The sequence below is a fragment of the Streptomyces sp. Ncost-T10-10d genome (assembly GCF_900091955.1).
Lineage (GTDB): Bacteria > Actinomycetota > Actinomycetes > Streptomycetales > Streptomycetaceae > Streptomyces.
Genome location: NZ_FMDF01000214.1, coordinates 1 through 50,947, shown reverse-complemented (window position 1 = coordinate 50,947; position 50,947 = coordinate 1). Strand labels below are relative to the sequence as shown.

Here is a 50,947-nt window from a genome sequence, read left to right as displayed (position 1 = left end):
CCCGCCGCCCTCCGGGGCCACCGGGCCCCGGTCCGCCGCGCCCCGGTCCGCCACCGCCCGCGCGACCGCGGCCGACGTCGGGCCCCCACCGCCCTACCCAGGATGATCACCTGCGCGTCGACCACAAAGGCAAGGTGTGGTCCTGGCGATGACCGTCGTCATCGGACAGCTCTGGGGCCTGACCGTCATCGTCGACGCGTGGCTGGCGGGCAACACCGGTACGGCCTGGTGGGGTGCAGGCTTCCTCTGTCTGTCGTTCCTCGCCGTCCTCGGGCCGCGGGCTCTCGACCCGAAGGATCGCTGACCACGGTCGTACCCTTGAGATATGAGCACCGCCCCCGCCCCCGGCCCGCGCGATTCGAAGCCGACCCAGCCGGAACAGACGAAACCCAAACCGGCTCTGGTCTTCGACGATCCGCTGGACCAGCAGTCCGCGGACGATACGGACCGAGGGTGGGGCGAGCGGGCCCCGGCCGGCGGCAGCGCCGCCGATCTGGCGCGCTTTCTCGACGAGAAGCCGCCCCACCACATCTGAGCCCCCGCTCCGTGGTGGTCCGACGACGCTGCTTCCGGTCTTCCTGCCGCGCCTCCCGCTACTGGTCGTGACCTCGGCCGGGGACCTGCCCGAGGGCCCCGCACCCCGGGCCGCCGCGCTGTGCGACGAGGGCGTCGCGGATCTCCTTCAGCACCTCCAGCTCGCTGACCTCCAGCGTCTCCTGCACGCACTCCTTCGCGGCCTGCATGGCCGCCCGCCCGGCAAGGTACTTGACCATGGGCAGCACCATCAGGAAGTAGACGACGGCCGCCGTGATCACAATGCTGAGAGTGGCGCTGAGCACCGAGCCCGCATGTGCCGTAGGCGGAGCAAACCCCTCCGCAACTTACGGCAGTCAGCGATGGAACCACCCGATCTGCGCCTTTGGTGCGGTGACTTGATGGTTCATCAGTACGCATCAGCACAGGGTCACCGCCAGCCTGGCCGAGATACTCGCACCGGCCAGCGATGCGGCCGTGCCGCGGGGGACTGACAGCACGATCAGCGCACCGTCCTCCGCGGGGCCCTCGGCCGAGGTCTGCGGTACATCTGCCACCCGCGCGCCCTTCGCCAGCACCCGGGCATCGGCTCCGGCCCCCTCGGCGGCGATCACGTCGACGCGGTCCCCCGGCCGTAACAGCCGCACCGTCCCCGCATCCGCGATCCGGACCGGCGCGGACACCAAGGGGACCGGCCGCCGCGCTCGCTCCGGCGCCGATCCGGCCGTATCCCCCGCCCCTGCCCCATGCGCCGCATCGCCGCCCGCGCCGTTCCCGCCCAGCCCCGTCGCGGCCAGCGCGGCAGCCGTCAGGGCCAGCCCGGCGGCCAGTGCGCGACGCTGCCGCCACAGAGCCCGCCGCAGCCGGTGTCCACCACCTCCGCGCACCCGCAACGGCTCGAACGCGGGCACACCACAGGGCGGGGGAGTCGACGCCGGAGGCCCTGGAGCCATGGCCGGAGCGGATCGTTCAGAGGGCACACACGGGGACGACGGGAACGACGGGGACGACGGGAACGACTGGGACGACGGGAACATGGCCAACACCACCTGCTGTGAGGAGTTTCGGACGAACACCCCTCACGATCCACCAGCCACGAGTTTCCCGCCGTGGCCTGTGGACGGCCCCGGCGTTGTGGACAACCCCGTCACCCACCCACGCCGCAACCGTCACGCACCCACCCCGCTAAGGAAGCTCGATCCCCGTCTCGAGCCCGTCCAGCGCATGCGAGCACGGGCAGTCGCGGTCCGCCTCCGCAGGCAGCGCGGCCACCAGATCGAAGAGCACCGCGCGCAGCCGGTCCACGTTGGCCGCGAACACCTTCAGCACCTCCCCGTGCGAGACGCCCTCCCCGGCCTCCGCGCCCGCGTCGAGGTCCGTCACCAGCGTCATCGTCGTGTAGCAGAGGCCCAGTTCACGGGCGAGGACCGCCTCCGGGTGCCCGGTCATCCCGACCACCGACCAGCCCATCGCCGCATGCCAGCGCGATTCGGCCCGGGTCGAGAAGCGCGGCCCCTCGACCACCACCAGCGTCCCGCCGTCCACCGGCTCCCAGCTCTTCGCGCGAGCCGCCGCCAGCGCGGCCCTGCGCCCATCGGGGCAGTACGGATCGGCGAAGCCCAGATGCAGGACGTTCGGCTCCGCGCCATCGGCCCGGATCTCCCCGTCGTAGTACGTCTGCGTCCGGGCCTTGGTGCGGTCCACCAGCTGGTCGGGCACGAGCAGGGTGCCCGGCCCGTACTCCGGACGCAGGCCGCCCACCGCGCACGGGCCGAGCACCTGACGTACGCCGACGGAGCGCAGCGCCCACAGGTTGGCCCGGTAGTTGATGCGGTGCGGCGGCAGATGGTGGCCGCGTCCGTGGCGGGGCAGGAAGGCGACCCGGCGGCCGCCGACCTCGCCGAGGAACAGGGAGTCGCTCGGCTGTCCGTACGGGGTGTCCACACGCACCTCCGTGACGTCCTCCAGGAAGGAGTACAAGCCCGAGCCGCCGATGACACCGATCTCTGCGTTCACCATGCGATCACACTAGCGGCGCGGGAAAACGCCGAGGACCCCGCCGAACGGATCGGTGGGGTCCTCGGGGAAGTGCGGTTCGGCTCAGGCGGCCGACGTGCCGCTCGTCGAGGACGACGAAGAAGACGCGGCGGACGAGGAGGAAGCGGACGACTTCGTGTCCGAACCCGAACCCGAACCCGACCCCGTCGACGAATCGGACGAAGCGGAACCGGACGCCTTCGCCGAGGCCGACGCCGGCGTGCTGCTCGACGAGGAGCCACGGCTGTCGTTCCGGTAGAAACCGGAACCCTTGAAGACAATGCCGACCGCCGAGAACACCTTCTTCAGGCGTCCTTCGCAGTTCGGGCACACGGTCAGGGCGTCATCGGTGAACTTCTGCACCGCCTCGAGGCCCTCGCCACATTCGGTGCACTGGTACTGATAGGTCGGCACTTGTCTTCCTCCTGGCACTCTCACTCGATGAGTGCTAACAGTCGTCCATGGTAGCCGCTACGGGCCGCTGCTTGCAGTAATGTCTGTCACCTGCCCGGAGGGCAGCGGTCAGGGCTTGGCCGTCATGAGGGCCGCCGGCCTGAGTGAAAAGCTGCCACATTATGTGGCGGAGGAGTCACCCTGACGTATTCCGCTGATGCGAGCGCATGAATCGTCACTCTCCGGCCGCGACAGGATCACGGTGAACCGCGCCGCGTGCGGCCGTGATGGTCGCGCGGGCCGGTGTCAGTCTCGAACGCAGTGCCACCAGGGTGACCAGCGCCAGTACGGTCCCCACCAGCGGCACCACAAAACCGGTGCTCGCGCCGTGGGCGTCGGCGAGCCGCCCGGCGACCGTCACCGCGGCCGCCTGGCCGAGGGCGACCGAGCCCGTCAGCCAGGTGAACGCCTCGGTCCGGGCGGACCCCGGCACCAGCGCCTCGACCAGCGTGTAGCCGCTGATCAGGGCCGGGGCGATGGAGAGTCCGACCAGCAGTCCGAGCCCGGCCAGCAGGGGCACGGAGTGCACAGCCCACAGTCCGGACGCGGTCAGGGTCAGCGCCGCGTACCCGACGATCAGACGCCGCCGCGGCCCGCTCTTCCAGGCGATGGCGCCGCAGGCGATCCCGGCCAGCATGTTGCCGGCCGCGAAGACTCCGTACAGCAGACCGTTCGCCCCGGGCCGGCCGATCTCCTCGGCGAAGGCGGTCAGCGAGACCTGCATGCCGCCGAAGACCGCGCCGATGCCCAGGAAGGCCACCGCGAGCACCCGCACACCCGGTACGGACAGGGCGGACGCATGCCGCTGGGAGGTGCCGGACTCGGTGCTGCGCACCGCGGGCTGCGTGCGGCGCTGCGCGGCGAAGAGCAGTCCGCCGACCAGGGTCAGCCCGGCCTCCGTGATCAGACCGGCCGCCGGGTGCACTCCCGTACACAGTGCGGTGGCGAGCACCGGGCCGATGACGAAGGTGAACTCGTCCGTCACCGATTCGAAGGCGGCCGCGGTGGACATCAGCGGTGAGGCCTTGCAGCCCGGTGCCGCGCCCAGTACGGCCGCCCAGCGGGCCCGTACCATCGGCCCGATCTGCGGAACGGACGCACCGGTCGGCACGGCCGCCGCGAACAGGGCCCACAGGGGCGCGTCCGCCAGCGCCAGCGCCGTCAGTGCCGATACGGACGCCGCGTGCACCAGGACACCGGGCAGCAGCACGGCGCGCTGGCCGAAACGGTCGGCGAGCTTGCCGGTCTGCGGTGCGAACAGGGCCATGGAGACACCGGTCACGGCGGCGACGGAGCCCGCGCTGCCGTAAGAGCCGGTGGTGTGTTGAACCAGTAGCACGATGCCGATCGTCAGCATCGCGAAGGGCTGCCGTGCGGCGAAGCCCGGCAGGAGAAACGTCCACGCACCGGGGGTGCGCAGCAACTGCCCGTAACCGGGGCGGTCGGAGACCGTGGACGCCACGGTCCATGCCTTTCTGCCGCCTGGTGGCCGAGCTCCCGCAGGTCCGGGCCGGCACAGTCGGTGCGGGCTCGTGCGGGTGCTGCCGAGAGCTGTCCTCTTCGCGCGGAACTGCGGTAGATGCCGGGCGCTCAGCAGAGGCGGAGGACGCCACGACCGCCATACGGTCGCGCCAGCTCTGCATCAGGCAGAGTTGGTCGTTCGGGTTGGTCGATCGGGTTGACCGGCCCCACTGCGGAGGCCGATCAGGTTTCCTTCATGATACAGGCGGACGCCCTTGCACACCTCTGATTGTGCGCAAGGTGCCCACCCCCGCCTCGGATCGGCAGCACACCGCCCCTGTGGCCCTGTCAGTGGCGCGCTTTCGGCCCGTCGGTCTTCCCCGCCTTCTTCACGGCCTTCAGTGCGTGCGCCACCTCATGGGCCACATGAGGCCCGGCGAGGCTCTTGCCACCGCTGCCGCTCGTCCCCAGCCAGCCCGCGAGCTTGCCGCCCTCGCCGACCGCGCGCAGCCGTTCCTCCGCCGCGTCGCGCACCGGGTCGGTGGTGACCACCAGCAGTTCGTCGCCGCGCCGCAGCACGGTCGACGGCGCCGGTACGAAGCTCTTCTCGTCCCGTACGACCAGGGTGACCGCGGCCCCGGCGGGCAGCCGGAGCTCCCCGACCTCCACGCCGTGCATCTTCGACCTCCCGGGGATCGCCACCGACAGCAGGTGGCCGCGCAGCCGCTCCAGCGGCGCCGACTCGATGCCCAGGTCGGCGGCCTCGGCCGGGTCGTCGGCGATCTTCAGGGCCTTCGCAGCCCAGGGCAGGGTCGGCCCCTGGATGAGGGTGTAGACGACGACGAGCACGAAGACGATGTTGAAGACCCGGGTGGATCCCTCGATTCCGGACACCATCGGAATCGTCGCCAGGATGATGGGTACGGCTCCGCGCAGCCCCGCCCAGGACATGAAGGCCTTCTCCTGCCAGGGCAGCCGGTACGGCACCAGCGAGATGAAGACCTCCAGCGGACGTGCCACCACGGTAAGTACCAGTCCCACGATGACCGCGGGCCAGAAGTCGTCGTACAGATCGTGCGGGGTGACCAGGAGTCCGAGCAGCACGAACATGCCGATCTGGGCCAGCCAGCCGAGCCCGTCGGCGAAGCCGCGGGTGGCGGGCCAGTGCGGCAGTTTGGCGTTGCCGAGGATCATCGCGGCCAGATAGACGGCGAGGAAGCCACTGCCGTGGGCCAGGGCGCCGGCCGCGTACGCGGACACCGCGATCGCCATCACGGCGATCGGATACAGACCGGACGCGGGCAGCGCCACATGACGCAGTCCGAAGGAGCCGAGCCAGCCGACGGCGAGACCGACGGCCGCACCGATCGCGAGCTCCAGGGCTATCTCACCGAGCAGTACGTACCAGTGCTCCACCGGTCCCCTGGTCGAGAAGGCCACCACCAGGATCACGACGGGGGCGTCGTTGAAGCCGGACTCGGCCTCCAGCACACCGGTGACCCGGGCGGGGAGCGGCACCTTGCGCAGCACGGAGAAGACCGCGGCGGCGTCCGTCGACGAGACGACCGCGCCGATGATCAGCGCCTGCCGCCAGTCCAGGCCGACCAGGTAGTGCGCCCCGGCCGCGGTGACGCCGACGCTCACCGCGACGCCGACGGTCGAGAGCATCGCGGCGGCCGGCAGCGCGGGCTTGATCTCTTTCCACTTCGTGCCCAGGCCACCCTCGGCGAGGATCACGACCAGTGCGGCATAGCCGATCACCTGAGTCAGTTCCGCATTGTTGAACTTGACGTCGAAGATGCCGTCCTGCCCCATGACGACCCCGATGCCGAGGTACAGGAGCAGGCTGGGGAGCCCGCTGCGGGAGGAGACGCGCACCGCCGCCACGGCGACGAGCAGGACGAGTGAGCAGACGAGCAGGAGTTCGTTGAGCGTGTGGACAGTCAGTGGCCGTTCCTTCCCTGCGTACGCCTGCCGAATTCGACCCTCGGCATCGGCCGATGGTGGCCGGTACTTCGTTACCTTACCTAATCTTTAACGTTTTCTTGACGCGGTCGAGCATTCGTACGATCGCTGCGCAATGCGAACGATGCCGATGCCGCGTCAGAGCCGCCGGGGCGCTGCGCCTATGGTTGCTCCTGCACTCCCAGGACCACCTGCCCCTCGAAGGACAGCGATGCCCGCCAACACAACCGCCTCTTCCGGCACCACCGGTTCCGCCGGTGGGAAGACCGGCAGGAAGAAGGGGCGACGTGCCCGCCTGATCGTGATCGTTCTGGTGCTGGCGCTTGTCGCGGGTATCGGTTACGGCGCGTTCTGGTCCGTATCCACCGTGCGGGCCTCGTACCCGCAGACGACCGGTTCCATCAAGCTCGACGGCCTCGACGGCAACGTCGACGTCAAGCGCGACAGCTACGGAATCCCGCAGCTGTACGCGGACTCCGATGCCGATCTCTTCCGCGCCCAGGGCTTCGTGCAGGCGCAGGACCGCTTCTGGGAGATGGACGTCCGCCGCCACATGACGGCGGGCAGGCTCTCCGAGATGTTCGGCTCCGGACAGGTCGAGACGGACTCCTTCCTGCGCACGCTCGGCTGGCGCAAGGTCGCGCAGGAGGAGTACGACAACGTCCTGTCCGCGGACACCAAGAAGAACCTCCAGGCGTACGCGGACGGCGTGAACGCCTACCTCAAGGGGCGCGACGGCAAGGACATCTCCGTCGAGTACGCCGCCCTCGGTCTCACCAACGACTACAAGCCGGCCGAGTGGACCCCGGTCGACTCGGTCGCCTGGCTCAAGGCCATGGCCTGGGACCTGCGCGGCAACATGCAGGACGAGATCGACCGCTCGCTGATGACCAGCAGGCTCGACGCGAAGCAGATCGAGGACCTCTACCCGCCCTACCCGTACAAGAAGCACAAGCCGATCGTCGACGGGGGTGCGATCTCCTCGGTCACCGGGAAGTTCGACCCGGACGCGACGCCGTCGTCGTCCGGCCTCGGCTCGGACACCGTGCAGGGCGCCACCGAGGGCGTGAACACCCAGCTCTCCTCGCTCTCCGACACGCTCGACCAGATTCCGGCGCTGCTCGGCCCGAACGGCAGCGGCATCGGGTCCAACTCCTGGGTGGTCTCCGGCGACTACACGACGACCGGCAAGCCGCTGCTCGCCAACGACCCGCACCTGGCGCCGCAGCTGCCCTCGCTCTGGTACCAGATGGGGCTGCACTGCCGGGAGATCACGGCGAAGTGCCGGTACGACACCGCCGGCTACACCTTCTCCGGCATGCCCGGCGTGATAATCGGCCACAACCAGGACATCGCCTGGGGCTTCACCAACCTCGGCGCGGACGTCACCGACCTCTTCCTGGAGAAGGTCTCCACCGACGGCTATCTCTACGACGGCAAGGTCAAGCCGTTCACCGTCCGCAAGGAGACCATCAAGGTCGCGGGCGGCAAGAGCCGGGAGATCACCATCCGCGAGACCAACAACGGTCCGCTGGTCTCCGACCGCAGCAGCGAGCTGGAGAAGGTCGGCCAGAAGGCCCCCGTCGCCAACGCGGCTCCGGACCGGGCCGACGGCTACGCGGTCGCCCTGAAGTGGACCGCGCTGGAACCCGGCAAGTCCATGGACGCGGTCTTCGAGCTCAACCGGGCCAAGGACTTCCCGTCCTTCCGCAAGGCGGCCGAGCACTTCGAGGTTCCCTCGCAGAACCTGATCTACGCCGACACCAAGGGCCACATCGGCTACCAGGCGCCTGGAAAGATCCCGGTCCGCCTCCAGGGCGACGGCACGATGCCCAGCCCCGGCTGGTCCTCGGCCTACGGCTGGAAGAAGGACCCGGTCCCGTTCGACGAGCTGCCCTACGAGTACGACCCGAAGCGCGGCTACATCGTCACCGCCAACCAGGCCGTCATCGACGAGGAGAAGTACTCCCACCTGCTCACCAAGGACTGGGGCTACGGCACCCGCAGCCAGCGGATCAGCGACCTCATCGAGTCGAAGATCAAGGGCGGCGGGAAGATCTCGACCGAAGACATGCAGAAGATGCAGATGGACAACACCAGCGAGATCGCCGCGCTGCTGGTGCCCGAGCTGATGAAGATCAATGTCTCGGACAAGAGCGTCCGCGAGGCACAGAAGCTCCTGGAGGGCTGGGACTACACCCAGGAGCCCGACTCGGCCGCGGCCGCGTACTTCAACGCGGTCTGGCGCAACATCCTCAAGCTGGCCTTCGGCGACAAGCTGCCCAAGGAGCTGCGGGTCGAGGGCGAGTGCCTCAATGTGCCCCGAGCCGACAGCTCGGGCCCGGTCGACGAGCAGGGCAAGCTGGTGCGCGAGTGCGGCCGGCGCGACGCGGACACGGCACAGCCGGACGGCGGTGACCGCTGGTACCAGGTCGTCGCCGACCTGATGGACGACCAGAACAGCGACTGGTGGAAGTCGCGGGCGAGCGGACGGGACGAGGCGACCGAGAACCGGGACGAACTCTTCGCCCGCGCCATGGAGGACGCCCGCTGGGAGCTGACCGCCAAGCTCGGCAAGGACATCACCACCTGGAGCTGGGGCCGGCTGCACCAGCTGACCCTGAAGAACCAGACCCTCGGCACCGAGGGTCCCGGTCTGCTCCAGCGGATCCTCAACCGCGGTCCGTGGGACCTCGGCGGCGGCGAGGCCGCGGTGAACGCCACCGGCTGGAACGCGGCGGGCGGCTACGAGGTCGTCTGGGTGCCGTCCATGCGGATGGTCGTCAACCTGGAGGACTGGGACAAGTCCCGCTGGATCAACCTCACCGGCGCTTCCGGGCACGCGTTCAGCGCGCACTACACCGATCAGACCGACAAATGGGTCAACGGTGAACTGCTCGGCTGGTCCTTCGGGACGAACGCCGTCGCCAAGTCGACGACCGACACCCTGACCCTCAAACCGTAGGGCCCATCCGGCGGATCACGGCAGGCGTCACCACCACGTCGACGGGGTGGTCGTGCGGTTCCTCAGGGACCTGCGCGACCACCTCGTTGTCGTACAGCAGGACGACCAGCGCCGGATGCGCTCCCGCCGCGGCGAGCCGGGCCAGCACCCGGTCGTAACTGCCGCCGCCGCGACCGAGCCGCATGCCGCGCGCGTCCACCGCGAGCCCCGGCAGCAGGACCGCGTCGGCGTCCAGGACCGCGTCGGGACCGAGGTGCTCCCCGTCCGGCTCCAGGAGCCCACGGCCGGCCCGGACCAGACGATCGGCTCCCTCGTACGGCGCCCAGTCCAGATCGTTGTCCGCGAGGAGCACCGGCAGCAGCACCCGTACGCCCCGCTCGCGCAGCGCGTCCAGCAGGGCGCGGGTGCCCGGCTCGCTCCCCACCGAGACGTATGCGGCGACGGTGCGCGCCCCGGAGAGCTCCGGAAGACTCAATGCGCCCCGGGTCAGAACCGTCGCGGCGTTTTCCACGTCTTCCCTGGGCAGAAGGCGTCGTGCGGCCAGCAGTTCACGCCTGAGAAGCGCCTTTTGGGACATGTCGGTGTTCAATGGGCACCTTTGAATGGCTTGTATGTACATATAGGCGTACAAAGTTAACCGGAGTCTCATCTTCCGCCCATGCGCTCCGGTTATGGTTCTGCGCATGACTCAGTCGCACCCCAGGATCAGCAAGGCTGTCATCCCGGCCGCAGGCCTCGGTACCCGCTTCCTGCCGGCCACCAAAGCCACTCCCAAGGAGATGCTGCCTGTCGTCGACAAGCCTGCGATCCAGTACGTCGTCGAGGAAGCGGTGGCCGCCGGCCTCTCCGACGTCCTGATGATCACCGGCCGCAACAAGCGCCCCCTTGAGGACCACTTCGACCGCAATTACGAGCTGGAGTCCGCGCTCACCCGCAAGGGAGATGCCGAACGGCTCCAGAAGGTCCAGGAGTCGAGTGACCTGGCCACCATGCACTACGTCCGGCAGGGCGACCCGCGCGGCCTCGGCCACGCCGTGCTGTGCGCCGCACCGCACGTCGGCGACCAGCCGTTCGCGGTCCTCCTCGGCGACGACCTGATCGACCCGCGCGACCCGCTGCTGGCCCGCATGGTCGACATCCAGGAGCGCGAGGGCGGCAATGTCATCGCGCTGATGGAGGTCGCGCCGGAGCAGATCCACATGTACGGCTGCGCGGCCGTCGAGTCCACCGCCCAGGGCGATGTGGTGCGCGTCACCGGCCTGGTCGAGAAGCCCGACACGGCCGAGGCGCCCAGCAACCTCGCCGTCATCGGCCGCTATGTCCTGGACCCGGCCGTCTTCGACATACTGCGTAAGACCGAGCCGGGCCGCGGCGGCGAGATCCAGCTCACCGATGCCCTTCAACTCCTCGCCGAGGACGAGAAGATCGGCGGCCCCGTGCACGGCGTCGTCTTCAAGGGGCGCCGCTATGACACCGGTGACCGGGGCGATTACCTCCGTGCCATTGTCAGACTCGCGTGCGAACGTGAAGACCTGGGCCCGGACTTCCGGACCTGGCTCCGCAGTTACGTCACCGAGGAGATGTAGCACTTTGAGCAGCACGATCTGGTCGGTGGACGAGCACCTGGAAGACATTCTCGGCGCAGTGCGACCGCTCGAACCCATCGAGCTGCAACTGCACGACGCACAGGGCTGCGTCCTCGTCGAGGACGTCATCGTGCAGATCGCGCTGCCGCCCTTCGACAACAGCTCGATGGACGGGTACGCGGTCCGTGTGGCCGATGTCCAGGGCGCCGACGAGGAGTTCCCCGCGGTGCTCACCGTCATCGGTGACGTCGCGGCGGGAAGCGACGGGCTGCCCGGCGACCGGAGCGTCGGCCCGGGCGAGGCCGCCCGCATCATGACCGGCGCCCCGCTGCCGGCCGGTGCCGAGGCCGTGATCCCGGTCGAGTGGACCGACGGCGGGACGGGCGGCGGCCCCGCCGACACCATGCGCGCCCACCGCGCCGCACCCGAAGGCGCGGGCGGCGAGGTCCGCGTGCACCGCCCCGTCGAGGCCCGCGCCCATGTCAGGGCCCGCGGCAGCGACGTCAAGCCGGGCGATCTGGCCCTGCGCGCCGGATCGGTGATCGGCCCGCCGCAGATCGGGCTGCTCGCCGCGATCGGCCGCTCGACGGTGAAGGTACGGCCCCGGCCGCGCGTCGTCGTCATCTCGACCGGCAGCGAACTGGTGCAGCCCGGCGAGGAGCTGACCGGTGGCCGGATCTACGACTCGAACAGCTTCGCGCTCACGGCCGCCGCCCAGGACGCCGGGGCGATCGCCTACCGGGTCGGTGCCGTCACCGACGACGCCGACACGCTCCGCGCCACGATCGAGGACCAGCTGATCCGCGCCGACATCGTCGTCACCACCGGCGGCGTCAGCGTCGGCGCGTACGACGTCGTCAAGGAAGCCCTGTCGTCGGTGGGCGACGAGGACGAGCCCGGCAGCGGCATCGACTTCCGCAAGCTGGCCATGCAGCCCGGCAAGCCGCAGGGCTTCGGCTCGATCGGCCCCGAACACACGCCGCTGCTGGCGCTCCCGGGCAACCCCGTCTCGTCGTACGTCTCCTTCGAGCTGTTCGTACGCCCCGCAATCCGCGCCCTGATGGGACTTCCGGACGTGAACCGCCCCACCGCCAGGGCCAAGCTGAACACCGACAAGGCACTCACCTCGCCGTCCGGTAAGCGCCAGTTCCTGCGCGGTACGTACGACGCGGAGGCCGGCACCGTCACCCCCGTCGGCGGCGCCGGATCGCATCTGATCGCCGCTCTCGCCCAGGCGGATGCGCTGATCGTGCTGCCCGAGGACGTCACCTCCGCCGAGCCCGGCACGGACACCGAGGTGATCCTGCTCCGTTGATCCCCGGGCGGTGGCGGTACGGTATCTGCCGCTGTGCCTTCCCGGGGACACCCCCGGGCCCCGGGCCCGCACCCCGGTGCGGGCCGAGCGGGCAACCGGCGCCCTACCGCGAGGCGGAGTTAGTTGAGTACGCAGAACAGGCTGACGCACATCGACGAGGCGGGCGCGGCCCGTATGGTCGACGTCTCGGAGAAGGACGTCACCGCGCGGGTGGCCCGCGCGAGCGGCCGGGTCCTCGTCTCGCCGCGCGTCGTCGAGCTGCTCCGCGGCGAAGGAGTCCCCAAGGGTGACGCCCTCGCCACCGCCCGCATCGCCGGAATCATGGGCGCCAAACGCACCCCCGAACTGATCCCGCTCTGCCACCCGCTCGCCGTCTCCGGCGTCGAGGTCGGCCTGAGCGTCGCCGACGACGCGGTGGAGATCACCGCCACGGTGAAGACCACCGACCGCACCGGCGTCGAGATGGAGGCCCTGACCGCCGTCTCGGTCGCCGCGCTCACCGTGATCGACATGATCAAGGCGGTCGACAAGGCGGCAGTCATCACGGACGTACGGGTCGAGTCGAAGTCGGGCGGCAAGTCCGGCGAGTACCGGCGCACCACGCCGGACGGAGCGGACGCATGACCGCGCCCGACGCGGTGGCCTCCGGCGGGCCGGACCGGAACGCGGCGTCCGGAACCGGGCAGTCCGGTGACGCCCGGCAGGCCGAGCCTCCGCTCGGCGGCGCACTGACCGCGCCGTACGCCGCCCTCGTCGTCACCGCATCCAATCGGGCCTCCGCCGGGATCTACGCGGACAAGGGCGGCCCCCTGATCTCCGAGGCGCTCACGCAGCTCGGGTTCGCGGTCGACGGCCCCCGGGTCGTGCCCGACGGCGACCCGGTCGAACAGGCGCTTCGCGACGGGGTGGCCGCCGGGTACGACGTCATCGTCACGACCGGCGGTACGGGCATCTCGCCCACCGACCGCACCCCCGACGCCACCCGTCGCGTCCTCGACCACGAGATCCCCGGCATCCCCGAGGCGATCCGCGCCGAGGGCCGCGACAAGGTGCCCACCGCCGCGCTCTCCCGTGGCCTCGCGGGCGTCGCCGGTCGCACACTCATCGTGAACCTGCCGGGCTCCACCGGCGGGGTGCGCGACGGCCTCGCCGTCCTCGCACGTCTTCTGGTGCACGCCGTCGACCAGCTTCGCGGCGGCGATCACCCCCGACCCGGGAGCCCGAGCTGAACGTCCCGACCTGGCCGGTGGTCCTCAACGACGGCGAGATCACCCTCCGTCCGGTGAAGATGCGCGACCAGCGCATGTGGCGCGAGGTCAACCGGCGCAACCGTGACTGGCTGCGCCCCTGGGAGGCGACCGTGCCGCCGCCCGCCCCGGGCGGCCCGGTGGCCCAGCGCCCCACCTATCGCCAGATGGTCCGTCATCTGCGCTCCGAGGCCGCCGCCGGCCGGATGCTGCCCTTCGCCATCGAGTACGAGGGCCGTCTGGTCGGTCAGCTGACGGTCGCCGGGATCACCTGGGGCTCGATGTGTTCGGGTCACATCGGCTACTGGGTCGACCAGGACGTGGCGGGCCGTGGTGTGATGCCGACCGCGGTCGCCCTCGCCGTCGACCACTGCTTCCGCAGGGTCGGACTGCACCGCGTCGAGGTGTGCATTCGGCCGGAGAACGGGCCCAGCAGAAGGGTCGTCGAGAAACTGGGATTCCGTGAGGAAGGTCTGCGTCCGCGCTATCTCCACATCGACGGCGCCTGGCGGGACCATCTGATCTACGCGCTCACCGCGGAGGAAGTACCTGACGGGCTGCTCCGGCGCTGGCACCAGGCACGACCCGGAACGCCTCGGGAAATAAAATAAGTGTTCGATATTGATCGGCATGTGACCGCAAACGGACGCGCAAACACCCACTGCTGATCTGAACAATCACAAAAAAAGTCCTTGATATCAGCCGGATCGTGCGACACACCGTGCCAATTGGCGGATGCCCCCGTGCAAACCCCTCTACGGTGTGAGACGTGAGCAGCAGCGGCCTCATCTACGCAGTCATCGTCGGGGCCTGGGCCGCCTACTTGGTGCCGATGTGGCTCCGCAGGCAGGACGAGCTCAATGAAGCCCGTCCGACGGAACGCTTCAGCACCGCCATCCGGCTGCTGTCCGGACGGGCGGCCATGGAGCGCCGGTATGCCAAGGAGCTGCAGGAGCGCATCACCGAGGAGGCGGGGCCCGACGCCGACCCGGACGTCGTCACGGACCGAATGGATTCCGTGGACGTCCGGGCCTTCGCCGCGCCTCCGGCGCATACCGAAGCCCGGGTGTACGACCCGGCGCGCCTGGACCGGGAACGCCCCGGACCCGGTGCCGCGCGGCGCGCGCGCCCGCGCACCGGCGGGACGGACGCCGAGCGCGTCCGGCGTGCCCAGCGACTCCAGGTCCTCGCGCGCCGTCGGCGTACCACCGTCGTCCTCTTCCTCGCCTTCACCCTCGGCGCGGTAGTCGCGGCGGTCGGCGGCCTCGGCTTTCTCTGGGCACCCGCGGTTCCGGCGGTGCTGCTGAGCACGTACATCGTGCATCTGCGCGCCCAGGAGCGACACCGGTTCGCCTTCACCATGGACCGGCGCCGGGCCGAAGTGGCGGCGCAGCATCTGCGCGAGAACCGTCCCCGCAGGCACCAGCCGGCCGCGGCGGCCCCCGCCGAGGCCGACGAGGAGCCCGAAGGGCGCCGCCCCGAGCCCGAGCCCGCACCGGCGGTCTCCCCGCAGGAGGCCGGCCGCCGCGCCCTGGTCGAGCAGACGGACCACGCGGAATGGGTCGACCAGCAGCGTGAACGCGGCCGGGTCCAGGGCGACAGCTGGGAGCCGGTCCCGGTTCCCCTGCCGACGTACGTCACCGCGCCCGTCGCCCCGCGCGCCACGGGCGGCATCGAGGTCGGCAACCCGGAGACCTGGAGCGCGGCCCGCTCCAGCACCGCCGAGCCCACCCAGACGGGTACCTCGCACCCCGTGGCGCCCCCTGTCGACCCGGCGCCGCGCCAGCGCACCAGCCAGTCCCGCCGCACCCGCGACCGTGGCCGGACCCCGCTCTTCGACCAGTACGAGGACGGGGAACGCCCCCGTGCCGCCAATGAGTGAGCCCCTTCGGGCCCCGCTGCGACACCGACTCGGCTGACCAGCACGGACCGGATTTCCAAGCACCCCCGCGGGGGTGCTAAAGTTTCACTCGTTGCAAGGGCCTGTGGCGCAGTCTGGTAGCGCACCTCGTTCGCATCGAGGGGGTCTGGGGTTCAAATCCCCACAGGTCCACCGCAGACACAAGATCCCGTCCGATCGAAAGATCAGGCGGGATCTTGTCGTTCCGGGCCCGCCCTCCGCGACGGGCCCATGAGAGGAAGGGGCCTCACGGGCCGTCAGTGACGGCGAGCTGCCCACAGCCAGGTGACATCGATCACCGCGATCGCGCCCCAGATCCAGCAGATGGCGGCAACGCCGGGCGGTGCGAGTGCCGTTGCGAGGGCGCCGAGTGCAACCGTGCCCAGCACCACCCGGGCGCCGCGCCCCGCGGTCAGGGACTCGCGCAGCAATCCTGGTTCCGTCAGCCGGTCGGACAGGTAGGCATCGAACGCCTCCGCGACCTGGTCGTCGATCTCGTCCCGCAGCCGGGCGTCCAGTGAGTCAGACACGGGCGGCCGCCCGGGGCGCGCCGGCCGTTGGCCGGAAAGCTGTCGCCCCGGCTGCCGGCGACAGCCTTCCTGTCAGGTCTCTGTGCATCTGCGCCCCCGCGATTCCCGGCGCCCGGTGGCGCCTTCCGGACCAAAATAGCGATTGCAGAGATGTTCTGCAAACATTCTCTGCAATGATTGCAGAACATCTCTGCAGTATGCTGGCGGCCATGGTCGAGCGTCCCGAGACGAGAGTGCTCACCGGCCCGGACCTCAAGGCCTTCTACAAGGCGCTGTCCAACCCGGTGCGCCGCGACATCCTGAGTTATCTCGGCGAACACGGCGAAGCGAACTCCACCAGCGTCGCCAAAGCCCTCGGCGAGTCCACCGGTACCACCAGCTATCACCTGCGCAAGCTCGCCGACCTCAAGCTGATCGCGGAGATCGAGGAGCGTTCCACCGGGCGGGAGCGCTGGTGGAAGTCGCTCATGACGAACATCTTCACGCCGCCCGGCCTGGAGATGACGGCGGACGAACGCGAGGCCGCCGTGAAGATCGGCGCGCTCAAGATGACTCATGACCTGAGTCTGGTCGTGCGGGCGTACGCCGGGTACGACGCCTCGGAGGGCTGGAACCAGATCTACCGCGCCGGGCTGCGGATGACGAAGGAACAGGTCGCCGCGTTCACCGAGGAGTACCAGGCGCTGCTGCACAAGTACGCGAGCGGGCCCGGTGAACACCCGCCGGGCGCACGCCAGATGGCCGTACGTCTGGTGATGCTGCCCGACGACGGCCGCGGCGCCGCGCCACTGCTCGACGACATGTGAGGGCGGGCCCGCCGTGCGAGGCCGCGGAGCGTTCGCCGGCAGTTCCCCGGAGCCCGGGGCAGGACGGTGCGGACAGGGCCAACTACGCTGGCACTGCTCGCCCGTTGCGTGGGTCCTGCCGGGGTTCTTCCATGGTGGGCGGGTTCTCAGCTGCTCGTGATTTCCCCGTACGGAGGAGTGTCCTGTGACGGCCGGAATGCCCAAGCCCCAGATCGACACCAGCAAGCCCCACCCCGCGCGCGTCTACGACTGGCTGCTGGGCGGCAAGGACAACTATCCGGTCGACCAACAGGTGGGGGAGACGCTGCCCGAGGAGGCGCGGGGCAACGCGGCGCGGAACCGGGCCTTCATGCACCGGGCCTCCGCCTGGCTGGCCCTGGGCGGGATCGACCAGTTCCTCGACATCGGCACCGGCATCCCCACGGCGCCCAATCTGCACCAGGTCGTCCAGGCCGTCATGCCGACCGCCCGGATCGTCTACGCGGACAACGACCCGATAGTCCTGCGTCACGCGGAAGCGTTGCTGATCAGCAGCCCACAGGGTGCCACCGACTACCTCCACGCGGATGTGCGGCGGCCCGAGGTGATCCTCGAACACGCCCGTGAGCTGCTGGATTTCCGCAGGCCCATCGCGCTGTCGCTGATCGCCCTGATGCACTTCCTGCCCGACGACCAGGACCCGTACGGCATCACCCGCACCCTGGTCGACGCCCTGCCCGCGGGCAGCTTCCTGGTGCTTTCGCACGGCACGGCCGACCAGCATCCCGAGCTCCGGCAGGAGACCGAGACCGCGTACAGGAAGGGGGCGATCCCGCTGCGGATGCGTACCCGAAGCGAGGTCGAGCCCTTCTTCGACGGCCTGGACCTCGTCGAGCCCGGGCTGGTGTTCGCCACGGAGTGGTACCAGGAGGAGCCCGCGCCGACGCGGGAACGCAGCGGCTTCTACGCGGGTGTCGGGCGGGTGCGCTGAGCCGGAGGGAGTGACGTCCGGGACCGATGGGTCCGGGGCGGTGCGGCAGTCCTGCTCCTGAGCGCAATGGCGAGAGGGTGGACCGATGAGCAATCTGCACGACCTCCTGGCGAAGCATGTCGGCGGCGGGGCGGCGCCGGGAGCCGTGGGCCTGGTCGCCCGTGGCCGCCGGGTCGAGGTGACGGCGGTCGGCTCCGCCGATGCGGACGGCACGACCCCGATGGCCAGGGACTCGATCTTCCGCATCGCATCCCTCACCAAGCCCGTCATCGCCGCGGCCGTCATGATGCTGGTCGAGGACGGCCGGATCGCGCTGGACGACGCGGTCGGGCAGTGGCTGCCGGAACTGGCGGCACCGAAGGTGGTCCGCACCCCGGCCTCCCCGGTCGACGACGTGGTCCCGGCTGCCAGGGCGATCACGGTGGCCGATCTGCTCACCTTCCGGGCCGGGTGCGGATTCCCGTCCGACTTCTCGCTGCCGGTGGTCGGACTGCTGTTCAGCGAGCTGAAACAAGGACCGCCGCAGCCCCGGCTCATCGAGGCGCCGGATGCGTGGATGGCCACCCTGTCCCGCATTCCGCTGCTGCATCAGCCGGGCGAGGCCTGGCTGTACAACACCTGCTCCGACATCCTGGGGGTGCTGACCGCCAGGGTCTCGGGCCGGCCGTTGCCCGAGTTCCTGGCCGAGCGACTGTTCGCGCCGCTGGGCATGGCCGACACCGGGTTCGCGGTACCGGCCGAGAAGCTCGACCGGTTCACCAGCTACTACCGGACCGACCCGGAGGCCGGCGGTCTCCAACTGGTCGACGCGCCCGACGGGCAGTGGAGCAGCGTGCCCGTGTTTCCGTCCGGTGCCGGCGGGCTGGTCTCGACCGCGGACGACTGGTACTCCTTCGCCCGGATGCTGCTCGCCGAGGGCAGTGCCGACGGGCGCCGGCTGCTGTCGGCCGAGTCGGTGCGGCAGATGACCACCGACCATCTGACGCAGGCGCAGCGTGACGACAGCACGCTGTTCCTGGAGGGGCAGGGCTGGGGCTTCGGCGGCTCGGTCGATGTCGAGGCCATCGACCCCTGGAACGTGCCGGGACGCTACGGCTGGGTGGGCGGTACCGGAACGGCGGCGCACCTCACCCCGTCCACCGGCACGGTCACCGTTCTGCTCACTCAGCTGGAAATGGCCGGACCGACCCCGCCCGCGGTGATGCGGGAGTTCTGGCAGTACGCGGCCGAGGCCTGAGGCCCGCCCGCGGCCGTCACCTGCGGACTACAGCAGCGGCTTCGCGAAGCAGATGCTGCTCTCGTACGTGCGGTAGTGGCCGAACTTCTCGCACGGGGTGTAACCGCTCGATGTGTACAGCGCGATCGCCTCGGGCTGCTTGTCCCCGGTCTCCAGCACCATGCGACTACGGCCCGCCGCCCGCGCGTCGGCTTCCAGGGCGGCCAGGATGCGGCGCGCCAGCCCGTTGCCGCGGCCCTCGGGTATCACGAACATCCGCTTGATCTCGGCGTCGCCGTCGGAGTAGCCCTCGTCGTTCTGCTCCTGGGAGCGCCAGCCGCCGGTGGCGACCGGGCGGTCCTGCGCATCGTAGGCGAGGAGATACAGACCGTTCGGCGGTTCGAACATCGACGCGTCGAGCGGTGTGACATCGCCCTCGTCGCCGTATCGCTCGGCGTACTCGAGCTGCACCTGGTCGTTGAGTTTGACGGCATCGGCGTGATCGAAGGGCCGGGGATGGATATTCATGCGAATTATGGTACAGGTATGCGTTGTCCAGGTGTCGGTATCGTGCCGGAATGCTCACTGTGACCAGCGTCAATGTGAATGGGCTCCGTGCCGCCGCCAAGAAGGGCTTCGTCGAGTGGCTGGCCCGGACCGAAGCCGATGTGATCTGCCTGCAGGAGGTGCGGGCCGAGCCGCAGCAACTGCCCGACGAGGTGCGCGACCCCGAGGGCTGGCACACCGTGCACGCACCGGCCGCCGCCAAGGGGCGGGCCGGTGTCTCCCTCTATACGCGGCGGGCGCCCGAGCGCGTGCAGATCGGGTTCGGCGGCTTCGGGGCCGCCGGGAGCGAGGAGTTCGATGCGAGCGGCCGCTACATCGAGGTCGACCTTCCCGGTGTCACGGTCGCGAGCCTGTATCTGCCCTCGGGTGAGGTCGGCACGGAGAAGCAGGACGAGAAGGAGCGGTTCATGGCCGCGTTCCTCCCGTATCTGAAGGGCCTCAGGGAGCGGGCGGCGGCCGGCGGTCGTGAGGTCGTGGTGTGCGGTGACTGGAACATCGCCCACCAGGAGGCCGACCTGAAGAACTGGAAGGGCAACAAGAAGAACTCCGGCTTTCTCCCCGAGGAGCGGGAGTGGCTGACCCGGGTCTTCGACGAGGCCGAGTACGTCGATGTCATACGGGCGCTGCATCCGGAGGAGGAGGGGCCGTACTCGTGGTGGTCCTACCGCGGGCGGGCCTTCGACAACGACACGGGCTGGCGGATCGACTACCAGGTGGCGACGCCGGGGCTGGCCGGGCGTGCGGTGAAGGGCTGGGTCGAGCGGGCCGCGACGCACGGCGAGCGGTGGAGCGACCATGCGCCGGTGACGGTGGTCTTCGACCTGTAGGGCGTGCGGGGGCACGCTGATCAGGGGCCCTCTGGCAGGCATGTTCAGTGGGTCCTTGGCCCGTCCTGTCAGGAGACGGGTCTCCGCGGCGGGCGGTCGGTGCTGTCGTGGCGCAGCCGGCGGTCCAGGGCCATGGAGAGCTCGGCGTCCACCACCGCGCGGGCCAGTGGGCGCAGTTGGGGCGGTTCCATGACGTCGCTGTGGGCTTCGAGGGCGCCCACGAAGAGTTCGGCGAGAGCGTCCGCGTGCTCGCGGACCCGGCGGGCGGCCGAGAGCACCGTGGCGAGCGGCACCCCTTCCCGTACCAGCTCGGCCGACACCTCCAGGAGGCGTCGGCTGATGTGGACGATCTCGTCGCCATCGGTGGCCAGATAGCCCAGGTCGAGGGCGGCGGCCAGGTTCTCCGGGGTGACCTCGCCCTCGAAGTGGTCCGCGAGCTGTTCGGGGGTGAGGTGGACCGGGGTTTCCTCGGTCGGTTCGCCCAGGCCCAGCACCTCGGCGACATCGCGGCCACTCTCGAAGGTGCGGGCGAGATCGGCGATGCCGGTGAGGGTGTGGCCGCGCTCCAGCAGCCCCGCGATGGTGCGCAGCCTGGCCAGGTGGTGGTCGTCGTACCAGGCGATGCGCCCCTCGCGGCGGGGTGGTGAGATCAGGCCGCGCTCCCGGTAGAAGCGCACGGTCCGCACGGGGATACCGGCCTCCTTGGCCAGCTCCTCCATCCGGTATTCGCGGTGCTCGCGTCCTTCAGCCACACCCGCACCCTATGTTCTACCGCCGGTAACTTTCCCTCGTCGCACCCCTACCCATCGGTACGAAGCTGCTCTACTCTCCCAACAATGCCAGTGATTGCTGGCAGAGTCGTGTGACGTACCGCGGGAGGCGGCAGCATGGCCCAGCACGAGCACGTACGAGTGGCGGTGATCGGATCCGGATTCGGGGGCCTCGGGGCCGCGGTCCGGCTGCGCCGCGAAGGCATCACGGACTTCGTCGTCCTGGAACGGGCCGACTCCGTCGGCGGCACCTGGCGCGACAACAGCTATCCGGGCTGCGCCTGCGACGTACCGTCCCACCTCTACTCGTTCTCGTTCGCCCCCAACCCCGAGTGGCCGCGCACCTTTTCCGGACAGGAACACATCCGCGCCTACCTGGAGCATGTCGCGGACACCTTCGGGCTGCGCCCGCACATCAGGCTGGGCCATGAAGTGATGACGATGCGCTGGGAACGCGACGAGCTCCACTGGGTCATCGAGACCGGGGGCGGGGCCACGTTCACCGCCGATGTCGTCGTCTCCGCGACCGGCCCGCTCTCCGACCCGAAGATGCCGGACATACCCGGGCTCGACGGCTTCCCCGGCAAGGTCTTCCATTCGGCCCGCTGGGACCACGACTACGACCTGACCGGCAAGCGCGTCGCGGTGATCGGCACCGGAGCCTCCGCCATCCAGATCGTGCCCTCGATCCAGCCGAAGGCCGCCGAGCTGACGCTCTTCCAGCGCACCCCGCCGTGGGTCATGCCGCGCATGGACCGCAGGATCAGCGGCGCCGAGCGCTGGCTGCACCGCACGCTCCCCTTCACCGGCACCGCGCGCCGCGGACTGCTCTGGAGCATAAGGGAGTTGCAGGTCAGCGCCTTCACCAAGCACCCGAACGAGCTGCGCCTGGTCGAGACGATAGCCAAGTCCAACATGGCGCGGTCCATCAAGGACCCGGCGTTGCGGGCCAAGCTGACCCCCTCGTACCGCATCGGCTGCAAGCGCATCCTGCTGTCCAGCGCCTACTACCCGGCGCTCGCCCAGCCCAATGTGGAGGTGGTCGCCTCCGGTCTGGCCGAGGTCCGCGGCTCCACGGTCGTCGCCTCCGACGGTACGGAGACCGAGGCCGACGCGATCATCTTCGGCACCGGCTTCCATGTGACCGACATGCCGATCGCCGACCGGGTGGTGGGCGCGGAAGGCATCACGCTTGCAGAATCCTGGAAGGACGGCATGCAGGCGCTGCGCGGTGCGAGCGTGACCGGCTTCCCCAACTGGATGACGATCATCGGCCCCAACACGGGGCTCGGGAACTCCTCGATGATCCTCGTGATCGAGTCCCAGCTGAACTACATGGCCGACTATCTGCGCCAGCTGAACGTGCTGGGCGGCCGTGTCGCACTCGACGCGCGGCCCTCGGCGGTCGGGGCCTGGAACCGCCGCGTGCAGGAGCGGATGAAGCGCACCGTGTGGAACACCGGTGGCTGCACCAGTTGGTACCTGGACGCCAACGGTCGCAATACGACGGCCTGGCCGGGCACCACTTCCGAACTCCGCAAGGTGACGCGGTCGGTCGACCTCGCGGAGTACGAGGTCGTCCGGGTACCGAAGCAGACCGCTGCCCCCGAGCGGTCCGTCGTCGAGGAGATCGTGGGATGAGCCGGCTGCTGCGGCGCGACGACGCCCCGCCGGTCCCCGCGCGCGAGCTGACCGCGATCTCCGCCGACGGCGCCCGGATCCATGTCGAGGTGCACGGGCAGGACGGCGCCCCCGCGGTGGTCCTGTCGCACGGCTGGACCTGCAACACCCACTTCTGGGCCGCGCAGATCCGGGACCTTGCGGTGGACCACCGGGTCGTCGTCTACGACCAGCGGGGCCACGGCCGTTCGCCCGCGGTCGGCCGCGACGGGTACAGCACGAACGCCCTCGCCGACGACCTCGAAGCGGTGCTGGCCACCGCCCTCGAACCGGGCGAGCGGGCCGTGCTCGCCGGGCACTCCATGGGCGGGATGACGATGATGGCCGCCTCGCGGCGGGCCGGGCTGCGTGAGCACGCGGCCGCCGTACTGCTGTGCAGCACCGGCAGTTCGCGGCTGATCGCCGAGTCGCTGGTGGTGCCGTTGCGGGCCGGGGCCGTCCGTACCCGGATGACCCGCGCGATTCTCGGGGCGCGTGCCCCGCTCGGGCCGGTCACGCCGGTCTCCAGGCGGATACTCAAGTACGCCACGATGGGAGCGGGTTCGGCACCCGAACGGGTCGAGATCTGCGCCAGGATCGTGCACGCGTGCCCGCGGGCGGCCAGAGTCGCCTGGGGGCATGTCCTCGCTGATCTCGATCTCGACGCGGGGGTAAGGGAGTTGTGGGTGCCCACGGCGGTCATCGCGGGTACGGAGGACCGGCTGACGCCGCTCGCGCACGCCCGTGCCATCGCGGCGGCGCTCCCCGACTGCCTGGGGCTCACCGAGCTGGCGGGCATGGGCCACATGACACCGGTGGAGGCGCCGGAGGCGGTCACCGCGAAGATCCGGGAGCTCGTCACCGCGTACGTCCCGGCGGGCGGCGCGGACAGTGTGGACGGTACGGCCGAGAAGGAGGATGTCGCATGAGCGACAGGCGGAGTCTCGAAGGACAGGTCGTCGTCGTCACGGGCGCTGCGCGTGGCGTGGGTGAACTGCTGGCGCGCAAGCTCTCGGCGCGCGGAGCCAAGCTCGCGCTGGTCGGCCTCGAACCGGACGAGCTGAAGAAGGTCTCCGAGCGGCTGCACGCGGAGAGCGACCACTGGTTCGCGGACGTCACCGACCACGAGGCGATGGCGCGCGTCGCCGAGCAGGTCAAGGAGCGGTTCGGGAAGGTCGACGTCGTCGTCGCCAACGCCGGAGTCGCGTCGGGCGGTCCGTTCGTCGACTCGGACCCGGAGGCGTGGCGCCGGGTCATCGAGGTCAATCTGATCGGCGGTGCGGTGACGGGGCGGGCGTTCCTGCCGGTCCTCATGGAGAGCCGCGGGTACTTCCTGCAGATCGCCTCGCTCGCCGCGATAACGCCCGCGCCGATGATGACCGCGTACTGCGCGTCCAAGTCGGGGGTCGAGGCGTTCGCGCACAGCCTGCGGGCCGAGGTCGGCTATCGCGGGGTGAAGGTCGGGGTCGGCTATCTGTCCTGGACCGACACGGACATGGTGCGGGGCGCCGACCGGGACGACGTGATGCGGGAACTGCGGCAGCGGCTGCCCTGGCCGTCGAACCGTACATATCCGCTGGGTCCGGCGGTCGACCGGATCGTGGCCGGTATCGAGCGGAGGTCGGCGCATGTGTACGCGCAGTGGTGGCTGCGCGGGATGCAGTCCGTGCGGGGCTACCTGCCCTCGGTGATCGGTGTCGTCGGACAGCGCGAGATGCGGCGGTTCGGGGCGCGGCTGGAGGGCGTGAGCAAGGGACTCGTGGGCGCCGGAGGCGCGGCTGACCAGGACGCGCGGGCGGTGCGTACGCAGAGTAAGTGATCGAAATGCGACGAATGTCGGGGCGTGTAACTCTGGTCGAGGCCGTTACAGGCCATCCCCACGCACCCACTAGGAGTGAACAGCATGGGTATCGCAGACCAGTTCAAGGACAAGGCGCAGGAGCTCGCCGACCAGGCGAAGCGCAACCAGGGCGAGGGCCGCGAGGGCCACGAGGGCCGCGGCGAGGCTCGGAACCAGGGTCGGGAGCGGGCGCAGGGCGCGTCCGGGCGGGCCTCGAAGACGTCGCAGCAGGGCCGTAACAAGGCCCAGTCGACGACGCGCGACGCCCGCGAGAAGTTCGACCGCTGACGCGTTTCGCGACTCTGCGCGTTGTCTGTGAGGGGCGTGCCCGGGTCTCCGGGCGCGCCCCTTTCGCGTGGCGCGGATCAGGGCTTCCGCGGACCGCCGACGGGCGGAGGCCGGCTCCCGGCCGGGTGCGCGAACCCGCTGCAGGGCCGCGGCGTGAGTGAAGTCCGCTTCGCGGCGTCGCCGGACGCAGGGTCGTTGCGATTGGCGCCCTGCAGGGGCTTGATCCCGAGAAGGTCATCCGTCTCGGCTTCGCCTGTCACGAGGCTGTCGGGCCGGTGGTTCGAGCCCGACCCTCTCGAACCAGAGCCTTTTCGGGGGCTGTTAGCCTGCGGCGATCCATTCTTCGCTTACCGGACTCATACCAGTCCCTCACCAACAAGAGGTTGCGCATGCGCGCAGGCAGATCCGGCTTCGCGGTCATGGTCGCGGGAACGCTCGCCCTGGGAGCATTCACCGCGCCGTCCGCGCAGGCGGCGGACACCGGCGTCAAGGTGTCGAACCTGGTCCTGAACAAGGGCAAGTCCATCATCGTGGGCACGTCTGCAGAGGTCAGGCCCACATTCACGTACCACGTGTCGTGGCCGTCCGGCCTCAAGCAGTCCGACGTGAACACCTCCGTGCTCCTGTACCACGACACCACCCCCGCCAAGGCCTCGGAGCGCGGGGCCATCTACACGGTGCTCACCGCCTGTGAGGACGGCTCCGTGGCCGCCGACTGCGAGGGCGAGCTGTACATCGACCCGCGCTACACCCTCGATTCGAACAACGACGCCACGACCTGGAAGAGCGCCATCTGGGTACGCATCTGGAACGCGAAAGGCGGGCTCAAGAGCGAGGAGTATCTGCCTCTCTCCGCCACCGTGCAAGTCAAGCGTGCGGCGAAGGTCACCGTCGACGCCTCGCCCGAACCTGTCGCCAAGGGCGGCAAACTCACCGTCACCGGCAAGATCACCCGCGCGGACTGGGTGAAGCACACGTACACCGGCTTCGGCGGCAAGGCGGCCAAGCTCCAGTTCCGCAAGGCCGGCACCAGCACGTACAACACGGTCAAGATCGTGAAGGCGAGCTCGACCGGTGCCCTGAAGACCACGGTCACCGCCTCCGTCGACGGCTACTGGCGCTGGACCTTCGGTGAGACGAACACGACCGGCGGCGCGACCGCGGCCGGCGACTACGTCGACGTCAAGTGACGGTCTCCTTCCCTCGGAACAAGCCGACCCGGTAGCCCCGGCCCGGCGCGCCGGGCTCCTGGCGCGCCGGGTGAGACGGTCCTGGCCGGTGCCCCGGTCGGACCGACCGTCTCACCCGGCGCACAGCACCACGGCCCGCAACCCAGGGCGCGTATCGGGCTGATCGACCTGGAGCGACACTGACGAGACGTCAGTGGAACACGATGGCGTGGCCGCCGGTGATGCTCGCCAGACACGCCTGGTAGAGCTCGTACCAGGCGAAACGCTCCGTCTCGAAGGGTCCGTCGATTGCCGGACCCGCGGCCGGTCCGGTTCCCTCCGGATCGGAGGGAACGCCCTTGTCGTCGAGGTCGATGCCTATCGACGCCGCGATGCCCGAGAGTTCAGCCAGCAGGCGCCGACTGGAGCCGACCATTCCAGCGCCCTCGACTTTCGCCTCGTCGGGGAGGAAGAGCGGATCGTCGAAGTCGACCGGCACGTAGTAGCCGGCATTGTCGGCGTGACAGAGGAGATGGGAAGCGAGCATCGACGTCTCGTCCCGGATCTTCTCGCAGTCGTGGTCGTACTGGCGCTTGCTGACCGCCAGGGCCGGTGTGACGGGTTCGCCGAGGTTCGCGAGTACCAGGATGCGGCGCAGGTGGGTCAGGTACCCGTAAGGGAAGCCGCTGGAGAAGGTATGGGCACGAGGCGGATCGGTGATCTCCGGCTCGTGCCAGCTGATTCCCTCCGCCGTGAGCGCCTGGCCGAGGCGGGCGAAGGAACGGCGGTGGTGGTCGAGACCCTCGGCGTCATTGCGAGCCTGGTCGTAGAGGAGTCCGACCGATATCGAAAGTCCCATGGGCCGAAGTGTAGGAACGACCTCTGACAGCGGCGGACCGGCCGCCCACGGTGACACATCAGGCCGGCGTCCCGGCGGTGCCGCCGAACGGTACGCCTGTCTTGGTCGGAGTGTTGTTCCCAATCGTTATGCGGGACTAATGGGGCAAGTGATACGTACTGCGGCACATGTGGTCAGAGGAGCATTGACGGGGCGTGCGTCGTCGCAGGAGGCTGAGCGATCTCCCCCACGGCCAGTCCCCCCACGCGGTAAACCTTTCATTCAACCGTTGGATTGCCCATGCGCACAGTTGCTTCCGCAGGCACGCTCACGGCCGCCGTCACCGCGGCCCTGCTGCTTGCACCTTCGGCGTACGCCACCGCTCCCGGCGACAACGGCACCGTGAAGATCCACGATGCCGCGACCGGCGAGGAGCTTCGTAAGAACGAGCCTCACGTGTGCACCTTCTATCTCGACGCCTTCGGTTTCGACGCCGGCCAGAAAGTGGACTGGCGCATCGCAGCCTGGCCCCCGACCGCCCAGGTCAAGGGCGAGATCGTGAAATCCGGTTCGCTGACGCTCGACGGCAAGGGACACCTTCGTTCGGAGGACCAGTCCCTGCCCGACGGCCACTACAAGCTGTTCTGGAACTTCGACGGTGAGCACGGCAAGGCCAAGCACAAGGTCTTCTGGGTCGACTGCGGCGGCGAGAACCCGGGCGGCGGGAACCCGGGCGGCGGGAACCCGGGCGGCGGGAACCCGGGCGGTGAGAACCCGGGCGGTGAGAACCCGGGCGGTGAGAAGCCGGGTGGCGAAAAGCCCGGCGAGTCCACGCCGTCGGAGTCCGCCACCGAGCCGGGATCCGTCAGCCCGTCCACCCCGGCGCAGCCGAGCGGGACACCCGGTTCGTCCACCCCCGAGGACGCGACAGCGACGCCCTCGGCTTCGGCCTCCACCCCCTCGTCCGCACCGTCCGCACACGGTGGCGGTGACCTCGCTGAGACCGGTAACGGCGCGCCTGTCGGCCTGCTGTCCGCAGCGGCTGCCGCGCTCGTCGCGGCCGGTGGTTTCCTGGTGATCCGTCGCCGCAAGGCGCAGCAGCACTGATGCGCGTCGGAGCCCCCGTGCTCCGTGGACGGTGAACTCGTCGTTCGATCTCCGCCCGTGGTCAGCCCTTGGCTGACCACGGGCTTCGGGGTTTTCGAGCAGGCTGGACCCAGCGGGAGCGATCAGAGGTCACGTGCGGGCCGGGTGCATAGTGGAGGGTCTCGGAGACCGTTCTGTTCTCACCTGGAGTCGTCGATGGCCGTTCGCCGTGTCGTGCCCAACATCCAGTCAGAAGCTGCGCACGAGAACCGGGAGTTCTATGGCCTACTGGGCTTCGAGGAGGTCATGAACCACGGCTGGATCATGACGCTCGCCTCCCCGTCCGGTCCTGCGGCGCAGGTCAGTTTCATGACCCACGACAAGACTGCCCCGGTCGCTCCCGACATGAGTATCGAAGTGGACGACGTGGACGCGGCCTATGCGGTCATGCGGGACAGCGGTGCGGAGATCGTCCATGCCTTGCAGGACGAGGAGTGGGGCGTGCGGCGCTTTTTCGTCCGCGATCCCAACGGCCGGGTGGTCAACGTGCTGGGCCACCGCTGACGCCCTCTCGCACAGCCTGCGAAGGCGGCGGCCACAGCCACTTGTTGATGGCTGCGACCAGTGCGGTCGCTTCGTAGTGGACCGCGAGCTTGTCATGGCACGTGGCCACAGCCTTGTGGTGCTTGAGTCGATCGATGCCGCATTCGATCGCGTGCCGCTCGCGTTTGTCGACCTCGTCGAAGTCGAACTCCGGCGGAGCCGACCATCGTGAGAGCCGTGCTCCTTGCCGTTCCGGATGCGGCGGCGGGTCAGGATGCCTTGACGGCCTCGACGAACGGCGTCCAGGCGGACGCGGCGATGACGAGTGCCGGTCCTTCGGGGCGCTTGGAGTCGCGGACGGGGACGATGCCGGGGTGGCCGTCCGCGACTTCGAGGCAGTCGCCGCCACTGCCGTTGCTGTGGCTGCTCTTACGCCAGGTGGCGAACCCCTCTGCGACTTCGAGGCAGTTGCCGCCGTCGCCGTTGCTGTAGCTGCTCTTGCGCCAGGTGGCGATGCTGAGGTCAAGGTCGATGCTGGCCATGCCGGTACTCCTCAGCCGCCTTCTCGATCAGGGCGAGGGACGCCTCTGGCGGCGAGGCGGCGGCCCTCAGCCGATCGTATGCCTTGCGGTAACGCACCACGATGGACGGATCGTCGATGGTCTGACCGTGGTAGGGGCCCTCGGTGTAGAGCAACGGCGGTTCGTTGTCGAAATCCATGAGGAAGAGGGGCAGTTCCGAGAGGGCGCGGGTCGGGCCGTTCCACGGAAGGATCTGTGCAACGACGCGGTTCCGCCGTACCAGGGCGGCGATATGGTCCAGCTGCTCGGCCATCTCCACAGGCGGGACGATGGAGTGGTGCACCAGGGACTCGTGCATGATCACCCAGTACTCGGGCTTTTTGGGGTTGTGGAAGAGTCGGGCCCGGTGCAGCCGGGCGACGATCTTGGCCTCGACCTCTTCCGGCGTATCCAGGGAATGCGCGGAGTGAATGACAGCAGCAGCGTACGACCTGGTCTGGAGCAGCCCGGGGATTAGCGTGCCGGACCACTCGCTGATGGTCCGGGCTCGCGTCTCCGCCTCTACGACCGCAGCGAAGTACGAAGAGTGAGCGCCCTGTTTGGCCTTCCTCACGTCCTCGCACCGCCGTTGGAAGAACCCGTCCGTCCCCAGCATCCGGTCCACATGCTGTGCCAGATCCACCGGCATCCGGCGATGGCCGTGCTCGATCTCGCTCAGGTACGTGATGCCGTAGAAACTGCCGTCCACCAGTTTCTCCAGGGTCAGGCCCGCCTCCTCCCGTTTGAAGCGGAGTTCCTTGCCGTAGAACTGCGGGACACCCGCCGAGCCGTCGATCTCCTTGCGCGTAGCCACTTTTGACCACCTTTCGCGCTGTGCGTTGTGGAGTGGGAAACCTTTTCAAGGTAGAGCCCCGTGCGGCAGCGTGTGAGTGGTTCGTCACAGTGTGCAACGAAAGGTGGATGGCCCCTCATGGACGAGACACAGGACACCCCCGACTACGACATCGGCTCGGCCGTCGACGCGCTCCGCGCCGCGCTCACGGCACACGGCATCACCCTGCCGTCGCTGGGCGTCGACCCGTTGACGCTCGCCTGGTGGGCGCCCCGGCCGCCGCTGGTCGCGCTCGGCAACTGCAATGCGGCCACCGCGCGTCGGCTGGCCGAGGTGCTGCGTACGGCGGCCGGCGGATGAGCCCGCTGCCGATCGCGGTGGACCTGCTCGCGGTGCCGAAGGCCGTACCGGAGGTGCGACACACCCTGCGGGAGCGGTGCGGGGGCGCGGATTCGCCCGATCTGCTGCTCTGCGTCAGTGAGTTGCTGACCAATGTGATCGTGCATCTCGGCGAGGGAACGCCGGTCACGCTCCGGGTCAGCGGCACATGCACCGGTCGTGTCCGCGTCGAGCTGAGCGATCCCGAGCCGTGTGCCTGGCCGGCGATGCGGAGCGCGGCGGGCGGTGACGAGTCGGGGCGGGGGCTGGTGCTCGTGGACGCGTTGTCGCTGCGGTGGGGGGTGGATCAAGGCGCGCGGCAAGACGGTGTGGTGCGAGCTGCCGGCGCCCACCGGGTGGGAGCGGGCGGTGGGCGATCCGGTTGCCGTCGGTGCCGGGGGAGCGGGGCCGCCCGCGTAGAGGGGCCGGACCCCCGTCCGCGGGCGCGATGTGCCTCGATCAGCGGCGTGCCAGGGCCACGACCTCCTGGTCGAAGCCCACCACCAGCCGGCCGCTCGGTGTCACCGCCACGGCGCGTACTTCCGAGGGGAACAGCAGCTCCGGGCCCATCTGCCGGCCGGCCGTCAGGTCCCAGAACCGGACCGTGCCGTCGTCGCCGCCGGTGACGGCGGCCGGACGTCCCTCCAGCGTGGTGACAGCCACGGCCCTGACCGGTCCGGTGTGTCCGGTGAGCAGGGCGTCGAGCCGTCGCGCGGCGAGGTCCCACATCCGCACCGTGCCGTCGTGGCAGCCGGTGACCGCCACCGGACGGTCCCCGATCACGGCCGCCGCCACGGACAGGCCCCAGTCGCCTCCGGCCAGCGGCTCGCCGACGGGCTCCCCGGCGGCCAGGTCCCAGATCCGCACCGTCTCGTCGTTGCCGACGGTGACGGCGAGGGGACGGTCGTCCACCACCGTGGTCGCCACCGCCCACACCCAGCCGGTGTGCCCGGTGAGAGGTTCGCCGAGCGGTCGCAGCGTCGTCAGGTCCCACAGGCGAACGGTTTTGTCCCATCCGCAGGTCACGGCGACGGGCCGCTCCGCCACCGCAGTGACGGCCACCGCCGTGACCGGCCGGGTGTGACCCTGGAGAGCGCCCACCTGGCGACCGGTGGCGGTGTCCCACAGGTGGACCTGTGTGTCGCAGGCCGCGAGGGCGACGGTGCGCCCGTCCAGCTCCGCAGTCGCCAGTGCCTTCATCGGCCGGGTGTGCTCGGTCAGGAGGCGGCCGGTGCTCACGACTGAGCCTGTGCCCAGATCCCATGCCCGTACCGCACCGTCGTCGCCGGCCGTGAAGGCCATCGGACGCCCCTCGGCCACCGCCGTCGCCGCTGCCCTCACCGGTCGGCCGTGGCCCGCGACGGGTGAACCCGGCAGGTCGCCGGGGCCCAGCCCCACCACCTCGACCGTCTTGTCCTCGAAGGCGGCGAGGGCGACCGGACGGCCGTCCACCTCCGCGGTGACCACGGCAAGGATCGCGGAATTCGCACCGTGGCCCAGATCATCCAGTACCTCCCCGGTTGCGGGGTCCCACACCTCCAGGGTGGGGCAGGGGTCGCACTCGTCGAGCCAGCCGGCCGTGACGGCGGCCGTCCGGCCCTCGACCAGTACGGTGGCGATCACGGTGACGCTCTGCTGCTGTGGCCCCCTGCGGGCCTTCTTCATCGGCTCCCGCGAGGCGAGATCCCACCAGCGCAGTTTCCCGTCGGAGCCCGCGGCGAGGGCGACCGGACGGCCCTCCACCACGGCGGTCGCCACCGCACGCGCCTCCCGGTCCTCGCCCGTGTCCAGCGGACCGACCGGCCGTCGGGTGGCCAGGTCCCACACCTGTACGGCCCGCTCCTTCTCGTCCCAGCCCGTGGTGACGGCGACGGTCCGGCCCTCCACCACCGCGGTGGCGACACCGGTCACGGCCCTCTGGGATCCGGTGAGGGGTTCCCCCAGCGGCGCAAGCGCGGCAACGTCCCAGACCCGCACCACGCCGTCCCGGTCGCCGCTCACGGCTACCGGGCGGCCGTCCACCATCGCGGTGACCACGGCGCACACTGCGCCGCTGTGCCCGGTGAGGGGCTCACCGATGCGACGGCCGTCAGCCAGGTCCCACACCTGAACCGTCTTGTCCTGGCCGCCGGTCACGGCAACGGCGCGGCCGTCCACGAGGCAGGTGGCCACAGCGGTGATGCCGGACGTGTGTCCGGTGAGTGGTGCGCCGACCTGCCGACGGGTGGCGAGGTCCCAGATCCGTACGGTCCTGTCGGTGCTCCCGGTGACGGCGACGGCCCGGCCTCCCAGTACCGTCGCGGCCACCGCCGCCACCTTGCCGGTGTGGCCGGACAGCGTGTGCAGCGGCCGGTCGGCCCGGTGCAGTTGGCCGCTGGAACCGGTGGCCCAGTCCACCACCCAACGGACGTCGGGACCTCCCTCGACCGGCACGTCGGAGATCCGTCGGGACAGATCCCGGTCACCGAACCGTGCCGCGGCCAGCGCGAGCAGGTCGCGTCGTCCGTGGGGGCGCGCGTCACGGCGGGGGTCCTGGTCCGACAGCCGGTACACCGCCGCGGCCAGCCGCGCCGCGGGGCTCACCGCCTGGTCCAGGAGCGCGTGGACGTCTTCCGGAGCCCCCCGTACGAGGAACGCCGGGTCCGACAGCCGTGCGTCCACCTCCGCAGCCTCGGTCAGCACGGTGGCGAACCGCTCAGTCCCGTTCAAGGGTGAACACTCCGATCTTCATTTGCTCGTCGCCTGAGCGGCCGTACGAACCCAACGCCGCCACTCCTGCTGGGGATTGAGGGGAAGCGGGCGTGGAGACATCGGCCCGGCGAGCGCCCGTGCCAGGAAGTTTTGCCGCACTCCGGAGGCTCGTACAACAGTTCGCCGGGCACGTTGTTGTGATGCTCCTCACGCAGCGGATCACGGCCCTGCGGTGGCCCGCCCCTCGGCCCCGCAAGGCCGAGGGGCGGACCGGCGAAGGGTGCTCACCGCAGGGTTCACTCGCGCGGGAACGGGAACGGGAACAGGGACAGGGGGACAGGGGATCAACGCGGGGGCAGCGGCGGACGCCGTCGGTCCGGGACGTCGTCGTACGTCGGAGGGGTCGCCGCCGGGTGTGCGGCCAGGAGGTCCAGCGCCACCCGTACCCCGTCGTCCAGCACCGCGTACCGGCCCTCGGCCCAGTCGAGCGGGGTGCGCAGGGCCTCCAGGTCCGGTTCGACGCCGTAGTTCTCGACCGACCAGCCGTACGCGTCGAACCAGGCCGCGTTCATCGGCACCGTGATCACCGTGCCGTCGCCCAACCGGTGGCGGCCGGTCATGCCGACCACGCCGCCCCACGTCCGCTGGCCCACCACCGGGCCCAGTTTCAGCAGGCGGAACACGGCGGTGATCATGTCGCCGTCGGAGGACGTCGCCTCGTCGGCCAGGGCGACCACCGGGCCCCGGGGGGCGTTGGAGGCGTAACTGACCGGCTGGGCGTTGCGCGTCAGGTCCCAGCCGAGGATCGTGCGGGTGAGCTTCTCGACCACCAACTCGCTGATGTGGCCGCCGGCGTTGCCGCGTACGTCGACGATCAGGGCCGGGCGGGAGACCTCCCCGCGCAGGTCCCGGTTGAACTGGGCCCAGCCCGAGCCGCCCATGTCGGGGATGTGCAGATACCCGCACTTGCCGCCGCTCAACTCCCTTACGACCTCGCGGCGTTTGGCCACCCAGTCCTGGTAGCGCAGGGGCCGTTCGTCGACCAGCGGGACGATCGCGACCCGGCGGGAGTGGCCCTCGCCCCCGGACGGCCGGAAGGTCAGTTCGACCGTGGTGCCGCCCGCCGCGGCGAGCAGGGGATACGGGCCCGTCACCGGGTCGACCGGGCGGCCGTCGACATGGGTGAGGACCGCGCCCTCCCGGATGCCCGTACCGGCCAGCGGGGAACGGGCCTTGGAGTCGGAGGAATCGCCCGGCAGGATGCGCCGGATCGTCCAGTCGCCGTCCCGGCACACCAGGTTCGCGCCGAGCAGCCCGATCGCCCGCTGGTAGTGCGGCGGGCCCTCGTTGCGGCGGGCCGGTGCCACATACGCGTGCGAGGTGCCCAGTTCACCCAGGACCTCGCGCATCAGATCGGCGAACTCGTCGGGGGAGGCGACCCGTTCGACCAGCGGGCGGTACTGGTCGAGTACGCCGTCCCAGTCGATGCCGCACATGTCCGGTTCCCAGAAGTACGCGCGGATGATGCGGCCGCCCTCCCCGTACGCCTGTCGCCACTCCGCCCCCGGGTCGACCTCGTGCAGGATGCGGCGCAGATCGATGTAGACCGTCGAGTCGCTGTCGCCCGTCTCGGTGGCGGGGACCGCGCGCAGCTCACCCTCGTCCATGACGACCAGCCGCGTCGCGTCGCCGCTGACCGCGAACCAGTCCAGATGGCCGACGAGTTCGGTCTTCCTGGCCTTGGAGATGTTGAAGTGTTCGAGCGTGGGGCGACCCGACATGTCCGCCGGGTTGGCGAATGTCTCGCCGAGCGCGCCCGAGATCGGCCAGCGCAGCCAGACGAGCCCGCCACCGCTGACCGGACGAAGGGCCGAGTACTTCGACGCGGAGACCGGGAACGGTGTCACCCGGCTCTCCAGACCCTCGAACTCGACCGTGACCGTGGACGGCCCCTCGCCCGTACCGGCCTCGACGACGACATCGTCGGCCGGGTCGAGACCGCCCGCCGCCGGACGTCCCTCCGGGGACAGGGCGAACGGTGAGGGCGTGGCCGAGGAGAGCGGCACCAGGTACGGGCGGCAGCCCAGCGGGAAGGAGAGATCCCCGGTGTGGACGTCGTACACCGGGTCGAAGCCGCGCCAGGAGAGGAAGGCGAGGTAGCGTCCGTCGCCCGTGAAGACGGGATTCTCGTCCTCGAAGCGGCCGTTGGTGACATCGACGATCACCGGGGCGCCGGACCCCAGGATGCGCGCCAGCTTGATCTGTCGCAGCGAACGGCCGATCCCGGGGTGCGACCAGGTCAGCCAGGCGCCGTCCGGTGAGAACGCCATGTCCCGGACCGGTCCGTTGACGGACCGGATCAGTTCGGTGGGTTCACCGGTGGACTCCTCGTCCGTGTCCAGGAGCAGCAGCCGCCCGTCGTTCGTGGCGATCGCCAGCCGTTCGCCGTCCGGGTCGGAGATCAGCTCATGGACCCTGCCGATCCGTCCGGAGGCCAGTCGGCGCGGCTCGCGGTCGCCGCTGGCGCGCGGCAGGTAGGCGATCTCGATCGCGTCCTCGCCGTCCGCGTCCGTGACGTAGGCGACCTGGCCGCCGCTGCCGAGCATCTCGGGCAGCCGGACCCGGACCCCCGGGGTGTCGGCGATCGTCCGGGCCGGTCCGTCGCGGTGGGTGAGCCAGTACAGGCTGCCGCGCACGGAGACGGCGCTGGCCCGGCCCGTCTCGTCCACGGACAGCGAGTCGACATTGCTGGCGGCCGACACCTGGTACGTACGCCGTCCGGCACGCGGCCCGCCGAGCCGTACCTCCAGCTTCCGCGACACCGCGTCCGGCGACTCCAGGTCGTCCACCAGCCACACATCGCCCGCGCACTGGTACACGATCCGGCTGCCGTCGCTGGAGGCGTGCCGGGCGTAGAAGGCGTCGTGGTCCGTGTGGCGGCGCAGATCGCTGCCGTCGGGCAGGCAGGAGTACAGATTGCCGACGCCCTCGTGGTCGGAGAGGAACGCGATCCGGCCGCCGACGAACATGGGCGAGTCGAGATGCCCGCCGATGTCCGGGAGCAGCCGCTCGCCGTGCAGCCACAGCCGTCCCATGGCACCGCCCCGGTACCGCTTCCAGGAGGCCGGTTCGTGCGGAGGTTTGCCGGTCAGCAGCAGGGTGCGCCGCTCACCGTCGATGTCGGCGACGGCGATGTCGGAGACCGGTCCCCAGGGGAGTTTGCCGCCGGGGCTGCCGTCCGTGGGGACCGTGTAGGCCCAGGAGACGTGCGAGAACGGCTGGTTGTGCGAGGACACGGCGAGGATCTGTGAGGCGTCCGGAGGGTCGGGTGTCCAGCCGCAGACCCGGGCGTCCGTCGACCCCCAATAGGTGAGCCGGCGGGCCGGGCCGCCCTCGACCGGTGCGAGATGGATCTCGGGGTCGAGGCTGCGCCAGGTCGTGAAGGCGATGCGGCTTCCGTCCGGAGAGAACCGTGGGTGGCTGACCCGGGTCCGGTCGACGGTCAGCCGCCACGCGCGGCCGGGCCGCTGCCCCTCGGCGGCGAGGGGAGCGACCCAGAGGTCGTCCTCGGCCGCGAAGCAGAGCAGATCCTCGTGGAGGTGCGGGAAACGGAGATACGCGACATCGTCACTCACCCTCCAATGCTTTCCGCGCGGGAGGGCCCCGGCAACTTGTGGTGCGGAACACAAGCGAAACGATTTCGTTTCGCTGGGTCGGCGGAGTAACGTCGAAGTGTACGAAACCGTTTCGTTCGATTGACTGCTTACGGGAGTCGCGAACGGAAGCGCGAACAGGAGGTCGACACATGGCACGCACCCGGCTCACGCCCGAGCGCGAGGGCGAGCTGTACGCCGCCGTGCTCGACCTGCTGCGCGAGGTCGGCTACGACGCCCTGACCATGGACGCCATCGCCGCCCGCACCCGTTCCAGCAAGGCCACCCTCTACCGTCAGTGGGGGAGCAAGCCCGAGCTGGTCGTCACGGCCCTGCGGCACAACAAGCCGGTGTCCCTCGCGGAGATCGACACCGGTTCGCTGCGCGGTGACTTCCATGCCGCACTGAGCCGTACCGACGACTGCCAGATGGAGAAGAACTCCGCGTTGATGCGGGGTCTGAGCCATGCCGTCCACGACAACCCCGATCTGCTCCAGGCCCTGCGCGAGCTGCTGATCGAGCCGGAGATGACCGGCCTCAACACACTGCTGCGCCGAGCCGTGGACCGGGGTGAACTGCGTCCGGACCATCCGGCGCTGAAATATGTATCGCACATGCTGATCGGTGCCTTCACCGCTCGGCAGCTGGTCGAGGACCGCCCCGTCGACCAGGCGTTCCTCACCGACTACGTCGACTCCGTGATCCTCCCCGCCCTCGGGGTCGACTGAAGATCCTGGCCGGGCTCGCGCAGAATCTCCAGCCTGCTCCGGAGTCCGACCCCTCCCGTCCCCTTCGCACGGCCCCCTCCCCAAGCCCCACCTGACACGCCGCTCTCGTCGTCGGGCTGGTTCCTCACGCCCTTTTCCACTCATACGACCTGACCGGGAGTACGCCTCCGTGGCCACATTCCTCTACAAGCTCGGACGGCTCGCCTTCCGGCGCCGCCGCTATGTCGCCCTGATCTGGGTGGCACTGCTGGCACTCGCCGGATTCGGCGCGGCCTCCGCGTCCACCGCCACCTCCAGCTCCTTCTCGATCCCGGGTACGGAGGCGCAGAAGGCCTTCGACCTGCTGGAACAGCGCTTCCCCGGCGGGAGCGCCGACGGCGCGACCGCGCGCGTCGTCTTCAAGGCCCCCGACGGCCAGAAGATGACGGACCCGGCGAACAAGGCCGAGGTGAAAAAGATCGCCGGCGACCTGAAGTCCGGCTCGGACCAGATCGCCTCGGTCACCGACCCGTACACCGGCAATGCCGTCAGCAAGGACGGCTCCACGGCGTACGTCTCCGTGTCCTACAAGGTCAACTCGATGGAGCTGACCGACGGGACGCGCAGCGCACTGGAGGACGCGGGCCACACGGCGCAGAAGAGCGGGATGACCGTGGAGATCGGCGGTGACGCGCTCCAGGCGATGCCGGAGACCGGGGCCACCGAGATCATCGGTGTGGCGATCGCGGCGGTGGTGCTGGTCATCACCTTCGGCTCGCTGATCGCCGCCGGGCTGCCACTGCTCACCGCCCTGATCGGGGTCGGCATCGGTGTCTCGACGATCACGGCACTGGCGAACGTACTCGACCTGGGCTCCACCACCTCCACCCTCGCGATGATGATCGGCCTCGCGGTCGGCATCGACTACGCGCTGTTCATCGTCTCCCGTTACCGCGCCGAGCTGGCCGATGGCCGGGAGCGTGAGGAAGCGGCCGGACGGGCGGTCGGCACGGCCGGTTCCGCGGTCGTCTTCGCGGGTCTCACTGTCGTCATCGCCCTGGTCGGCCTCGCCGTCGTCAACATCCCGATGCTGTCGAAGATGGGCTTCGCCGCGGCCGGTACGGTCGCGATCGCCGTCCTCATCGCGCTCACCCTGGTCCCGGCCATGATGGGCTTCGCGGGCAAGCGGGTCATGGGACGCAAGGCGCGCAAGGCCGCCGAGGCCGAGAACCGGCCCGAGGCGAAGCCGAACATGGGCACCCGCTGGGCGCGGTTCGTGCTGCGCAGGCCGGTGTGGGTGCTGCTGGTCGGAGTCATCGGCCTCGGTGCGATCGCCGTACCGGCCGCGTCCCTGGAGATGGGCCTGCCCGACGACGGCTCCCAGCCCACCAGCACCACCCAGCGGCGCGCCTACGACCTGCTCTCCGACGGCTTCGGCCCCGGCTTCAACGGGCCGCTGATGGTCGTCGTCGACACCGCGAACAGCTCCGACGGCAAGACCGCCGCCAAGCAGGTCTCCGACGAGATCTCCGGCATCCCGGGCGTCGTCGCCGTCACCCCGGCCCAGTTCAACAAGGCCGGCGACACCGCGATGATCACCGTCGTCCCGAAGGACCGGCCGAGCTCCACCGAGACCGAGAACGTGGTCCACGCGATCCGTGACACGGGCAAGGACATCAGGTCCGACACGGGCGCCGAGGTCCTGGTCACCGGCTCCACGGCGATGAACATCGACTTCTCGCAGAAGATGAACGACGCGCTGCTGCCGTACCTGGCGCTCGTCGTCGGCCTGGCCTTCCTGCTGCTGATGCTGGTCTTCCGGTCGGTGCTGGTGCCGCTGAAGGCGGCCCTCGGCTTCCTGCTCTCGGTCGTCGCGGCCCTGGGCGCGGTCGTCGCGGTCTTCCAGTGGGGCTGGCTCGGCTCGCTCTTCGGCGTGGAACAGACCGGTCCGATCATGTCCATGATGCCGATCTTCATGGTGGGTGTGGTCTTCGGCCTCGCCATGGACTACGAGGTCTTCCTCGTGACCCGGATGCGGGAGGCGTACGTCCACGGCGAGAAGCCCGGTCAGGCGATCGTCACCGGCTTCAAGCACGGTGCCCGGGTCGTCACGGCCGCGGCCGTGATCATGATGGCGGTCTTCGCCGGCTTCATCGGCTCCAGCGAGCAGATGATCAAGATGATCGGCTTCTCGTTGGCCATCGCCGTCTTCTTCGACGCGTTCGTCGTCCGGATGGCGATCGTGCCCGCGGTCCTCGCCCTGCTCGGCAAGCGTGCCTGGTGGCTGCCGCGCTGGCTGGACCGTCTCCTGCCGAACGTGGACGTGGAGGGCGAGGGGCTGCGCAAGGAGCTCGGCGAGACGCCGTCCGACGGCGAAGGCCGCGGTGACGCCCAGGGTGAGCGCGAGCTGGCCCGGGTCTGATTCCTCACGAGCCCCGGGGCCGCGTCCGAGCGGAGCGCGGCCCCGGACTGCGCCGGTTACCTGTGGGGACGGGGGGCCGGGGCGACGATGAGCCCCCGTGCGAGCGGCACGGGGGCTCATTCATGCCGTCATGCCCGGGTGGTCGCCGTCCGCGCGGCCTCGGGCGTGTTCTCGTCGTGGATGCGGTGCAGGAAGCGGTTCATCGACGCATTGTCGAACTGCACCACCTCGACGCCGTCTGCCGAGTGCTTCTCCACGACCAGCTGCGCCCGGCCGCAGGGCCATATCCGGATGGGGCCGCGCCCGGCGGGGGAGCGCATCCCGCCCTCCAGCAGGTCACGGCCGAAGGCCCAGTCGGTGCCGCCGGGGAAGGTGACATGGACGGTTCGCGGGTCGGAGGTGGCGTCGTACCGCAGGTCGACGGGGACTGCGAAGGTGTCGGTGGCCTCGGTGATGAGCCGGGCTTCGGTGTGCTCTTCGATCACGAGGGACATGGCCGGCTCCTCCTGTTCGTCCATTTTGCCCACTGGTGCCCCATATTTTAGCCGGTTGGCGTGGCGAGGGTGCCGGGGTGACCGAGGTCGCACAGCTGTTATGTATGCGCTCTTGCGAACGGTTCGCAACAAGGGTCTATCATTGCGAGGTTCATGACCCCGCGCAGCCAGGCAGTAACGCAGGAAGCGGAGCCTCCCCATGCATGTACCCGACGGATTCATCAACGCACCCGTCTCCGCCGTCGCAGGAGTCGTCGCCGCCGGTGCCGTCGCTGTCAGCCTGCGGGGCGCCCGCCGTGAACTCGACGAACGCACCGCGCCGCTCGCCGGCCTGGTCGCCGCGTTCATCTTCGCCGTACAGATGCTGAACTTTCCGGTCGCGGCGGGCACCAGCGGGCATCTGCTGGGCGGTGCGCTCGCCGCGATCCTGGTCGGGCCCTACACAGGGGTGCTCTGTATCTCCGTCGTCCTGCTCATGCAGGGCATCCTCTTCGCCGACGGCGGCCTCACCGCGCTCGGCGTGAACGTGCTCGACATGGGCATCACGACCACCGTCGTCGCGTACGCCCTCTTCCGCGGGCTGCTCGGCGTGCTGCCGCGCACCCGTCGCTCCGTGACGGCCGCGTCCTTCGTCGCCGCCCTGGTCTCCGTACCGGCCGCGGCCTGCGTCTTCACGCTGATCTACTGGATCGGCGGCACCACCGACATACCGATCGGCAAGGTCTTCACCGCCATGGTCGGGGTCCACGTACTGATCGGTATCGGCGAAGCCGTGATCACCGCACTGACCGTCGGCGCCGTCGTCGCCGTACGGCCCGATCTGGTCCACGGCGCCCGAGGACTCACCACCCCGCTCAAGCTCCGGGTCGACGGCGAACTCGTCGACGCCCCCGCCCGGCAGTCCGTCGCCCCCGTCGCCGCCCGCTCCACCCGGGGAATCCGGGCCATCGGCCTGGTCACCGCCCTCGTCCTGGCTGGCTTCGTCTCCTTCTACGCCTCCGCCAGCCCCGACGGCCTGGAGAAGGTCGCCGCCGACCAGGGCATCGACAAGAAGACCGAGGAGCACGCCGCCAAGGACTCCCCGCTCGCCGACTACGGCGTCAAGGACGTCTCCGACGCCCGGATCTCGGGCGGCCTCGCCGGAGTGATCGGTGTCGGTGCCACGATCCTGGTCGGCAGCGGAGTCTTCTACGTCGTCCGCCGCCGTCGCACGCCGGACGCGCCCGCCGGCACCGCACGCACCGAGGAAACCGTCTGACATGGGCGCCGGACACGCACACCGGCTCTACCGGCACGGGCACTCGCCCGTCCATGACCTGCCGCCGCACTGCAAGCTCGCCGCCGCCTTCTGCTTCGTCGTGGTCGTCGTCTCGACGCCGCGCGAGGCGATGTGGGCGTTCGCGCTGTACGCGGCACTGATCGGCGCCGTCACCGCCCTGGCCCGCATCCCCGCAGGCTTCCTGCTCAAGCGGTTGCTCATCGAGGTGCCGTTCGTCGCGTTCGCGCTGCTCATGCCGTTCGTGGTGCCCGGCGAACAGACCCATGTCCTCGGCCTCTCCGTCAGTGTCCCCGGCCTCTGGGGCGCCTGGAACGTCCTCGCCAAGGGCACCCTCGGCGTCGCCGCGTCCGTGCTCCTCGCCTCCACCACCGAACTGCGCTCGCTGCTGCTCGGCCTCCAGCGGCTCAAGCTGCCGCCGCTGCTCGTCCAGATCGCCTCCTTCATGATCCGGTACGGCGATGTGATCACCGACGAGATGCGCCGGATGTCGATCGCCCGCCGCTCCCGCGGCTTCGAGGCCCGCGGGGTACGGCAGTGGGGTGTCCTGGCCAAATCGGCGGGCGCGCTCTTCATCCGGTCGTACGAGCGTGGCGAACGCGTCCACCTCGCGATGGTCAGCCGCGGCTACGCCGGTTCCATGCCGGTCATCGACGAGGTGACGGCCTCCAGGACCCAGTGGGCGTACGCCTCGGCACTCCCCGTACTCGCCCTCGTGATCTGTCTGCTGGGATGGACCGTATGAGCATGCCCACCACCCCCGCGCCGTCCCTGGAAGTCAGTGGCCTCGCCTACGCCTACCCCGACGGCCACCAGGCGCTCTTCGGGGTGGACCTGACGGTCGCCCGAGGCGAACGCGTCGCCCTGCTCGGCCCGAACGGAGCCGGCAAGACCACCCTCGTCCTCCACCTCAACGGCATCCTCGACGCCGGTGCGGGCACCGTCCGGGTCGCCGGTCTCCCGGTCGAGAAGCGCAACCTCGCCGAGATCCGCCGTCGTGTCGGCATCGTCTTCCAGGACCCCGACGACCAGCTCTTCATGCCCACCGTCCGGGAGGACGTCGCCTTCGGCCCCGCCGCCTCCGGGCTGCGCGGCGCCGACCTGGAGGAACGCGTCACCGAAGCCCTGCGGCAGGTCGGCATGGAGGAGTACGCGGACCGGCCGCCGCACCACCTTTCCTTCGGCCAGCGCCGCCGCGTCGCCGTCGCGACCGTCCTCGCCATGCGGCCGGAGATCCTGGTGCTGGACGAGCCGTCCTCCAACCTGGACCCGGCCTCACGGCGCGAGCTCGCCGACATCCTGAGGTCCCTGGACGTCACTGTGCTCATGGTCACGCACGACCTGCCGTACGCCCTGGAGCTCTGCCCGCGCGCGGTCGTCCTGAGCGAGGGCGTCATCGCCGCCGACGACCGTACTCAGGATCTGCTCTGCGACGAGGAGCTGATGCGCACCCACCGTCTGGAGCTGCCCTTCGGTTTCGACCCGCGTTCCGTAACTGTGAACATGGGGTGACCCGCCCCGTGTTCGACCTGCGGCGGGATGCACCATGGGGGGATGAGCGGGAGCACAGGAGCAGGTGTGGACGTACGGGGCACGGTGGCGGCCGGATTCGAACCGGTCCGGGATGCTTTCGTCCGTAACTTCGAGCAGCGCGGCGAGCGCGGTGCGGCCGTCGCGGTCTACCGGGACGGGCGCAAGGTCGTCGATCTGTGGGCCGGTACGAGAGACGTCGACGGAGCCGAACCGTGGGCCGTCGACACCGTGCAGATCGTCCGCTCGGCGGGCAAGGGCATCGCCGCCGCTGTACCGCTGATGCTGCACCAGCGCGGCCAGGTCGACCTCGACGCCCCGGTCGGCACGTACTGGCCGGAGTTCAAGGCGGCCGGCAAGGAACGCGTGCTCGTCCGCCACCTCCTCGCCCACCGGGCCGGCATACCCGCCCTCGACTGCCCGCTGACCCCCTCCGAGGCGGCCGACGGGATCTCCGGGCCACAGGCCGTCGCGGCCCAGCACCCGCAGTGGGAACCCGGCACCGACCACGGCTACCACGCCCAGACCTACAGCTGGCTCATAGGCGAACTGGTGCGCCGGGTCACCGGCCGCACCGTCGGCCGCTGGGTCGCCGAGGAGATCGCCCGCCCGCTCGGCCTGGACTTCTGGTTCGGCCTCCCGGCGGACGAGGCGCACCGGGTGGGCCGGATCGGGCCCGTCGAACCCCCGGCCGACGCGGGCAACGGCGGCGCCCTGAGGATGCGCCCCAAGCGATCAGTCGTCGAGGCGTACCGCGACCCGGAGTCCCTCACCCGCCGCGCCTTCGGGGCCATCGACCCCCTCCCCGACGAGAACGACCCCGCCTACCGGGTGGCCGAACTCCCCGCCTCCAACGGCATCGCCACCGCCCGCGCGCTGGCCCGCTGCTACGCCGCGATGATCGGCCCGGTCGACGGCCACCGGCTGTTCGCCCCGGCCACGCTCACCCTCGCCCGCACCGAGGAGTCGGCGGGCCCGGACCGGGTCCTGGTCGTCAGCACCCGCTTCGGCCTCGGCTACATGCTGCACGGCCCGGCGGCCCCGCTGCTGGCCCCCGGCTCGTTCGGCCACCCCGGCCGGGGCGGCTCGCTCGGCTTCGCCGATCCCGAATCCGGCATCGCCCTGGGTTATGTGACGAACGGTCTGCAGAAGGGAGTCACCGCCGATCCCCGTGCCCAGGCCCTGGTCAGGGCAGTACGGTCGGCGCTATGACTCCTCCTCACCCTGCGGGTTCACGGTTCGACGGATACGGCGTTCTCATCACCGGAGCAGGCCAGGGCATCGGCGCTGCCACGGCCCGCCGGCTGGCCTCGGAGGGCGCGCGCGTCCTGGTCACCGACCTGGACGGCGACCGCGCGGGACGCACCGCCGCGGAGATACGCGAGACGGGCGCGACGGCCGAGTCGCTGCCCTGCGACGTGGGCGACCGGGCCGCGGTCGAGGCCGCGGTGGCCCACGCCGTGGCCGCCTTCGGCTCCCTCGACGTGCTGGTGAACAACGCGTACTCCTGCACCCGCGACGTCCCGCTCTTCGAGGACGAGCCCGACGAGGTCTGGCAGCGCGACCTGGACATCACGCTCACCGGCCCGTACCGCTGTGCCCGTGCCGCCCTCCCGCACCTGGTGGCCTCCGGCCGGGGCGCGATCGTCAACATCGGCTCGGTCAACGGCGAACAGGACTTCGGCAATCACGCCTACAGCGCTGCCAAGGCGGGCCTGGGCAGCCTGACCCGTACTCTCGCGGGCCACGCGGGACCGCGCGGCGTACGCGTCAACATGGTCGCGCCCGGCACGATCCGCACGGACGCCTGGTCGGGTCGTGACGCCGAACTGTCCCGGGTGAGCGGCCTCTACCCGCTCGGCCGGGTCGGCGAGCCGGAGGACATCGCGTCCGCCGTCGCCTTCCTCGCCTCGCGCGAAGCGGCCTGGATCACGGGGACGACGCTGCGCGTGGACGGCGGGCTGACCGCGGTGAACTCGGGCTTCCGGCAGGCGGTTTCGGGAGAGTGAAGGAGCCCGCGTACATACCGCCGGAGCGCCGTCCACGCCGGCTCCCCAGCCGGTGGGCGGACACATCGGGGGGTGTCACGTTCCCGCGAAGAGGTGGGCGGCGGGCCCGGGCACACCGCCCACCCCGCCAGGACTAGCCGTTGGCCGGGGTACGCCGCCCCTTCCCCTCAACTCGGGTGCAGCATCAGCCCGATGCCGACCACCATCAGCCCCGCGGCCGCGATGCGCGGCGCGCCGAACCGCTCCTTGAAGAACACCGCCCCTATGGCTGCGCCGACGATGATCGACGACTCGCGCAGCGCCGCGATCGGGGCCAGTGCCGCGCGTGTCTGGGCCCACAGGACGAGGCCGTACGCCGTCACCGACAGGGCCGCGCCAAGCAGCCCGCGGGCGGCGTACGGCTTCAGCTGTCCGACGAGTTCGCCCCGGCGCCGGTACAGCGCGTAGGCGGGGATTGCCAGCCCCTCCAGGATCATCAGCCAGGCGATGTAGCCGAGCGAGCTGCCGGAGGCGCGTACTCCGACGCCGTCCACCGTGGTGTACCCGGCGATGGCCAGACCGGTCGCGAGGGCGGCCAGCAGGGCCGGCCAGTCCGGGCGCCTGCCGGAGCCCCGGATGCCCCAGAGGGCCAGCCCGACCAGCCCTGCCGAGGCCACCGCGACGCCCGCTGTGGCCCAGGCATTGGGGCGTTCACCGACGAAGACCGCGGCGAGGACCGTCACCACCAGCGGCGCCGTACCCCGGGCGATCGGGTACATCTGCCCGAAGTCGCCCAGGGTGAACGAACGCATCAGCAGCAGCATGTACGCCACATGGAGCGCGGCCGAGACCAGCAGGTACGGCCAGGCCGCGCCCGCCGGGAACGGCACGAGGAGGGCGCCCGCCGCGCCGATCAGCAGCCCGCCGCCGGAGATCAGGGTGAAGGAGAGGAGCTGGTCCTTGATCGCGTGCGTGATCGCGTTCCAACTGGCATGCGTGACCGCTGCGACCAGGACCGCGAAGGCGACCAGCGGTGTCACTTCGACTGCTCGCGCACATCCACCACGGTTCCGCCGGCGTGCCCGATCAGCGACTTGGGGTCGAGGGGGAAGACGGTGTGCGGGGTGCCCGCCGCCGCCCACACGACATCGTGGTCCAGCAGACCGCGGTCGGCCAGCACCCGGGTCTTCGTACGGTGCCCGAAGGGCGGCACGCCACCGATCGCGTACCCGGTCGTCTCCCGGACCAGATCGGCCCCGGCCCGCTTGACCTTCCCGGCGCCAAGCTCCGCGCGTACCCGCTCCACATCGACGCGGGAGGAGCCGTCCATCAGGACCAGCACGGGGACCCCGTCGGCCTCGAAGATCAGCGACTTGACGATCTCGCTGAGCCCGCAGCCGATCGCGGCAGCGGCCTCGGCGGCGGTGCGGGTGGCCTCCGGGAACCGACGGACCTCGACGTCGAGGCCCAGTTCCCGCAGGGCCTCGGCGAATCGGGGGTGGGCTTCTGCGGCAGCGGTGGCATCGGAAGTGCTCATGCCCCGCACGCTAGCGAACACCGCGCTGGGCACGCGACGGAGTTCCGTACGCGGGACGCGTCACGACCCCGCGCGCAGCACCGCCGCCACCACCGGTCCCGCCGCGTCCCCGCCGTGGCCGCCGGACTGGACGACCGCTGCTGCGGCCAGGTCGTTGCTGAAGCCGGTGAACCAGCTGTTGGAGGTGGCCTGGCCGTCCACCTCCGCCGAGCCCGTCTTGGCGCCCTTGTCGCCCCCGACCGAGGCCATCGCGGCCCTTCCGGTGCCCCAACTCGCGGTCTGGCGCATCATGTTGGTGAGCTGCTGGGAGACGGACGGGGACAGCGAACGGGAGGCGGTGGCGAGCTGCCGGCCGTCGAGGTCCCGGTCGACGAGGATCGGCTGGCGGAAGGTGCCGTTCTTCGCGGTGGCGGTGATGGACGCCATGTTGAGGGCGTTCATCTGGACCGTGCCCTGTCCGATGTACTGGGCGGCCGCCTCGCCTCCGGTCTCCTCGGGCACGCTGCCGTCGAAGGACACGACGCCGGTCTGCCAGTCCAGGCCGATCCCGAAGACGTCGCGGGCCTCCTTGGCGAGCGCCGCGTCGTCCTTCGTGTCGTCGATCAGCTTGATGAAGGCGGTGTTGCAGGACCGGGCGAAGCTGGTCGTCAGAGTGCCGTCGGGAATGGAGAAGCCGTCCAGGTTCTTGAAGGTGCGGCTGTAGTACGTCGCGGTCGGCGGGCACTCGATCTTCTGGTTGGCCGAGGCGAGGCCCTTCTCGATCAGCATCGCCGCCGTCACGATCTTCATCGTCGAACCGGGCGCCTGCTTGCCCTGCATCGCCGCGTTGAATCCGGTCGCCGGATTGTTGGCGACCGCGCGGATCGCGCCCGTGGACGGCCGGACCGCGACCACCGAGGCCTGGCTGAACTTCTTCACGGCCACCTCGGCCGCCGCCTGGGCGTTCGCGTCCAGCGTCGTCTGCAGCTTGCCCGGCCTGCCCTTGGTGAGCGTCAGCAGAGTCTTGTCCGGGCCGCCCGCGTCCGCGCTCTCGATCCAGGTCTCGATGCCTGCGGTGCCGCCGGCCTTCTCCCCGTACTTCTCGCGCAGTGCGTCCAGGATCGGCCCCAGGGAGGGGTACTTCTCCTTGGTGAGCACCTTGTTGTTGCGGTCGACGGCCTCGATCGACGGCGTCGACGCCTCACCCGTCTTGAGCGACGCACCGGCGGTCAGACCCGGGTGGATCACGGCGGGGGCCCAGTCGACCAGCGGCCTGCCGGTGGTCAGGCCGCGCACCACGGTCAGTTCGGAGGAGTACGACCAGGGCTTGGACTTCCCCTCGAACGACACGGTCGCCTTCACCGTGTACGGCACCTTCGTGCCGACCGCCGGGCCCGGAGTGATCACCGCGTCGGTGACATGGGCGCTCTCGCGGTAGCCGGTCAGGGCCGTTTCGGCCTCGGCCGCGTTGTTGGTGAGCTGGGACGCGACGGCCGCGTCACCGCTCGCCCAGGCCTTGAGGAACTTCTTCGACGCGTCGTCGATCTCCGCCTTGGTGACCGGCCCCGTCTTCACCTCGGCGGAGGTGGACTTGCTGTCCGTGCCGTCGCCGCCACCGCCGTTCAGGTCGTTCAGGACGTTGTACGTCCCGTAGCCCACCCCGCCGACCACGACCGCGAACACTCCGCCGACTATCGCAACCTTCGCTCCACTGCGCATCCCTGCAGTCCCCCTCCCCAGGAGTTCCCCTTGAACGCGTTCAAGGGGATGCTGCCGGGCACACTACGGGACGGCGGTGACAGTCGAGATGTTTGTTATAGGAACGCGATGCATGCGGCATGAATATGACGGTCAAGTCAAGGTGTGCCGGTCAAATCCAGGTATCCAGCCACATTCGGTCCCGTCAGGACCCGTCGGGAATGGGCGTCCCCGTAGTAAGACCGACCGGCAAATGGGCCAGAAATAAATGAAGCCTCATGCGCTTGAGCTGATGCCCGACAGCGAGCCGGCCGCCCGCAGATGCCTGGGCAGTGCGCCGCGCACACCGAAGACCTGGTGTGCTGTCCATGGAATGACGCGGGTGCGGCTTGGATCTTGCTGGACGCGCGACGCCGGGTATCCCTCCCCTAACCCCTAGGGGGCGGGGGATCCGCGCGCTGATCCGGCAAGCCCGGAAGACAGGGAGGCCGCGCCGAGTGGGCCGACGCGTCGGCCTGGTCCGCCACCGCCGCTCCCGGAGCTCGCCGCCGACGAGAACGTGGCCACCGGTCGGGCGCTCGACCCGCGCCGCTCCACCCGTACCACCGCCCGCGACACGGCCGAACTGCTGCATGGGCCGATCACACCGGGCCCCTGCTGTCTGCGTGTGGGTGCGGGCGGTGGTGGGGCGTCAACCGATTGACATCGCCTTGTCGTTGGCTTCCGTCCGCCGGTGTGGGCGTCGCGAAGAGCGGCAGCCCGGTCGGCGTGGTGCGCAACGAGGTCGGCGTCGTCACCCACCCCGGCGGAGGCCGGAACGCGGCAACCGTGTTCACCCGCTCCCGCCCGGGCGCCGACGACACGGGGCTCGGCCGCGCGTTTCGGCGCTGCGGCCGCCGTGCCGTCGCCGCGCTGCGGGCCGGGGTGTCCACGGCGTGACTGCCGGCAGGTGGCCGGTCGGCCGCCGACCCGGAGAGATGAAGGACGAGGACCGGGACTCCAGCAGGACGGCGGCGCGTCGCCCTACTCCGTCAGTTGGATCACCAGCCCATCCCCGCGTCGGACGGGCACGAGTGGGGACGAACAGAGACTGGAGGCAATCCGAGACACTGATTCTGTACAGAGGACTGGCATGGCTCTAAGAGGCGCCCGAACGATTTCCGTGCTGACGGTCGGCGCGGTGACGACCGTGATGGCAGCGCTCACCCCCGTGACGGCGTTCGCGGCAGGGGATCCGCTCCAGCAGTACGCGCAGCAGAAACTCCGTTGGGAACGCTGCGACACGGGCCAGCCGGCGGCCCTGAAGTGCGCGAAGGTCAAGGTGCCGCTGGACTACAGCGCCCCGGGGCCGGAAGATCGACCTCGCGATATCGCGGATCAAGGCGGGCAGCGCGAAGGAGCGGCACGGTGTGCTGCTGATGAATCCCGGGGGACCGGGCGTTCCGGGGCTGACCATGCCCGCGGAGATGGAGCCGCTGCTGTCGGCGGAGGTACGAGAGCGGTTCGACCTGATCGGCTTCGACCCGCGCGGGGTCGGGCAGAGCTCGCCGATCGGCTGCGGCCTGACGGGCGACGAACAGACCTTCCAGCACCCCTACACCGCACGGACGTTTGCGAAGGACGTGGCCCGGGCCCGGACGGTGGCCGACAAGTGCTGGGCCAAGGCGGGGGACGTGCTGCCGCACATCACCACCCGCAACACGGCACGGGACATGGACGTCGTCCGGGCGGCACTGGGAGAGAAGAAGATCTCCTACTTCGGGTACTCGTACGGCACCTACCTGGGCGCTGTCTACACGCAGATGTTCCCCCAGCGCTCGGACCGGTTCGTGCTCGACAGCGCGCTCGATCCGACGCTCGCGTGGCGAGGGATGTTCCGGGGATGGTCGGCAGGGGCCGAACTCGCCTTCACCCGGTGGACCGAGTGGGCCGCCGCACGCAACGCCACGTACGGGCTGGGCCCGACTCCGGCGGAGGTCCGGAAGACGTACTGGGAGCTCATCGCCCGTGCCGACCGCACACCCGTCCCGACGGAGGGCGGGACGCTCAGCGGCGGCGCGATCCGTTCCGCGTACAACGCGTTCGTCCACGTCGAGACCGTCACCCCGTGGATCGTCGGGTTGAAGGCCGCGGCCGAGGGCGGACCGCCCGCGCCGGCCACGCTGACCGCGTCGGCAGTGTCGGCCGCATCGGCAGCCCCCGGCTCCGCCCCGGTCCGGTCCGCCGGCGCGGGGACGTTCACTGCGGACGTTCCGGCGGACAACCAGTCCGCCGTCGTATGGGGCGTCTTCTGCGGCGACACCCGCAGCTGGCCGCGCAACCCCGAGCAGTACCGCCGGGACGTGATCCGGGACCGAGCCACGTACCCGCTGGCCGGCGACCTGGGGGCCAATATTCAGCCGTGCGCGTTCTGGAAGTCGGCGGCAAGCGAGCCGGCCACCGTGGTGAACAACGACGTCAACGCGCTGATCGTGCAGAACCAGTGGGACCCGCAGGCGACGCTGGCCATGGCGCAGGGCATGCGGCGGGCGCTGCACGGCGCGCGGATGGTCACGGTGGCCGGCGGTGAGGGCCACGGCGTGGTGGTGGCCGGCCCGTCCTGTGCGGACGCCGGCGTCACGCGGTACCTGACCACGGGCCGGCTGCCCGCGAAGGACCTGACCTGCGGC

General features: G+C 70.3%; 47 protein-coding genes, 1 tRNA gene and 3 pseudogenes. 32 read left to right on the top strand and 19 right to left on the bottom strand.

All coding sequences use genetic code 11. From position 1 onward, the window contains the following. Together GA0115254_RS48030 and GA0115254_RS37075 are read left to right on the top strand one after the other, a co-directional pair. Positions 1–304, top strand: a pseudogene (locus tag GA0115254_RS48030) (hypothetical protein); the annotation flags it as partial. A gap of 21 nt (positions 305–325) precedes the next feature. Continuing rightward, complete coding sequence (locus tag GA0115254_RS37075; RefSeq protein ID WP_093899646.1) at positions 326–535, top strand: hypothetical protein; 210 nt, start codon at positions 326–328, stop codon at positions 533–535. 88 nt (positions 536–623) lie between these two features. Here GA0115254_RS37075 and GA0115254_RS37070 read toward each other — a convergent pair. The 6 genes and pseudogenes from GA0115254_RS37070 to GA0115254_RS37045 all read right to left on the bottom strand — a co-directional run. Next, positions 624–845: pseudogene (locus tag GA0115254_RS37070) on the bottom strand (large conductance mechanosensitive channel protein MscL); the annotation flags it as partial. Positions 846–953: 108 nt separating this feature from the next. Next, on the bottom strand, positions 954–1,571 hold the full coding sequence (locus GA0115254_RS37065; RefSeq protein WP_370741005.1) for a hypothetical protein: 618 nt from the start codon (positions 1,569–1,571) through the stop codon (positions 954–956). Positions 1,572–1,719: 148 nt separating this feature from the next. Further along, positions 1,720–2,553 carry an S-methyl-5'-thioadenosine phosphorylase gene (locus GA0115254_RS37060; RefSeq protein WP_093899645.1) on the bottom strand — a complete coding sequence of 278 codons (834 nt, stop codon included), beginning with the start codon at positions 2,551–2,553 and terminating at the stop codon, positions 1,720–1,722. 81 nt (positions 2,554–2,634) lie between these two features. Beyond that, positions 2,635–2,985, bottom strand: a complete 351-nt coding sequence (locus tag GA0115254_RS37055) for an FmdB family zinc ribbon protein (protein WP_093899644.1) — start codon at positions 2,983–2,985, stop codon at positions 2,635–2,637. Positions 2,986–3,199: 214 nt separating this feature from the next. Continuing rightward, positions 3,200–4,486 carry an MFS transporter gene (locus GA0115254_RS37050; RefSeq protein WP_093899643.1) on the bottom strand — a complete coding sequence of 429 codons (1,287 nt, stop codon included), beginning with the start codon at positions 4,484–4,486 and terminating at the stop codon, positions 3,200–3,202. Positions 4,487–4,833: 347 nt separating this feature from the next. Next, entirely contained in the window at positions 4,834–6,372 is a 1,539-nt protein-coding gene (locus GA0115254_RS37045; RefSeq protein ID WP_256102969.1) for a potassium/proton antiporter, read from the bottom strand. Positions 6,373–6,661: 289 nt separating this feature from the next. Between GA0115254_RS37045 and GA0115254_RS37035 the strand changes: the two genes are divergently transcribed. Next, the gene (locus GA0115254_RS37035; protein WP_093899641.1) at positions 6,662–9,415 is read left to right on the top strand and encodes a penicillin acylase family protein; all 2,754 of its coding nucleotides are present in this window, start codon (positions 6,662–6,664) and stop codon (positions 9,413–9,415) included. Here GA0115254_RS37035 and GA0115254_RS37030 read toward each other — a convergent pair. Beyond that, a complete protein-coding gene (locus GA0115254_RS37030; protein WP_093899652.1) occupies positions 9,405–9,992 on the bottom strand; it encodes a 5-formyltetrahydrofolate cyclo-ligase in 588 nt (195 codons plus the stop codon). The two genes, GA0115254_RS37035 and GA0115254_RS37030, sit on opposite strands and share 11 nt — an antisense overlap. 106 nt (positions 9,993–10,098) lie before the next feature. Between GA0115254_RS37030 and galU the strand changes: the two genes are divergently transcribed. From galU to GA0115254_RS36995, 7 genes are all read left to right on the top strand, one after another. Then, complete coding sequence (galU, locus tag GA0115254_RS37025; protein WP_093899651.1) at positions 10,099–11,001, top strand: UTP--glucose-1-phosphate uridylyltransferase GalU; 903 nt, start codon at positions 10,099–10,101, stop codon at positions 10,999–11,001. Between the two features lie 4 nt (positions 11,002–11,005). Next, a complete protein-coding gene (glp, locus tag GA0115254_RS37020; RefSeq protein ID WP_093899640.1) occupies positions 11,006–12,316 on the top strand; it encodes a molybdotransferase-like divisome protein Glp in 1,311 nt (436 codons plus the stop codon). Positions 12,317–12,439: 123 nt separating this feature from the next. Further along, the gene (gene moaC, locus GA0115254_RS37015) at positions 12,440–12,940 is read left to right on the top strand and encodes a cyclic pyranopterin monophosphate synthase MoaC (protein ID WP_093899639.1); all 501 of its coding nucleotides are present in this window, start codon (positions 12,440–12,442) and stop codon (positions 12,938–12,940) included. Further along, the gene (locus tag GA0115254_RS37010; protein ID WP_256102968.1) at positions 12,937–13,545 is read left to right on the top strand and encodes a MogA/MoaB family molybdenum cofactor biosynthesis protein; all 609 of its coding nucleotides are present in this window, start codon (positions 12,937–12,939) and stop codon (positions 13,543–13,545) included. Before moaC ends, GA0115254_RS37010 begins: the two co-directional genes overlap by 4 nt. Before the next feature lie 17 nt (positions 13,546–13,562). Further along, on the top strand, positions 13,563–14,174 hold the full coding sequence (locus tag GA0115254_RS37005) for a GNAT family N-acetyltransferase (RefSeq protein WP_093899638.1): 612 nt from the start codon (positions 13,563–13,565) through the stop codon (positions 14,172–14,174). Between the two features lie 158 nt (positions 14,175–14,332). Next, the gene (gene glpR, locus GA0115254_RS37000; protein WP_093899637.1) at positions 14,333–15,445 is read left to right on the top strand and encodes a divisome protein SepX/GlpR; all 1,113 of its coding nucleotides are present in this window, start codon (positions 14,333–14,335) and stop codon (positions 15,443–15,445) included. Positions 15,446–15,542: 97 nt separating this feature from the next. Further along, a tRNA-Ala gene (locus tag GA0115254_RS36995) sits at positions 15,543–15,616 on the top strand. Positions 15,617–15,720: 104 nt separating this feature from the next. Here GA0115254_RS36995 and GA0115254_RS36990 read toward each other — a convergent pair. Further along, positions 15,721–15,993, bottom strand: coding sequence for a hypothetical protein (locus GA0115254_RS36990; RefSeq protein ID WP_093899636.1), 273 nt, complete (start codon positions 15,991–15,993; stop codon positions 15,721–15,723). A 209-nt stretch (positions 15,994–16,202) separates the two neighbouring features. On the opposite strand from GA0115254_RS36990, the gene GA0115254_RS36985 reads away from it, so the two are divergent. From GA0115254_RS36985 to GA0115254_RS36975, 3 genes are all read left to right on the top strand, one after another. Then, positions 16,203–16,799 carry a winged helix-turn-helix domain-containing protein gene (locus tag GA0115254_RS36985; protein WP_093899649.1) on the top strand — a complete coding sequence of 199 codons (597 nt, stop codon included), beginning with the start codon at positions 16,203–16,205 and terminating at the stop codon, positions 16,797–16,799. Between the two features lie 184 nt (positions 16,800–16,983). Continuing rightward, positions 16,984–17,769, top strand: coding sequence for an SAM-dependent methyltransferase (locus GA0115254_RS36980; protein ID WP_093899635.1), 786 nt, complete (start codon positions 16,984–16,986; stop codon positions 17,767–17,769). An 85-nt stretch (positions 17,770–17,854) separates the two neighbouring features. Continuing rightward, a complete protein-coding gene (locus tag GA0115254_RS36975; protein ID WP_093899634.1) occupies positions 17,855–19,006 on the top strand; it encodes a serine hydrolase domain-containing protein in 1,152 nt (383 codons plus the stop codon). Positions 19,007–19,033: 27 nt separating this feature from the next. On the opposite strand, the gene GA0115254_RS36970 is transcribed toward GA0115254_RS36975, so the two are convergent. Continuing rightward, entirely contained in the window at positions 19,034–19,513 is a 480-nt protein-coding gene (locus tag GA0115254_RS36970; RefSeq protein WP_093899633.1) for a GNAT family N-acetyltransferase, read from the bottom strand. A 50-nt stretch (positions 19,514–19,563) separates the two neighbouring features. On the opposite strand from GA0115254_RS36970, the gene GA0115254_RS36965 reads away from it, so the two are divergent. Further along, complete coding sequence (locus GA0115254_RS36965; RefSeq protein ID WP_093899632.1) at positions 19,564–20,379, top strand: exodeoxyribonuclease III; 816 nt, start codon at positions 19,564–19,566, stop codon at positions 20,377–20,379. Positions 20,380–20,447: 68 nt separating this feature from the next. On the opposite strand, the gene GA0115254_RS36960 is transcribed toward GA0115254_RS36965, so the two are convergent. Then, complete coding sequence (locus GA0115254_RS36960; RefSeq protein WP_093899631.1) at positions 20,448–21,098, bottom strand: MerR family transcriptional regulator; 651 nt, start codon at positions 21,096–21,098, stop codon at positions 20,448–20,450. A gap of 168 nt (positions 21,099–21,266) precedes the next feature. Between GA0115254_RS36960 and GA0115254_RS36955 the strand changes: the two genes are divergently transcribed. From GA0115254_RS36955 to GA0115254_RS36935, 5 genes are all read left to right on the top strand, one after another. Continuing rightward, complete coding sequence (locus tag GA0115254_RS36955; RefSeq protein ID WP_093899630.1) at positions 21,267–22,790, top strand: flavin-containing monooxygenase; 1,524 nt, start codon at positions 21,267–21,269, stop codon at positions 22,788–22,790. Further along, on the top strand, positions 22,787–23,737 hold the full coding sequence (locus GA0115254_RS36950) for an alpha/beta fold hydrolase (RefSeq protein WP_093899629.1): 951 nt from the start codon (positions 22,787–22,789) through the stop codon (positions 23,735–23,737). Before GA0115254_RS36955 ends, GA0115254_RS36950 begins: the two co-directional genes overlap by 4 nt. Then, the gene (locus GA0115254_RS36945; RefSeq protein WP_093899628.1) at positions 23,734–24,627 is read left to right on the top strand and encodes an SDR family oxidoreductase; all 894 of its coding nucleotides are present in this window, start codon (positions 23,734–23,736) and stop codon (positions 24,625–24,627) included. Before GA0115254_RS36950 ends, GA0115254_RS36945 begins: the two co-directional genes overlap by 4 nt. Positions 24,628–24,711: 84 nt before the next feature. Continuing rightward, positions 24,712–24,936 carry a hypothetical protein gene (locus tag GA0115254_RS36940; RefSeq protein ID WP_093899627.1) on the top strand — a complete coding sequence of 75 codons (225 nt, stop codon included), beginning with the start codon at positions 24,712–24,714 and terminating at the stop codon, positions 24,934–24,936. 389 nt (positions 24,937–25,325) lie between these two features. After that, positions 25,326–26,126, top strand: coding sequence for a hypothetical protein (locus tag GA0115254_RS36935; RefSeq protein ID WP_176740444.1), 801 nt, complete (start codon positions 25,326–25,328; stop codon positions 26,124–26,126). A gap of 190 nt (positions 26,127–26,316) precedes the next feature. Here GA0115254_RS36935 and GA0115254_RS36930 read toward each other — a convergent pair whose 3' ends face one another. Then, positions 26,317–26,964: a hypothetical protein gene (locus GA0115254_RS36930; RefSeq protein WP_093899626.1), complete on the bottom strand. Its 648-nt coding sequence runs from the start codon at positions 26,962–26,964 to the stop codon at positions 26,317–26,319. A gap of 279 nt (positions 26,965–27,243) precedes the next feature. On the opposite strand from GA0115254_RS36930, the gene GA0115254_RS36925 reads away from it, so the two are divergent. Next, positions 27,244–28,050, top strand: coding sequence for an LPXTG cell wall anchor domain-containing protein (locus GA0115254_RS36925; protein WP_093899625.1), 807 nt, complete (start codon positions 27,244–27,246; stop codon positions 28,048–28,050). Positions 28,051–28,245: 195 nt separating this feature from the next. Continuing rightward, on the top strand, positions 28,246–28,593 hold the full coding sequence (locus GA0115254_RS36920; RefSeq protein WP_093899624.1) for a VOC family protein: 348 nt from the start codon (positions 28,246–28,248) through the stop codon (positions 28,591–28,593). Positions 28,594–28,841: 248 nt separating this feature from the next. On the opposite strand, the gene GA0115254_RS36910 is transcribed toward GA0115254_RS36920, so the two are convergent. Then, the gene (locus GA0115254_RS36910; RefSeq protein ID WP_093899623.1) at positions 28,842–29,114 is read right to left on the bottom strand and encodes a DUF397 domain-containing protein; all 273 of its coding nucleotides are present in this window, start codon (positions 29,112–29,114) and stop codon (positions 28,842–28,844) included. After that, on the bottom strand, positions 29,095–29,946 hold the full coding sequence (locus tag GA0115254_RS36905) for a helix-turn-helix domain-containing protein (protein ID WP_093899622.1): 852 nt from the start codon (positions 29,944–29,946) through the stop codon (positions 29,095–29,097). Before GA0115254_RS36905 ends, GA0115254_RS36910 begins: the two co-directional genes overlap by 20 nt. 117 nt (positions 29,947–30,063) lie before the next feature. Between GA0115254_RS36905 and GA0115254_RS36900 the strand changes: the two genes are divergently transcribed. Then, positions 30,064–30,285, top strand: coding sequence for a hypothetical protein (locus tag GA0115254_RS36900; protein WP_093899621.1), 222 nt, complete (start codon positions 30,064–30,066; stop codon positions 30,283–30,285). Continuing rightward, positions 30,282–30,539, top strand: a pseudogene (locus GA0115254_RS48025) (ATP-binding protein); the annotation flags it as partial. The gene GA0115254_RS36900 and the pseudogene GA0115254_RS48025, both read left to right, overlap by 4 nt. A gap of 223 nt (positions 30,540–30,762) precedes the next feature. Here GA0115254_RS48025 and GA0115254_RS36890 read toward each other — a convergent pair. Together GA0115254_RS36890 and GA0115254_RS36885 are read right to left on the bottom strand one after the other, a co-directional pair. Further along, positions 30,763–33,012 (bottom strand): WD40 repeat domain-containing protein, encoded by a 2,250-nt coding sequence (locus GA0115254_RS36890; RefSeq protein ID WP_093899620.1) that lies wholly within the window; start codon positions 33,010–33,012, stop codon positions 30,763–30,765. Positions 33,013–33,338: 326 nt separating this feature from the next. Further along, entirely contained in the window at positions 33,339–36,629 is a 3,291-nt protein-coding gene (locus GA0115254_RS36885; RefSeq protein ID WP_093899619.1) for a S41 family peptidase, read from the bottom strand. Between the two features lie 170 nt (positions 36,630–36,799). Between GA0115254_RS36885 and GA0115254_RS36880 the strand changes: the two genes are divergently transcribed. Both GA0115254_RS36880 and GA0115254_RS36875 read left to right on the top strand, forming a co-directional pair. Further along, a complete protein-coding gene (locus GA0115254_RS36880) occupies positions 36,800–37,375 on the top strand; it encodes a TetR/AcrR family transcriptional regulator (RefSeq protein WP_093899618.1) in 576 nt (191 codons plus the stop codon). Between the two features lie 169 nt (positions 37,376–37,544). Next, on the top strand, positions 37,545–39,776 hold the full coding sequence (locus GA0115254_RS36875) for an MMPL family transporter (protein WP_093899617.1): 2,232 nt from the start codon (positions 37,545–37,547) through the stop codon (positions 39,774–39,776). A 128-nt stretch (positions 39,777–39,904) separates the two neighbouring features. Here the strand turns inward: GA0115254_RS36875 and GA0115254_RS36870 are convergent, their stop codons facing one another. Continuing rightward, positions 39,905–40,270, bottom strand: a complete 366-nt coding sequence (locus GA0115254_RS36870; RefSeq protein ID WP_093899616.1) for an SsgA family sporulation/cell division regulator — start codon at positions 40,268–40,270, stop codon at positions 39,905–39,907. A gap of 199 nt (positions 40,271–40,469) precedes the next feature. Between GA0115254_RS36870 and GA0115254_RS36865 the strand changes: the two genes are divergently transcribed. The 5 genes from GA0115254_RS36865 (at position 40,470) to GA0115254_RS36845 (ending at position 45,085) form a co-directional block, all read left to right on the top strand. After that, positions 40,470–41,528 (top strand): energy-coupling factor ABC transporter permease, encoded by a 1,059-nt coding sequence (locus GA0115254_RS36865; RefSeq protein WP_093899615.1) that lies wholly within the window; start codon positions 40,470–40,472, stop codon positions 41,526–41,528. A gap of 1 nt (position 41,529) precedes the next feature. Further along, the gene (gene cbiQ, locus GA0115254_RS36860; RefSeq protein ID WP_093899614.1) at positions 41,530–42,291 is read left to right on the top strand and encodes a cobalt ECF transporter T component CbiQ; all 762 of its coding nucleotides are present in this window, start codon (positions 41,530–41,532) and stop codon (positions 42,289–42,291) included. A 2-nt stretch (positions 42,292–42,293) separates the two neighbouring features. Further along, the gene (locus GA0115254_RS36855) at positions 42,294–43,058 is read left to right on the top strand and encodes an energy-coupling factor ABC transporter ATP-binding protein (RefSeq protein ID WP_093899613.1); all 765 of its coding nucleotides are present in this window, start codon (positions 42,294–42,296) and stop codon (positions 43,056–43,058) included. A 66-nt stretch (positions 43,059–43,124) separates the two neighbouring features. Beyond that, a complete protein-coding gene (locus GA0115254_RS36850) occupies positions 43,125–44,288 on the top strand; it encodes a serine hydrolase domain-containing protein (RefSeq protein WP_093899612.1) in 1,164 nt (387 codons plus the stop codon). Beyond that, positions 44,285–45,085 carry an SDR family NAD(P)-dependent oxidoreductase gene (locus GA0115254_RS36845; RefSeq protein ID WP_093899611.1) on the top strand — a complete coding sequence of 267 codons (801 nt, stop codon included), beginning with the start codon at positions 44,285–44,287 and terminating at the stop codon, positions 45,083–45,085. Before GA0115254_RS36850 ends, GA0115254_RS36845 begins: the two co-directional genes overlap by 4 nt. A 167-nt stretch (positions 45,086–45,252) precedes the next feature. Here GA0115254_RS36845 and GA0115254_RS36840 read toward each other — a convergent pair whose 3' ends face one another. From GA0115254_RS36840 to GA0115254_RS36830, 3 genes are read right to left on the bottom strand one after another with little or no spacing between them, the layout of a single operon-like run. Continuing rightward, the gene (locus GA0115254_RS36840) at positions 45,253–46,104 is read right to left on the bottom strand and encodes a DMT family transporter (RefSeq protein ID WP_093899610.1); all 852 of its coding nucleotides are present in this window, start codon (positions 46,102–46,104) and stop codon (positions 45,253–45,255) included. Then, positions 46,101–46,601 carry a YbaK/EbsC family protein gene (locus tag GA0115254_RS36835; protein ID WP_093899647.1) on the bottom strand — a complete coding sequence of 167 codons (501 nt, stop codon included), beginning with the start codon at positions 46,599–46,601 and terminating at the stop codon, positions 46,101–46,103. Before GA0115254_RS36835 ends, GA0115254_RS36840 begins: the two co-directional genes overlap by 4 nt. Before the next feature lie 60 nt (positions 46,602–46,661). Continuing rightward, a complete protein-coding gene (locus GA0115254_RS36830) occupies positions 46,662–48,299 on the bottom strand; it encodes a penicillin-binding transpeptidase domain-containing protein (protein ID WP_093899609.1) in 1,638 nt (545 codons plus the stop codon). Positions 48,300–49,013: 714 nt separating this feature from the next. Here GA0115254_RS36830 and GA0115254_RS36825 point away from each other — a divergent pair. Both GA0115254_RS36825 and GA0115254_RS36820 read left to right on the top strand, forming a co-directional pair. Then, positions 49,014–49,217 (top strand): hypothetical protein, encoded by a 204-nt coding sequence (locus GA0115254_RS36825; protein ID WP_093899608.1) that lies wholly within the window; start codon positions 49,014–49,016, stop codon positions 49,215–49,217. A gap of 479 nt (positions 49,218–49,696) precedes the next feature. Further along, on the top strand, positions 49,697–50,947 hold a 1,251-nt coding region (locus tag GA0115254_RS36820; protein ID WP_370741006.1), incomplete at its 3' end, for an alpha/beta hydrolase.

What these genes read in the sequence shown, in the direction of transcription:
- GA0115254_RS37035 (WP_093899641.1), top strand. Translation starts at nt 6,662, where the DNA reads ATGCCCGCCAACACAACCGCCTCTTCCGGCACCACCGGTTCCGCCGGT.
- GA0115254_RS37010 (WP_256102968.1), top strand. Translation starts at nt 12,937, where the DNA reads ATGACCGCGCCCGACGCGGTGGCCTCCGGCGGGCCGGACCGGAACGCG.
- GA0115254_RS36950 (WP_093899629.1), top strand. Translation starts at nt 22,787, where the DNA reads ATGAGCCGGCTGCTGCGGCGCGACGACGCCCCGCCGGTCCCCGCGCGC.
- GA0115254_RS36975 (WP_093899634.1), top strand. Translation starts at nt 17,855, where the DNA reads ATGAGCAATCTGCACGACCTCCTGGCGAAGCATGTCGGCGGCGGGGCG.
- GA0115254_RS36900 (WP_093899621.1), top strand. Translation starts at nt 30,064, where the DNA reads ATGGACGAGACACAGGACACCCCCGACTACGACATCGGCTCGGCCGTC.
- GA0115254_RS36940 (WP_093899627.1), top strand. Translation starts at nt 24,712, where the DNA reads ATGGGTATCGCAGACCAGTTCAAGGACAAGGCGCAGGAGCTCGCCGAC.
- GA0115254_RS36970 (WP_093899633.1), bottom strand. Translation starts at nt 19,513, where the DNA reads ATGAATATCCATCCCCGGCCCTTCGATCACGCCGATGCCGTCAAACTC.
- GA0115254_RS36865 (WP_093899615.1), top strand. Translation starts at nt 40,470, where the DNA reads ATGCATGTACCCGACGGATTCATCAACGCACCCGTCTCCGCCGTCGCA.
- GA0115254_RS36965 (WP_093899632.1), top strand. Translation starts at nt 19,564, where the DNA reads ATGCTCACTGTGACCAGCGTCAATGTGAATGGGCTCCGTGCCGCCGCC.
- cbiQ (WP_093899614.1), top strand. Translation starts at nt 41,530, where the DNA reads ATGGGCGCCGGACACGCACACCGGCTCTACCGGCACGGGCACTCGCCC.
- GA0115254_RS37030 (WP_093899652.1), bottom strand. Translation starts at nt 9,992, where the DNA reads ATGTCCCAAAAGGCGCTTCTCAGGCGTGAACTGCTGGCCGCACGACGC.
- GA0115254_RS36870 (WP_093899616.1), bottom strand. Translation starts at nt 40,270, where the DNA reads ATGTCCCTCGTGATCGAAGAGCACACCGAAGCCCGGCTCATCACCGAG.
- GA0115254_RS36925 (WP_093899625.1), top strand. Translation starts at nt 27,244, where the DNA reads ATGCGCACAGTTGCTTCCGCAGGCACGCTCACGGCCGCCGTCACCGCG.
- galU (WP_093899651.1), top strand. Translation starts at nt 10,099, where the DNA reads ATGACTCAGTCGCACCCCAGGATCAGCAAGGCTGTCATCCCGGCCGCA.
- GA0115254_RS36855 (WP_093899613.1), top strand. Translation starts at nt 42,294, where the DNA reads ATGCCCACCACCCCCGCGCCGTCCCTGGAAGTCAGTGGCCTCGCCTAC.
- GA0115254_RS37065 (WP_370741005.1), bottom strand. Translation starts at nt 1,571, where the DNA reads ATGTTCCCGTCGTCCCAGTCGTTCCCGTCGTCCCCGTCGTTCCCGTCG.
- GA0115254_RS36960 (WP_093899631.1), bottom strand. Translation starts at nt 21,098, where the DNA reads ATGGAGGAGCTGGCCAAGGAGGCCGGTATCCCCGTGCGGACCGTGCGC.
- GA0115254_RS36910 (WP_093899623.1), bottom strand. Translation starts at nt 29,114, where the DNA reads ATGGCCAGCATCGACCTTGACCTCAGCATCGCCACCTGGCGCAAGAGC.
- GA0115254_RS36985 (WP_093899649.1), top strand. Translation starts at nt 16,203, where the DNA reads ATGGTCGAGCGTCCCGAGACGAGAGTGCTCACCGGCCCGGACCTCAAG.
- GA0115254_RS37075 (WP_093899646.1), top strand. Translation starts at nt 326, where the DNA reads ATGAGCACCGCCCCCGCCCCCGGCCCGCGCGATTCGAAGCCGACCCAG.
- GA0115254_RS36830 (WP_093899609.1), bottom strand. Translation starts at nt 48,299, where the DNA reads ATGCGCAGTGGAGCGAAGGTTGCGATAGTCGGCGGAGTGTTCGCGGTC.
- GA0115254_RS36880 (WP_093899618.1), top strand. Translation starts at nt 36,800, where the DNA reads ATGGCACGCACCCGGCTCACGCCCGAGCGCGAGGGCGAGCTGTACGCC.
- GA0115254_RS36955 (WP_093899630.1), top strand. Translation starts at nt 21,267, where the DNA reads ATGGCCCAGCACGAGCACGTACGAGTGGCGGTGATCGGATCCGGATTC.
- GA0115254_RS36945 (WP_093899628.1), top strand. Translation starts at nt 23,734, where the DNA reads ATGAGCGACAGGCGGAGTCTCGAAGGACAGGTCGTCGTCGTCACGGGC.
- GA0115254_RS36930 (WP_093899626.1), bottom strand. Translation starts at nt 26,964, where the DNA reads ATGGGACTTTCGATATCGGTCGGACTCCTCTACGACCAGGCTCGCAAT.
- GA0115254_RS36845 (WP_093899611.1), top strand. Translation starts at nt 44,285, where the DNA reads ATGACTCCTCCTCACCCTGCGGGTTCACGGTTCGACGGATACGGCGTT.
- GA0115254_RS36920 (WP_093899624.1), top strand. Translation starts at nt 28,246, where the DNA reads ATGGCCGTTCGCCGTGTCGTGCCCAACATCCAGTCAGAAGCTGCGCAC.
- GA0115254_RS36835 (WP_093899647.1), bottom strand. Translation starts at nt 46,601, where the DNA reads ATGAGCACTTCCGATGCCACCGCTGCCGCAGAAGCCCACCCCCGATTC.
- GA0115254_RS36935 (WP_176740444.1), top strand. Translation starts at nt 25,326, where the DNA reads ATGCGCGCAGGCAGATCCGGCTTCGCGGTCATGGTCGCGGGAACGCTC.
- GA0115254_RS37060 (WP_093899645.1), bottom strand. Translation starts at nt 2,553, where the DNA reads ATGGTGAACGCAGAGATCGGTGTCATCGGCGGCTCGGGCTTGTACTCC.